Below are 57,671 nucleotides of genomic sequence, written 5' to 3' on the forward strand. Positions count from 1 at the left end.
TCAACTGATGACAGGCGAGCCCCCAGAGAGACTCTCCCAACATGATCAAATACTTGTAGTCGGTGACATCCAGCGTCTTGTCCGGCATCACCCAGAGCGCCGTGTCCACCACGTTCATCTTCTGATCCCGGGACGCCATGATGCCACGATACCAGGCCGGCTGGCCGAACAGTGAGGTCACCTCTCCCAGCTGATGAATGCCCCCAAGCTCGGTCAGAGGTACCGCAAAGGTCACCCCGGCCACATCGAAGAAGAGTGCCTGAAACTCGTTGCCGGTGTCCAGATTCTCCCATTGAGAGGGCGTCGGAGCCACCGCGGGTGCCAGTGCCACCTCGGGCTCGGTGAGCAGCAAGGTCGCGGGCTCGGCGATCTCGGGAATGGCTTGAGTCAGCGCCCAGTCGTTGATCTCGACCGTCTCAGTCGCCGCGACCTCGATCTGCAAAAGCTCGGCGTGACTCTCCTCATGGCTCAGGGCATCCATCTCGAACTGCACCTGACCCACCTGGGCGAGCAGCTCGCTCAGCTGCTCGAGCCGCGTGTCGGTTTCGAGGTAGGGCTGCGCCAGCACCTCGGATGGCGCGGCGACGTGCACCTGCCGCTGCAGTGGCAAGGCAGCAACCGGCGCCTCGTCATCCAGCTCCTCCCGCAGCAGGGCATCGTCCAGCAACAGGGAGTTGAAATAATCATCCATGGCCCGAACCTGGGTGGTCTCTCTCATGGCTTCACCTCATGGGTCCGTTGGCGCTCCTCAGCATCGAGGTAGTTGAGCAGGGTCTCGTAGGCGTAGGTGCCACGGCTGCCCGGTGCATAGATAGAAGGCGGAATATGCAGCAGGCTGGCATCCCGGAACTTGGTATCGATGGGAATGACCGCATTCCACACCGCCTCGCCATACTGCTCCTTAATGGATTGCAGGGTCATCAGCGAGGCGCGGGTACGCTTGTCAAACATGGTCGGGATGACGGTATAGCGGAACTTGTCCCGCTTGGATCGCTGCATGATCTCGAAAGTCTTCATCATCCGCTCCAGCCCCTTCAAGGCCAGGAACTCGGTCTGCACCGGCACCAAAATCCGATCGCAGGCCGCCAGGGCGTTGACCATCATCACCCCCAGTACCGGCGGGCAGTCAATCAGCACATAGTCATACTGATCCTGCACCCGCAGCAGGGCGCGCTTGAGCACCAGCCCCATCCCCTCCCGGTTGCCCATGACCCTGTCCAGGGTCGCCAGGGTAATGGAGGCAGGCAGCAGGTGCAGATTGTCGAATTTGGTCTTGAGGGTCATCCGGTTGACCAGTTCGGTGCTCGGTTTGGCCGCCTGGAACAGCTCATACAGGGTGCCCTCCAGCCGATCCGAATCGAAGTCGAAATAGGAGGTCAGGGAGGCGTGGGGGTCGGTGTCGATCAGCAGCACGCGCTGGCCACGCTGGGCCAACAGCCCTGCGAGGGAGACCACTGTGGTGGTTTTACCGACTCCACCTTTCTGATTGGCAACCGTCCAAACAATCAATGTATCAATCCTGTCTTGTTGTTATTCGTATGCCGCCATCGGGCAGTGTCACTACCCTGACATCCTCATTCTCAACCGTCTGTTGCACGGTCGGGGCCGGAGTCGCCTGTTTGACGGGCACCGCAGTCGGTACCCAGGCGAACCTTGAAATGGCGACCACCACCTTGCGATTCTGTAATCGACCCTGTTCACTGCCGTTATCGGCGAAGGGGGAAAACTCCCCATAGGCCTCGTAGGCGAGTCGCTGGGGCGCTATTCCTTTGCCGACTAGCGAGCCAAGTACGGCTTCGGCCCTGGCGGCAGACAGCGTCCAGTTGGAGCTGAAAACTTCATTGTTTATCGGCTGGTTATCGGTATAGCCCCGCACCCTGACATAGTTATCGACCGGTTTCAGAATACCTGAAAGCGTATCGAGCACCGGCGCCGCATTGCTCCCCAAAAAGGCGCTGCCGCTGTTGAACAGCAGACCCGAACTCAGCTCCACCGTCAGCCAGTTGTCATCCTTCGCTATCTTGACCACCCCGGCATCCACTAGGGCGCCCATGCGCTCTTGCAGTTGCAGATCGATAGTGGCGAGCGCCGTGCCATCTTGCTGAATGGGCGTGCCCGTGATGGGGGCGAGCGAGGGTGAGGCTGAGGCCTGGCTCTCCAGCAGAGAGGGGGCGGCCGACACCGGGTTGTTCAGCAGGGAGTCGCCCTGCCCGTCCAGCAAGCCATCGCTGCGCGGGCTGGTCTGATTGAACGCCTGCGTCATGCCATCGATGACCGCGCGATACTGCTCCTTGTTGACCATGGCCACCGAGTAGAGCACCACGAACAGGGCAAAGATCAGCGTCATGTAATCGGCATAGGAGACCAGCCAGCGATCGAGATGCTCGCGTCCTTGCAGATGCAACCGATAGCGTTTGCGCATGGTGATACCTCTATTAGTCCTGGCTGCGGGGCCCGCTCCTCAACGGCGATGCCGCCAAGGGGCTACTCCCCTTTCAGATAAGCCTGCAGCCGCCGTTCAACCTGTTGACCATTCTCACCATGGGCGATGGCCAGCAGCCCTTCCAGCGTCATTTCCTGATAGAGGCCGTAGTGGTAGTGGAATGCTCGCAGACGGTTGGCCACCGGCAGATAGATCAAGTTGGCAAAGCCGACCCCGTAGATGGTGGCGACAAAGGCGATGGCGATGCCGGCCCCCAGGGTGCTCGGCTCTTCCAGATGAAACATCGCCTGAATGAGGCCAATGACCGCGCCTATGATGCCGATGGTCGGGCTGTAGCCGCCCATGGATTCAAACACCCGGGCGGCGTGCTCGTTGCGCTCCTGCTCGATGTCGATGTCCGCCTCCAGCAAGCGGCGAATGTCCTCGATGGAGACGCCGTCCACTATCATGGTGAGGCCCTGACGGGTGAAGGGCTCGGTCTCCTCTTCCGCTTGATTCTCCAGCGCCAGCAGCCCTTGCTGACGGGCAAACTGGGCCCAGGCTTGCAGCCGCTCGGCTTGCTGTGCCAGATCCCAATGCGGCGGGAACAGCATCCAGCGCGCTTGTTTGAGCGCCGCCAGCATGTATTTGCGGGGGGTCTGCAGGATGACCGCGCCCCAGGTGCCACCGACCACGATGACGAAGGCCGGACCGTCCAGCAGGGTCAGCAGGCTGCCGCCGTGCCACCACTGGGCCACCGCGACGGCGCCCAGCGCCAGTACCAGCCCCAGCATGCCCATGCTCAGCGACCCAACTCGACCAGGATGCGCTGCGCCACCCGATCCAGCGGCAATGATTCGCTCGCGATACCGGCCTTGGCGACCGCCTGCGGCATGCCGTAGACCACGCAGGAGGCTTCATCCTGCGCCCAGATGGTGGATCCTTGATCCTTGAGCAGACGCGCCCCATCCCGTCCATCGGCGCCCATGCCGGTCAGCACGATGGCGAGCACCTTGTCGCCATAGATCTTGGCGGCCGAGGCGAAGGTGATGTCGACACAGGGCTTGTAGTTGACCTTGTCATTGCCCTCGAGGATGCGGATGCGGGCCCCGGGCCCACGTCCTTCCAGCAGCATCTGCTTGCCGCCTGGCGCCAGATAGGCATGACCGGCTTTGAGCACATCACCGTCCTCAGCCTCCTTGACCCCGATCTGGCACAGGCCGTTGAGACGGGCGGCGAAGGCGGCGGTGAAGGTCGCCGGCATATGCTGGATAAGCAAAATGGGGTGGGGGAAATCCCCAGGCAGCTTGGTCAGCACGTTTTGCAGCGCCACCGGCCCGCCGGTAGAGGTACCGATGGCCACCAGCTGGTAGCTCTTGCCGCTGCGCTTGAAGCTGGCGGGGGCGCCGGGCGCTCGGGCTGGCTCGGGCTGGCGCTCGCTGGGGCGAGCGGCGGTGCTACCAAGGGTGCCAAGCGCAGGACGTACCAGGGGCTCTGGCGCTCTGGGTTTGGCCGCCATCAGGAAGCGCTTGCGGGAAATCTCCCTGACGCGCTGTTGCAACAACCTGACCGCCTCATCCTTGTCACGGGCGATGTCTTCGAATTTCTTGGGTAGAAAATCGAGGGCACCGGCGTCCAGCGCGTCCAGGGTCGCCTTGGCACCGTCGTGGGTCAGCGAGGAGAACATCAGGATGGGAGTGGGACACTTGGCCATGATCTCGCGCACGGCGCTGATGCCGTCGAGTACCGGCATCTCTATGTCCATGGTGATGACGTCTGGCCGCAACTGCTGCGCCTTGTCTACCGCCTCCCGTCCATTCTGGGCCGTGTCGATCACCGTCATCAGGGGATCCTGATTGATGATTTCGCTGACCCTGCGGCGGAAGAAACTCGAATCGTCGACCACTAATACCTTGACTGCCATTGTTCTTTTTCTAACTCCTTGGGCCAGACCGATCAGTGACGACGTGCGTAGGCCTTGAGCAGGCTGGGCACATCCAGAATGAGGGCGATGCCACCGTCGCTGGTGATGGTGGCGCCGGCCATACCCGGGGTCCCCTGCAGCAGGTTGTCGAGCGGCTTGATCACCACCTCTTCCTGGCCGATGAGGTTATCCACCACGAAGCCGACCTGCTGGGCGCCGATCTGCACTATGACCACGTGACCCAAGTCCTGGCGCGTGGTCTTGCCGGCGCCGCGCACCAGCCACTTGTGCAGATAGAACAGCGGGATCGCCTTGTCGCGCACGATAATGGTGAGCTGACCGTCCACCATGTTGGCCTTCTTCAGGTCCAGATGGAAAATCTCGTTCACGCAGCCGAGCGGCAGGGCGAAGGTCTGCTGACCCACCTCCACCATCAGGGTTGGCAAGATGGCCAGGGTGAGTGGCACCTTGATTTCCAGCCGGGTGCCCTTGCCCCAGGTCGAATCGATGTGCACCGAGCCATTCAAGCTGACGATGCTGGTTTTCACCACATCCATGCCGACGCCACGACCGGAAATATCGGAAATCTCCGATTTGGTAGAGAAACCGGGAGCAAAAATCAGGTTATAGGCGTCGTTGTCACTCATGCGGGCCGCGCTGTCAGCATCCAGCACGCCCCGACTGACGGCGATGGACTTCAGCTTTTCCGGATCCATGCCGGCGCCGTCATCCTCGATGCAGAGCAGGATATGGTCCCCCTGCTGGGAGGCACTCAGGGTAATGGTGCCTTGACGGGGCTTGCCCGCCTTCTCGCGCACATCCGGCATCTCGACACCGTGATCGCAGGAGTTGCGCACCAGGTGAACCAGGGGATCGGCCAGGGCCTCCACCAGGTTCTTGTCGAGATCCGTATCCTCCCCGACCATGATCAGCTCAATGTCTTTCTTGAGGGTACGAGCCAGATCGCGCACCACCCGGGGGAAGCGGCCGAACACCTTCTTGATAGGTTGCATGCGGGTCTTCATGACCGCACCCTGCAGATCGGCGGTCACCACATCCAGGTTGGCCACCGCTTTGGACATCTCTTCGTCGTTGCTGGCGATGCCGAGGCTCACCAGACGATTGCGTACCAATACCAGTTCGCCCACCATGTTCATGATGACGTCCAGGGTCTTGGTATCCACCCGCACCGTGGTGTCGTTTTGCACCGCACCACTGCTCTCTGCCGGTGCCGCCTGTTTGGCTGGCGCCGGAGCCGCTTTGGCGGCAGCAGGCGCTACGGGCGCGGGTTTGACCGGCGCCGGACTGGCGGCGATCGGGGCACTGGGCGCAGTCACAGGGGCGGGAGCTGGCGCAGCAGGAGCCGCAGCCGCCATGCTGTGCTGTGGCGCCTGGCCGCGACCGTGCAATTCGTCAAGCAGACGCTCGAACTCATCGTCATCGATGAGTGCGTCCACCTCTTTTTGTACCGATTGCAGCGGGCTCAAGTCCGGCGCGCCGCCGTGCTGGCCCTGCCCGTGCAGCTGATCGAGCAGCGCCTCGAACTCGTCGTCGGTGATGTCGCCAGAGCTGCTCAATACCGGAGCGGCGGACACCGTCGGTGCCTTGCCGGCACCGTGCAGCTCATCCAGCAGGCGCTCGAACTCATCGGCGGAGATTTCATCGATGGAGCCGCCGCCATTGACGGCGACTGGCGCGCTAGGGGCGACAACGACCGGCTCGGGGGTTGGCTCTGGCTGTGGGGGAATGGCGGCACTGGCGGTGACGGTCCGCAGCCGCTCTTCCCCTTCGGGTTTGCACAGCTCGTGCAAGTCATGGAGGAGATCGGCAGAGGCCGGACTGGTAGGTTCCCGATTCTGTACCTGGGCAAACATGACGTTGATGGCATCAAGCGCCTGCAAGATGACATCCATCAGCTCGGCGCTGAGGGTTCGCTTGCCGTTGCGCAGCATGTCGAACAGGTTCTCGGCACCGTGGCAGACATCCACCAGCTCGGTCAGGGAGAGGAAGCCGGCGCCGCCCTTGACGGTATGGAAGCCGCGGAAGATGGCATTCAACAGATTCTTGTCATCGGGCCGCTTTTCCAAGTCGACCAGTTGTTCAGACAACTGTTCCAATATTTCTGATGCTTCGACCAAAAAGTCTTGCAGTATGTCTTCATCAACTTCGAAGGCCATGCGTCACTCCATTAGAATCCCAGACTAGACAGCAGATCGTCCACATCGTCCTGACCATTGACCACATCGGATCGCGTCTCTGGGTTCATGATGGGGCCCTCTGCTTCAATGCCGCTGGCAGGTTCACTGCGCACTGAATACTCGACGGTGGCCTCACCAAACATGGTCAGCATCTCTATCAATTTTGTTTCAACTTCCTGCACCAGCTTGATGACCTTGCGGATCATCTGCCCGGTCAAGTCCTGGAAATCCTGCGCCATCAGGATCTCAGTCAGCAGTTGTCGTAACTTATCGGCATCCGTTTCCGAAGCCTTAATAAAATCATTCAGTTGATGGCACAACGCCTTGAACTGACCCAGTTCAAGATCCCGGCTCATCAAAGCATTCCAATTGGGCATCACCAGCTGGATGTTGTCATTGAGTCGATCGGCGATGGGCAGGCTCGCCTCGACCGCATCCATGGTGCGGTTGGCCGCCTTGTCCGTCATGTCGATGACATAGCTCAGACGCTCCCGGGCATCGGGGATCTCATGGGTTGCCAGGTCGGGGATACGGGGATCCAGCCGAAAATCCTGCAACGAGTTGTGTAATTGGCGGGTGAGCTGGCCAACCTTGTCAAACAGGTCAGCCGCATTGGGGGCGCACACATCGGCGAGGATGGTATCGGCCTGTTCAAATTCATCTCGCTCCAGGTGGGAAACCAGCATCCTTGCCTGCTCGAGCGAGATCATGGCACTCATTTTGGCCTTCATCCCTGCCACTCCCTAACCGATGCGTTCAAAGATTTTGTCGAGCTTCTCTTTGAGGGTGGCGGCGGTGAACGGCTTGACGATATAGCCATTGACCCCTGCCTGAGCGGCTTCGATGATCTGCTCGCGCTTCGCTTCGGCAGTCACCATCAGCACCGGCAGGTGCTTGAGTTTGTCATCGAGGCGGATGGCTTTGAGCAGGTCGATGCCCTGCATGCCAGGCATGTTCCAGTCGGTGACCACAAACTGGTAGTCGCCGTTTTTCAGCATCGGCAGTGCCGTGTTGCCGTCGTCTGCTTCATGGGTATTGTTATATCCCAGGTCACGCAGCAAGTTCTTGATAATCCGGCGCATCGTAGAAAAGTCATCGACGATGAGGATTTTCATGTTCTTGTCCAAAATTCCCTCCTAAATAGCCGTTTAAACGGCTCACTTACATGATGCAGATCGCAGGTTTTATGGTGCGGATTATGCCTTAGAGTTGCGTTCCAGTGTAGCCAGTACAACCACTTATAAATTCCAATCTCTCAAGCGCGCGCGCAGTCGGTGCATGGCCTGGCTGTGGATCTGGCTCACGCGAGACTCGCTCACGCTCAATACCTCACCGATCTCACGCAAGTTCAGCTCTTCGTCGTAATAAAGCGAAAGCACCAGTGCCTCCCGTTCAGGCAGACGGGAGATATGCTCGGCCAAGGCGCCCTGGAAGCGTTCCGCCGCCAGATCGTCAAAGCCGCCATGACCGCAGGCGTCATCGGGATGCCCTATCACATCCTCGCTGACCCCCAGATCCTCGATGCCGATGATCTTGCCGCAGGAGACATCCTGCAGCATGGCATGGTACTCACCGAGCGAAACCCCCATCTGGCTGGCCACCTCGGTGTCTCTGGCATCGCGCCCGTGCACCTGCTCCACGTTCTCGATGGCCTCGGCGATGGCCCGGCTGTTGCGGTGTACCGAACGCGGCACCCAGTCGCCACGACGGATCTCGTCGAGCATGGAGCCGCGAATGCGGATCCCCGCATAGGTCTCAAAACTGGCGCCCTTGCTACCGTCAAAATTACGGGAAGCTTCGAGCAGCCCAATCATACCTGCCTGGATCAGGTCATCCAGCAAGACACTGCTTGGCAGGCGAGCCAATAAATGCTGGGCGATCCGTTTTACCAGCGGAGCGTGACGCTCCACCAGCACATAGGAATCCTGATGACGCAAGTATGCTTGGGTTTTATTCACGGGACTCTTCCTGTGCAATGACCGGCTTTTGCAACAAATTCTCTAGGAAAAATTCGAGGTGACCACCCGGTTGATTCGGGATGGGCCAGCTCGCCGCCTTGTTGGCCAGGGCGCGAAACGCCAGGGCCGCCGGTGACTTGGGGAAGGCCTCGACGATCAACTTCTGCTTGCGCACGGCGGCGCGTAGGTTGGTGTCATAAGGCACGCACGCCACCAGCTCCAGCGAGGTGTCCAGGAAACGGTCGGTGACCCGGGTCAGCTTGGCGTAGAGCTCCTGCCCTTCACGCAAGGAGCGGACCATGTTGGCCACCACCTTGAAGCGAAACACCCCGTGATCCTTGGAGAGGATCTTGATGAGGGCGTAGGCATCGGTGATGGAGGTAGGCTCATCGCACACCACCACCATGATGTCCTGCGCCGCGCGGGTGAAGCTCAGCACCATGTCGGAGATCCCCGCCGCGGTATCCACCAAGAGCACGTCGACCTGGGTCTTCATCTCGCTGAAGGCGCGGATGAGCTCGGCATGTTGTACTGGCGACAGCTCGACCATGGACTGGGTGCCCGAGGTCGCCGGCACTATCATCATGCCGTAAGGGCCCTCGACGATGATGTCGTCTATGGTGCACTCCCCCGCCAGCACGTGGGACAGGTTGCGGTGTACCCGCAGCCCCAGCATGACGTCGACGTTGGCCAGACCCAGGTCGGCATCCAGTACCAGCACCCGTTTGCCCTGGGCGGCCATGGCGCCTGCCACGTTCAGGGTGACGTTGGTCTTGCCCACGCCCCCCTTGCCTCCCGACACGGCGATCACTTTCACTCGATTGTTTTGACGCATTTTGCGCAGACCACTCGCCTGATCCATATACATGTTACTCATAAAACTCCGAATCTTCGGCTTCGCCAAAACCTGAACCCCAGAAGTAAGGGTCTTCTGTTTCTCGCTCCAGCGAGCCCATGGCCGCGCCGACCAGCAGCGCCGCATTGGCAACTTGGATATCTTCCGGCACGCGCTGTCCATCGGTGATATAGCTGATGGGCAGGGCATTCTGGATGCATACGTTAATCACTTCACCCAGATTCAGGCTCTCGTCCAGCTTGGTCAGGATACAGCCGGACAGCGGGATGCGTCGGAAGTGATCCACCGCCTCCTGCATCACCCGCCGCTGGGAAGTGGCGGACATGACCAGATAACTGCGAATGCGCACCTTGGCATTCTTGACCAGGGTATCGAGTTGCTCGGTCAGACGAATATCCCGCTGACCCACCCCGGCGGTATCGATGAGCACCAAGCGGCGGTTACGGAACTGATAGAGCGCATTGGCCAGCTCCTCGGCATCCCGCACCTGACGCACCGGGCAGCCCATGATGCGACCATAGGTCTGCAACTGCTCATGGGCACCGATCCGGTAGTTGTCGGTGGTGATGAGCGCCACCTGCTCGGCCCCGTATTTCATGGCAAAGCGCGCCGCCAGCTTGGCGATAGTGGTGGTCTTGCCCACCCCGGTCGGGCCGAGCAGCGCCACGGCGCCGCCCTGGCGCAAGATATCGTCTTCGCTGATCTTGAGCTGAGCCGTCAGTACCTCGGCCAGCTGGGCCATGGCCTGATGAATGGGCATGTCTTCCGGGATGAGACCCGCAAGCTGATCGGCGAAGGCGTCATCGAAGCCCATCTTCTTGAGCTCCTTGATGAGCAGCGCCCGCATCGGCTCACGGCGCTCCACCTCCTGCCACATCAGGCCTGAGATCTGGTGCTCGAGCAGCTTGCGGATGCTGGCCATCTCCTTGCGCATCCCTTCCATCTCCTGATCCCGTTGGGGAGCCTGAGCGGGACGCGGACCGGCCGCAGGACGGGCCTTGGGCTTGGCAGGCTCTGGGGGGGCACCCCACTGACCCTGCTCGGCCAGGGTTCTGGGCGCCGCATTGGCAGAGACCAGACCCGCTGACTGATTACCACCTCTTTCCCCTGCCGGGTTGGCCGGGTTCAGTTTCTGCTGGCGGGCCAGCAAGGCCGCCAGGGTATCGGCATAGTATTCGTTCTGCTCTTTGGCAGGAGCGGCAGGGCGCGTCATCTGCTTGCCTGCAGACGAGATATTGACGCTCTCATCGTTCAACTGACGGCGAACCGGCGCGTCTTTGGGGCCGGGGACCTGGGACTGATAGTCGACTGCGGCAACTATCTCCACCCCACCGGTGACCTTCTTGTTGGACATGATGACAGCATCCGGTCCGAGCGTCTCCTTGACCTCGGCCAGCGCCGTTCGCATGTCTTTGGCAAAAAACCGCTTAATCTTCACCCGTCATCTCCGCTAACTAGCCCTGTCCTACCGCACTGACGATGCGGATTTGCTTGTCATCAGGCACTTCCTGATAAGACAGAACGCGCAACCCAGGAATGGCATTCTTGACAAACTTCGCCAGGGTATTACGCAATATCCCCGATGTCAGAAGCACGGCCGGCTGGCCTTCCAGTTCTTGTCGTTGAGTGGCTTCCACCAGGGAGCGTTGCATCCGCTCCGCCAGTCCCGGTTCGATACCGGCGCCATCTCCTCCACCTGCTTGCAGGGATTGATGCAATATGCGTTCCAATTCTGGCGAAAGGGTGATCACCGGCAGTTCGGGTTCGGGGCCGGCAATCTCCTGCACGATCAACCGACGCAGGGCGATACGGCAAGCCGCCGTCAGCACTTCCGGATCCGGGCTGCGGGGCGCATATTCCACGAGGGTCTGCAGGATAGTGCGCATATCGCGAATTGGCACGCCTTCATTGAGGAGATTTTGCAATACCTTGACCAGGTTCCCCATGCTGATCACCTCGGGCACCAGCCCTTCCACCAGCTTGCTCTGATGTTTGCCTATCATGTCCAGCAGTTGCTGTACCTCGTCATGGCCGAGCAGCAAAGAGGCATGGTTGGAGAGAATTTGACTGAGGTGAGTGGCCACCACGGTGGCGGCATCCACCACTGTGTAGCCCAGGGTCTGGGCATGGGAGACCTGATCCTTGGCAACCCACACCGCCTCCAGTCCGAACGCGGGATCCTGGGTCGTTATGCCCTGGATCTGGCCGAACACCTGGCCCGGATTGATGGCCATCTCCTTGTCGTGATAGACGGTGGCCTCGCCGGTACTCACCCCCATCAACGTGATGCGATATTGATTGGGGGCGAGATCCAGGTTGTCGCGAATGTGCACCGCGGGTACCAGGAAGCCGAACTCCTGGGAGAGCTTCTTGCGCACTCCCTTGATCCGGTTGAGCAGCTCGCCACCCTGGCTCTTGTCCACCAGCGGGATCAGCTGATAACCCACCTCCAGCCCGATGATGTCCACCGGCATCACATCATCCCAGCTCAAGTCTTTCTGCTCGTGGGGCTGATCGCTCACCGCCGGCAACAATTCGCCCTTTGCCACCTTGGCGGCACGTTGTTTCTCACGGCGCAGCAGCCACCAGGCCCCGACCGCCGCGATGGCCCCCAGGCTCAGAAACGCCAGATGGGGCATGCCGGGCACGCTGCCCATCATCAACAGGATGCCGGCGGAGATCACCAGCGCCTTGGGATTTTCGAACAACTGACCGAGCACCGCCGTGCCCATGTCCTGATCGGTATTTTGACGGGTCACTATGATGGCGGCCGCGATGGAGAGCAGCAGCGAGGGGATCTGGGCCACCAGGCCGTCACCGATGGCGAGCAGGGTATAGATCTGGGCCGCTTCGCTAAAGGTGAGCTGGTGCTGCACCATGCCGATGATGAAGCCACCGATGATGTTGATGAAGAGGATCATGATGCCGGCGATGGCATCCCCCTTCACGAATTTGGAGGCACCGTCCATCGAGCCGTAGAAGTCCGCTTCCTGAGTCACGTCCTGGCGGCGCTTCTTGGCCTCTTCCTGATTGATGAGGCCGGCGTTCAAGTCCGCATCGATGGCCATCTGTTTGCCGGGCATGGCATCTAAGGTGAAGCGGGCGCTCACCTCGGAGATCCGGCCCGCACCCTTGGTGACCACCACGAAGTTGATGATAACCAGGATCATGAAGACGATGATACCGACCGCATAGTTGCCGCCGATCACCACGTTGCCGAAGGACTCGATCACGTGGCCGGCCGCCGCGCTGCCGTTATGGCCTTCCAGCAGCACCACCCGGGTGGAGGCGACGTTGAGCGCGAGCCGCAGCAGGGTCGCTATCAGCAAGACGGTGGGGAAAGCGGCAAAGTCCAGCGGCCGGCGGGTATAAACGGCCACCAGCAGCACCACGATGGAGAGGGCGATATTGAAGGAGAACAGGATATCCAGCATCAGCGGCGGGATCGGCAGCACCACCATGGCCAGAGAGGCGAGCACCAGCAACGGAGTCCCGACCCCCTTGGTCAGCAACCATCTGTGCTCTTTGATACGGCCCAGTCCAGCCTTGAATCCCATCGTTTCTCTCAATTAAAAACCGCCAGTGGCGGATTAAAGCAAATATCACGCCAATAACCCAAAGTATTGATATTAATGGGTTTTATTTTTAACGTGTCAGAAGTCCGTCATTGCAGGCCCTAGGCGCATACATCAGCAGGGTACAAGCCAGGCAAGGTGCGGCGCTTTAGGTGCGGCCCTTATTTGCGAAATTCGGGGGGGATGGGCAAGTCCTTGGCAAACGGGGTCGGCCGGCGGCCACGACCACGGCGGAACTTCTTGAGCTGATACACATAGGCCAGCACCTGGGCCACGGCGGCAAACAGCCCCTCCGGGATCTCGTGCCCAATCTCGGTGGCGTGGTAGATGGCACGGGTGAGCTCCGGCGCCGGCATGATGGGGATCTCGTATTCCCGCGCGATCTCCCGGATCTTCATCGCCACCTCGTCCGCGCCCTTGGCCAGCACCTTGGGAGCGGCGCCGGGCTTGCTCGCATCGTATTTCAGCGCCACCGAGTAGTGGGTCGGGTTGGTGATAATCACGTCCGCCTTGGGCACATCCCCCATCATGCGGCGCATCGCCATCTGCATCTGCAGCTGGCGGATCTTGCTCTTGACCTCGGGTTTACCCTCGCTGTCCTTGAATTCGTCCTTGATCTCCTGCTTGGTCATCTTGAGCTGCCGGGTGTGATTCCAGGTCTGGAACGGCACATCGATGGCGACGATGGGGATGAGGGAGCAGCAGAGGATGATCAGCATCCACAACAGCAGGTCCAGCGCGTCTATGATGCCGCCGGGGAAGCCTTCGAGGGAGAGATTAAGTAGATGATTAAACTGGCTAGATAACATCCGCCACGCGAACAAGCTGATAAATACAACTTTTGCGATAGATTTAACCAGCTCCACCAGGGACTGTACCCCGAACATCCTCTTCAGACCATTCAAGGGGCTCAGTTTGCTCCACTTCGGCAGCATGGCCTCGGAGGAAAAATTCATTCCGCCAAGCAGGGTATTGCCGACGAAGGCGGCGATGGCCACCAGCGAAAACAGCAGGCCGAGCGGCTTCACCAGCTCCCACAGCAGGGTCGGCAACATGGCACCCATGGCATTGGGGTCGAAGGCCTGATCCCGGTCCAGGGTAAAGCCGACGGTAAGCACCTTGATCATGGCGCCGGCCAGACTCTCTTTGAGCATCAACAAACCAAACACGGTCGCCAGCAGCACGCTCGCGGTACCCAGCTCCTTGGAGCGTGCAATCTGCCCTTTTTCCCGGGCCTGTTGCAGTCGTTTGCCCGTGGGTTGTTCGGTACGTTCCTGATCGGTATCAGCCATGCTGACCTCCGATTGGATAGATGCTCATCCAGCCAAAGGCCTGACATGGCGGTAGCTGACCGGGTTGTTCGGTGCCATGTGCCTGATCGGTATCAGCCATACAGGCCACCGACGGTCGGGAGACACTCATCCAGCCAAAGGCCTGACACGGCGGCAGCAAGCCACCGCCACACAGGATGCGGATCAGCTCAGCGCCGAGGGTCTGGCGGCCATCAACCATTCTGGCCACCGAAACACTGCACGTTGATAAGCTCGCAGCTAGTCTCCTGCACCCGCTCCCAGATGGCCTCGAAGTGCCCCATGAAGCCGCCGATGGTGAGCCAGAGGATAAACAGGCCCGACATCATGCTGACCGCGAAGCCGATGCTGAAGATGTTAAGCTGGGGCGCGGCCCGGGTCATGACCCCGAACGCAAAGTTGATGAGCAGCAGGGCGATGATGGCCGACAGCGCCATCACCAGGGAGGCCTGATACATGACGCCGAGGAAGCTTATCAGGCTGCGAATGGCGGGCAGGGTCAAGCCGCTGTCGGAGACCGGCAGGGTCTCGAAGCTCAGCACCACCATCTTGATCATCAACAGATGACCGTCCACCGCCAGGAACACCAGGGTCGCCAGCATCAGGTAGAACTGCCCCACCACGGGGGCAGACTGGCCATTCATGGGATCCACCAGGGTGGCAAAGCCCAGGCTGGTCTGCATGGCGATGATCTGGCCCGCCATCACGAAGCTCTCCAGCAGAAACTGGGTCATCAGGCCCAGCGCCACGCCGATGAGCAGTTGCTGCCCCAGCACCAGAAAACTGCCGACGGAGAACAGCTCGACCTTGGGCATGGGGGGCAGCAGGGGGGCGATGATGAAGGTGATGGCCAGCGCCAACCCCATGCGCACGCGCGCCGGGGCCAACCGGCTGCCAAACACCGCCATCACCATCAGCAGGCTGCTGACCCGCGCCAGCGGCCAGAGAATGGAAGATAGCCACTCCATGATCATCGCCGTGGTGTAGGTCATGCCCTCACCTCACGGCCATGGGATGCCGGCATGGAGACTGCCGACCTCTGACTCACCCCACTACCTCGGGGATCTGCGGATAAAACGCCATCGGCTGACACTCACCCAGAACCTTTACCATCGGCACCATCATCCGACTACCTCGGGGATCTGGCTGACCATCAGCAGGAAGAAGTCCATCAGGCTCTGCAGACCCCAGTGGGCGCCCGCCCCCAGCGCCAGCAGGGTGACGATGAGACGGGGCAGGAAGCTTAAAGTTTGTTCGTTGATGGAGGTGGCGGCCTGGAAGATGGCGACCAGCAGCCCCACCATCAGGCTCGGCAAGATCACGGCGCACACCATGATGGTCACCAGCCAGAGTGCCTCGCGAAACACATCGACAAAGGTTTCCGGACTCATGTTATCGGCTCCTTGCCATTGACCGGCTTGGCCAGCGCCCAGCCCGGCGCTGCTGGCGAGCGACAGAAGCCGCGTCCAACCGCCCACCATGGCACACCGCATCAGCTGGAACGGTAAGGAGCGCGATATTGGAGAAGCCCAGCATCATCCGGCGCCCAGCCCGAAGCTGTTGGCAAGGGATCCCAGGATCAGGTTCCAACCGTCCACCATGACGAACAGCATCAGTTTGAAGGGGAGCGATACCAGCATGGGGGACAACATCATCATCCCCATGGCCATCAGGATACTGGCGACCACCAGATCGATGACCAGGAACGGCAGGAACAGCATGAAACCAATCTGGAAGGCGGTCTTGAGCTCGCTGGTGACGAAGGCCGGGATCAGCACTCGCAGCGGTACGTCCGCCGGCTTGTCCACCTGCACGTTCGCTATCTCCATGAAGGTGTTGAGATCCTTGACCCGGGTCTGGGCCAGCATGAACTGGTGAATGGGCAGTTCGGCCTTCTCCAGCGCCTCCTTGGCCCCTATGGTTTCCGCCAGATAGGGCTGCAACGCCTCGTCGTTGATACGATCCAGCACCGGCGACATGATGAAGAAGGACATGAACAGGGCGATGCCGATCAGCACCTGGTTGGAGGGGCTCTGCTGCAGACCGATAGCCTGGCGCAAGATGCCGAGCACCACGATGATCCGGGTGAAGGAGGTCATCATGATCACCATGGCCGGCAGGAAGGAGAGCGCGGTCATCAGCGCCAGCACCTGCAGGGTCAGGCTGTATTCCTGACTGCCATCCGCCATGGTCTTGACGGTGAGCGCCGACATGCCGTCCTGGGCCAGGGCCAGTGGCGATAACAGCAGCAGAGAGGAGAGCAGGCCCAGCCGCCACCAGCCGTTAGATTTTTTCATGCTTGCCCATCAGTTTGCCGAGTTGCTGGGAGAACGCCTGGGACTGGCTCTCGTCCAGCGGCTGCTCCAGGCGATAGAGGAAGTTGACCTGCTGCGGCGTCACCCCGATGAGCAACTGCTGCTCGCCCACCTTGACCACCAGCAGCTTCTCCTTGTACCCCACCGGCAGACTGGCGATGACCTTCATCTGGCCGCCCCCCATCACCTGGGTGAGCTTGCTCTTCTTGAGCAGAAAACCCAGCACCAGGATGAGGCCGATCACCATCAGGCTGGAGAGCAACCAGGAGGTGATGCTGGGGGGATTGACGCCGGCCTCGGCCAGCGCTGGGGCGGCGAACAATATCAGGGCGAGAGCGCGGATCATTTGAGCTTCTTGATCCTTTCGGCCTGACTGATGATGACATCGGTCAACGCAATGGTTCTGGTCATTTGAGTTTCTTGATCCGTTCAATCTGGCTGATCACATCGGTCAATCGGATGCCGAACTTGTCGTTCACCACCACTACCTCGCCGTGGGCGATCAGGGTGCCGTTGACCAGCACGTCCAGTGGCTCGCCGGCGACCCGATCCAGCTCCACCACCGAGCCCTGGTTGAGCTGCAGCAGGTTGCGGATGCTGATCTGGCTGCGGCCCACTTCCATGGCGATGGTCACCGGGATATCCAGAATGGTATCCAGCTTGCGGCGCTCCTCGGCGCTGATGGGAGCGTCGTCTTTGAGCTCCTCCAGCGGGGCGGGCTTGGCCTCGGCCGTCACCTGTTCTTCCAGCGCAGCCGCCCAGGCATCAGCCATCAAATCCTGCTCGTCATCGGTTCCGCTCATCTTGCTTCCTTATGCTACTTCGTGACCCGCGTCTGACACGACGGGCCTATTAGGAGTGTTTGTCTTCGATGCTGCGCTCGAGCTCTTCCAGCTCGGCCTCACCATCGATGCGTACGCCGCCACGGGTCACCAGATGCATCTCTGTCTTGACCCCGTCAGGGCGCTTGAGTTTGTCGACTATCTTGAGCGCCACGTTCTCCTTGGTGCGCCCCATCTTGGCGTGGAAGGTGGGCAAATCCTCCACATAGACCAGCAGATTCTCCGGCATCTCCACCGGGATGATGTCACCGGGCTTGAGCTCCATCAGATCCCGCAGGGTCAGCTCGGTTTCCAGCAACTTGGCCTTGAGCTCCACCTTGACGTCCATGATCTCGTCGCGCAGCGCCTTGCTCCAGCGCACGTCGGTGTCGCCCTTGTCGCTCTGCACCCCGGCATCGAGCAACTCGCGGATGGGTTCGAGCATGGAGTAGGGCATGGCCACATGGAAGTCGCCGCCGCCGCCATCGAGTTCGATGTGGAAGGAGCTCACCACTATCACCTCGGTCGGGCTGACGATGTTCGCCATGGCCGGGTTGACCTCGGAGTCGAGATATTCGAAGCCCACGTCCATCACCGGCGCCCAGGCGTCCTTGTAATCCTCGAACACCAGCTTGAGCAGCATCTGGATGATGCGCCGCTCGGTGGGGGTGAACTCGCGGCCCTCGATCTTGGCGTGGTAGCGCCCGTCACCGCCGAAGAAGTTCTCCACCAGGATGAACACCAGGCGGGCCTCCATGGTGATCAGCGCCGTCCCCTTGAGCGGACGGAAACGCACCATGTTCAGGCTGGTCGGCACGAACAGGGTGTGTACGTACTCGCCGAATTTCAGCATCTGCACGCCGTTGATGGAGACCTCGGCGGTACGCCGCATCATGTTGAACAGGCTGATGCGCATGTGGCGGGCGAACCGTTCGTTCACCAGCTCCAGCGTCGGCATGCGGCCACGGACGATGCGGTCCTGGGAGGAAAAATCAAACTGGGCAATGCCGGGATCCCCGGCCGCACCTAGCTCTTCCTCTTCGACATCATCGACACCGTGCAACAGGGCATCAATTTCGTCCTGACTTAACAGATCGCTCACGCTTCACCTTTCATTGCATGACAAAGCCGGTAAACAGCACTTGTTCTATTACGGGGGAAGAGACCAGGTCATTGAGCACCCGGCGACACTCTTCCAGTGAATCCTGGCGCAGCTTCTCCTTGCCCTCGAAGGTCATCAGCTGCTCGGCAGTGGCCGCGCTGAAGACGCGCAGCAGGGTCCCTTCAATCAGGGGGATATTCTGTTTGGCCAGCGCCTCGTCGGCAGCGCCGCGCACCAGCAGCTGGATCTTGATCTGTACCAGTCGATCCCGCTGCCCGCCCGCGACGTTGAACACGAAGGGGCGCGGCATGCCCACATAGAGCGAAGGTTGGGGCGCATTGTCTGCGGGCTTGGCCTCGGCCGTTTCGGCCGCCGGTTTATCGCCGCCTGCCAACATAAACCAGGCACCGGCCCCGCCGCCGCCCAGCACGATGACGGCCAGGGCGACTATCATGATCAGCTTCTTTTTCTTGGCTGCCGCCGGATCCTTCAGCGTCAGTTCGTTATCGTCTGCCATCCCTTGTCCACCCTAGTCTCAAACTTGTTCGGTATCATAAACTTACTCAGGCAGGCATCAAGCATAGAAATCAATTCCGGCATCGTTTGCCGATTCCACCAGCAGACTCATGGTCCTGGTCGTGCCTTCCCCCTCCCCCTGGCCGTTGCCAGCGAAGGATCCGCTCCCCTGCTGACCCCGTTGATCCTGACCCGTGAAGGTCGATTGCCCCTGGGACTGTTGTGACTGTTGTCCCTGTTGCTGGACCTGAGTCTGGCCGAGCTGGATCCCCTGCCCTGCCAGCATGTCGCGCAGCCTCGGCATAGCTTGCTCCAACATCTCCCGGGTCTGGCCATGCTGCACCACGAAGTGGACGTTGGCCTGGCTGTCTGCGCCCATCTGGATCTGGATCTTCATCTTGCCAAGGCCGAGGGGATCGAGCTGGATCTCCGCCTGCTGCAACTTGTCCGCCAGCATCAGGTTCACCTTCTGGTGCAACTGCTCCGGCGCCTCCGGGGTGGCCAGGCGCAGGTGCGGCAGGCTCTGGGGCTCGCGTCTGGCAGCCAGCTCTGCCGCGGGTCTGCTCTCAGTGCCTTGGATTGGCTGCTGGGCATGCGCCGCTGAAGGGCTTGCCTCCGTCTGCTCGGCCACTTTCGCCTCGGACACCAGGTTATTGCCAAACTCAGTCTGCCTGGATTTCACCTCGGGCAGATCCTGCCCGGCGGCGACCTTGACGGCCACCGCCGGCTCGGCCTCCATCTGCTCGATACCGGCTGACAGCGCCGTCAGCGAGGCCTGTGGCCCCTGCGATTCGTGGCTCGCCAGTATCTGTTGTGGCGCCGCAATCACCGGAGCCGGATCCGCGGCCACGGGGGTTGCATTGCTGGTCGCGCCGGCATCGGGTTTGCTCGCGCCAGCGGCCTGCGCCGGCTTGGATGCGGGCTCCTGCGCAGCCGGGCGAGGCTCGCTGCCATCCTCACTGACAGTCGCTGCCTCCGTGCTGGCGTCAACGCCGCCATTGACGCCACTTTCCATCCTGACCAGCCCCTCACCAAAGGCCTTGGCCGCACTGGCCTGCGCGGTATGAGGAGCAGAGGTGAGTGCGCCATTGCTGGCTGGCTCTGACGTTATCTGTTGCTGGGGGTTATCGCTCAGCTGGGCTGCCGCGCTCTGTGGCAAGGCAGTTTGCGCGCTAGCCACCACCTTGGCCAACAGGGCAGCGCGCTCTTCGCCAGACAAGGGCGGCGCCGTCGGTTTCGACGATGCGGACTTGGGATCGAGCGGCTTGTCTGCGGCGATGGCTTCTTCTTCCGGCTGGCTCACCGGCAGAGCATCGACTGACACCGGGGTGACTGGCGCAGAAATGGCCTGGGCTCCCTTGCCGGGTTCACTCACGCCAGTTGCCTTGTCCGGATGAGCGGGCGCCTCGGTGCTGATCCCTTCACCCATTTGTTGCAACAACGCCTGCTGCGCGGCGGCCTCTCGTCCTGCGGCGCCCGGCGCTGGGGCTGGGGCCTGCTTGCTGGCATCGGTCAACCCTATCGGCTGCGACTCGGGCGGCAAACTGTTGCCGTCGGTGATGGCGGCCGGGCTCTGGGCCCAGCTCACTGCGGGAGGGGCAACCAGGGTGACATCCTGCCTGAGCGAAGCCTGCAACTGCTGCAAGAAATCCGCAGGGGGAAGGCCGGACTCGCCGGCCTGGCGCTTGGCCGCAGAGTCTTGCTCGGCCGAGGGCTCATCCAGCGCGGTCGCCAAAGATTTGGCATCCGCCCCCGCAACCGGGCTCGGCTCGTCATCCCCTTGACTGGCAGAGGGGCCGTTATCGGTGCGCTGCGCCTTGGCCATGGCATCGGCAAACGCAGCCTTGACCTCGTCCAGCGAAGGCAGTTCCGCACCCTCGCCCACGCCAAGGGTCGCCCCTGAGGACAATCTGGGGTCGGCGGACGTGGTCTGAGTGGCGGTGGCCTTGATCAACTGGGTCTGTATCATGCTGGGTCCCGGGAATCCTGTGCTGTTGCCGTCCCTGAACGGGCGGCATCCAGGCTATGCGGCGTCATTGGTCAGACTAAAGCAAGTTACAGGCCAGAATGGTGATAGCGGCGCTGGATGGCGTAATCATCCAGCATCTTCTGCTCCTGACGCTGGGCTTTCTGGCGTACCTTGTCGGCCTTCTTGTCCAGCAAGAGTTCGAGGGCCTTGCGCCGCTGCTGGGCCTCCAGCCATTGGGTACGGCACAGCGCCAGCGCCTCGCGCACCTGCAACACCCCTTGGTACTGTTGGGTCGCCGCGTTTTCCAGCTTGTTGATGAAGGCGTGATACTGGCTGTTCTGCTGGGGGGTGATCCCCTGCAAGCCGCGATCCGTCCATTGCTGGTGATAGATCTGGCGGTACTGGTTGAGCGCCTCTTGCTGATCCATGAACAGCTTCAAGTCCTGCTGCGCCTTGGCCAGCGCCAACGCGGCCTGCTGCTCGGCCTCTACCAGCCTGGTCGCCAGCAATTCCAGTCCTTTACTCATCCATCGGCTCCCGGTTCATCTCATCAGCGCATCAGTGGCATGGCCACCAGTTGCAGGGATTGCAGCCCTTCATCGTAGTGAATGACCTCACGCATGCCCTGTTGCAAGAACTGATCCAGATAGGGTTTCTGGATGATGGCCCTATCGATGCGAGGATCGGAGCCCTGACTGTAGGCGCCGATGGTGATGAGATCCCGGTTCTGCTGGTAGAGGGAGTAAAACTGCTTGAAGGTGCGCGCCAGCTCCATGTGCTCCGGCGAGGTGACCATGGGCATGACCCGGCTGATGGACTTTTCGATGTCGATGGCCGGATAGTGACCCGCATCTGCCAGCTCCCGCGCCAGAACGATGTGGCCGTCGAGGATGGCCCGCGCCGCATCGGCGATGGGATCCTGCAGATCGTCCCCCTCGGTCAGCACGGTGAAAAACGCCGTGATGGAGCCCTGGCCGTGGTTGCCGTTCCCCGCCCGCTCCACCAGCGCCGGTAATTTGGCAAACACCGAGGGCGGGTAGCCCTTGGTCGCCGGCGGCTCGCCCACCGCCAGCGCAATCTCGCGCTGGGCCTGGGCGTAACGGGTGAGGGAATCCATCAGCAGCAGCACGTTGAGGCCTTGCTCACGGAAATACTCGGCGATGGCCAGCGCCGTCTCACAGCCCTTGAGCCGCATGAGCGGCGAGGCATCGGCCGGCGCGGCCACCACCACGGCGCGCTCGCGACCCTCCTCCCCCAGGATCTCTTCGATAAACTCTTTCACCTCCCGGCCCCGCTCGCCGATGAGGCCGACCACCACCACATCCGCCACCGAGCCACGGGTCATCATGCCAAGCAACACCGACTTGCCGACGCCGGAGCCGGCAAACAACCCCATGCGCTGGCCCTGCCCCACGGTGAGTACCGCATTGATGGCACGCACCCCCACATCCATGGGCTGATTGATGGGACGGCGCGAGAGCGGGTTGATGCGATGCTGGGCAAACTGCACCGTCTGGGAAGAGATGATGGGGCCGAGCCCGTCCAGCGGTTGACCGATGCCGTCGATGACCCGGCCGAGCAGGTTCATCCCCACCGGAATGCCGTGATCCTCGGTGATGGGCACCACCCGGGCGCCGGGGATGACCCCCTTGAGCTGTTCGCTCGGCATCAAAAACAGCCGATCGCCGGAGAAACCCACCACTTCGGCCTCGAGCCAACCGCCCTGAGTATCGATTCGGCACAGGGCACCGATGGCGGCGCGGCAGCCGATGGCCTCCAGCGTCAGCCCCACCACCCGGGTCAACTTGCCCGCGACCGGTGGAATGGGCGCGACATCGAGCACCCGATAGCCTTGCAGCCGCTTGAGCAAGGACGCTGTCATCGCGCCTCCAGAGATAAATGGATAAAAGGTGGGCACATGCCGTTACTCGGCATTGCCACGCAGGGAGATGCCACACGGCAGCGCGATGTCCCGATACAGGACCTGGGCACAAGGCTACTCGGCATTGTCGCGCAGGAAATTGCGCAGCAGCTGATCGATGCGTCCCGACAGGGTCAGATCGATGCTGGAGAGCTCGGTGGCCAGCTGCAGGTCGCCGGGAGAGAGGGTGGGTTCACTGCGAAGGCGCCAGTGACGCTTGGCACACTCCTCGGCGCCGAACGCCTGCTCGACCCGGGCCACATCATCCGGGTGCAGCATCAGGGTGACCCCTTGCTCGGCGGCGGGCAGCAGGGAGAGCCCCTGCTTGAGCGCTTCGAGCAGCAGGCGGGGTGAGGTTTCGGCCTCGTGCCGAATGAGCGCGCGGGCGAGCTGCTGCACCAGGGCTATGAGCTGTTGCTCCACCGCCTCATTCTGTTCGCTGAGCGGGTTGGCCAACCGGTCGGCCAGGGTCTGCCAGTGGGCCATCTGCTGCTCCACCTGCTCGCGGCCCATGGCGAGCCCTTCCTCCTTGCCCTGCTCGAGGCCGGTCTGGTGACCTTGCTGCAAGCCTTCCAGCTTGCCCTCTTCCAGCCCCTTGGCAAAGCCGGCTTCCCGGCCCTCGCTCATGCCCTCTTCCCAGGCCGCCTGGCGAATGGCTTCCAGCTCTTCGGCGGTGATGCTGGGGGCAGGCTCCTCTTCGGGCTCCACGACCGGCGCCTCGGCTTCCTGCTCCTGTTGATACCAGTCAGGAGCGAGCCCCAGGGCATTGCTCTCGACCTCGGAGAGCACTTCCATTTCGGGCCAGCCCCAGGTCTCGACCTGATTGCCATCCACCTCGGGTCTGACGTAACCGCGCAGCTTGTTATTCTGATTATTCATGCTTTTACAGCATCCTTTGCTACTGGCTTAGATTAATACAACAGGTTCTCGCCGTCGGTGTGCCTGGATTAGAGGAACTCCTCGCCACCACCGGCCCCCAGCATGATCTCGCCCGCATCCGCCAGACGGCGTGCGATGGACAGGATCTCCTTCTGGGCAGCCTCCACCTCGGAGACCCGGATTGGCCCCATGGCCTCCAGATCGTCCGCCAGCATCTCGGCGGCCCGCTTGGACATGTTCTTGAACACCTTCTCGCGCATCTGATCGTCCGAGCCCTTGAGGGCCCGTTGCAGCAAGTCGCCCGGCACTTCCCGCAGCAGGGTCTGGATGCCGCGATCGTCCACGTCGATCAGGTTCTCGAACACGAACATCAGATCCTGGATCTGCTGGCTCATCTCTTCGTCCGAGTCGCGGATGGAGTCCATCAGCTGGCCTTCGATGTTGGTATCCAGGTAGTTCATGATGTTGGCGGCGGCCTTGAGGCCACCCATCTTGGCGGCCTGGGCACCGGCGGCGCCGGCGAACTGCTTCTCCATGATGTCGTTCAATTCTTGCAGTGCCGCCGGTTGCACCTCTTCCAGGTTGGCGATCCGCATCACCAGATCCAGGCGCACCTGCTCCGGGAACTGGCTCAGGATCTCGGCGGACTGCTCCGGCTCCAGGTAGGACAGCACGATCGTCTGGATCTGCGGGTGTTCGTTCTGGATGATGCTGGCCACCTGGCGCGCATCCATCCACTTGAGGGAGTCGAGGCCGCGCGCCCCTGAACCCAGGATGATCTGATCCACCAGGTTGCTGGCCTTGTCTTCGCCAAGCGCCGCCACCAGAGCCTTGCGCACGAAGTCTTCGCTGCCGATGCCGATGTTGGTGTACTTCTGGATGTCGTCGATAAATTGACGATGCACCGCCGCCACCCGGTCGTGACTAAAATCCGACATCGAGGCCATCGACATGCCGAGCCGCTGCACTTGCTTGGGCTCCAGATGGCGGAAGATCTGGGCGGCATCTTCCTCGTTGAGGCTCAGCATCAACACCGCTGCCATCTCCATCCCGGCCATCTGGTCCAGGATCTGGCGCTGCACGTCGGTAATGTCATTACCGGTGACTTGGGTCTTCTTGTCTTCAGGCATCTCTGTTTGTTACCCATTCTTTAATGACCTGAGCGGCCAGATCCGGTTCATTCGCCACCAGCGCACGTACCGCCTTGAGCAAGTCTTCGTCGCGGTGCAGATCCGGCAGTTTCAGATGACCGTCACGCACCCCGAACACGGGTTCGGCTTCCGCTTGTGCCGCCAGCAGGCTGAGCTCGTCATCGCCACCCAGCACTATGCTGTTGTCCAGATCCAGCTCCCCTTCCGGTCTCGCATCCGGGTAGAGCAGGCGCTTGAGCATGGGCCGCACCACGGTCACGATCAGCACTATGATAACCAGCACCGAGGCGGCGATGCGCACCGCGCGCCAGAACCAGGCCTGCTCGTAGATAGGGATGTCGGCCATGGCCTCCAGTTCGGGACGATTGAACGGGATGGCGACCACTTCCAGGGTATCGCCACGGGTCACGTCAAAACCGAGGCCGCCGCTGAGCAGACGGCGCAGGGTATCGAGTTCGGCCTGGCTGCGGGGCTCCCGGGTGACGGCGCCCTCGGCGCCAGGAGTCGCTTTGTAATCCACCGCCACCGACACCGTCATGCGGCGAATACCGCCCTGCTGGCGCCGGATATGGCTGACGGTGGTGTCCAGTTCGAAGTTGCGGGTCGCCTCTTTGCGGGAGCGGCCACTGGAAGCGGACTCGGCATCGGCGCCGGTCGCCTGCTGGGGAATGGAGGACGCCGCGGGCGGCTGGTTGGAGAGCGCCCCAGGCACACCGCCATTACTGCCCGTCCCGCTGTTGTCTTCCACCGTCATCTCGGAGCGCACGGCGGGCAGATCGGGGTTATAGGTCTTGCGGGTCTGCTCCTGCTGGGAGAAGTCGAGGGAGAGATCCACCTCTGCCGTGTAGTTGTCGGCGCCCAATACGGGGATCAGGATGGCGTCAATTTTTTGTTTGTATTCCAGCTCCTGCTTCTGCTGCATCGCAAACTCTTTACGGGTCTGGGCAGAGAGCGGATCCTGGGAGCCGGAGTTGAGCAGCCGACCGTTCTGATCGGTGACGGTGACCCGGGTCGGCTCCAGGCCGTGCACGGCGGAAGCGACCATGTCGACGATGGAATCCACTTCCCCCTGGCCGAGGGCGCTGCCCTTGAGGCTCAGCACCACGGTCGCGCTCGGTTTGCGCTCGTTGCGGGCGAACACGTTGTCTTTGGGAATGGCCAGCAGCACCTGGGCCTTAGCCACGTTCTGGAACTGCTCGATGGCGCTCGCCAGCTGACGCTCGCGGCTGAGCTTGAGTCGCTCGCCCTCCATGCGTTGGCTGACGCCGAAGCTGGAGTCCTTGAGCAGGATGGACTCGCCATCGTTGCTGACATCGGTGTTGCCCGCCAGCCCAGCCCGGGTCAGGCGCAGGCGGATGTCGGCATAGTTCTCGGCACTGACCAGCACGCTCTTGCCATCCACCTGATAGGGGATCTTCTGCTGATCGAGGTAGTCGAGGGTGGAGACCAGCTCCTGGGTGTTGAAGGTGCCAAGAGGACGCATCTCCGGCTCCTTGCCCCACAGCAGGATGAACACGGCGATGGCCAGACAGATGGTCAACCCCAGGATCAGGGTGATCTGGCGCAGCACGTCGGTGTTGGACAGGAACCCCAGCGCCGAGCTCTTCTGCTCGTGCTCATCGAGCGTTGCCGCCCCTTCGTTGTTGATCAGCAGGTCGCCGTTTTGATCAGTAGCCACGGATTATGTCCTTGTTGCTGACATGTTCATGATGCGCAGTCGCCATGGTGTATTAAATTCCACGTTTAAACCGGCATGTTCATGATGGTCTTGTAGGCATCGACCATCTTGTTGCGCACCTGCACCGTTGCCTCGAAGGCGATGGAGGATTTCTGCCCGGCGATCATCACCTCGGACAGGTCCACCGACTTGTCACCCATGTCGAAGCGGGTACGCAGATCGTTGGCGCTGCCCTGCAGCTCGTTGACATTGCCGAGTGCCTGTTGCAACAGCTGGCCAAAATCCGATGTGACCTGACGACCGGGCTGGGTCAGCGGCGTGGCGCCGGCTTCGACCTTGAGCGCCTGCATCTCTTGCATCAGGCTGCTTGCACTTATTTCCATCTTCCATCCCCAGACAAATCATTGACGCTGACAGGCAATAAGCAATTAGGGTGCCAACCAGAGCAGTTCACCGGGAAATGACGCGGGCAAGGCCGCCAAAAACTGCGCAGCAACCCGGCAGAAGGCGGCGCCCGCCCTCAAGGGCGGCCAGGTATCAAGCATAGAGATGGGAAGGGGCCGCTCACGCCAGCAGCAGCCGCAGGTAGCTGAGGTGAAGATCGTAGTGCTCGCCGGCGGGCAGTTTGACCAGCACCTCATCATGCAGATAGTGCGCCCTGGCGCTCGCCTGCTCGGGAGCGATCAGTCCTACTTCCACCAGCTTGGCGACGATGGCGACCGCCAGGGCCATGGTGGCTGCCTCTGGCTGTCCCCAGCCAAAGCCGCCCTCATGCGCGAACAGCTCGGGCCTGGGCGCGAGGGGCGCAACCTGATCGCCCCAGACCCAGAAGGCCGCGGGGACGCCCTCCTGTAGACGCAGATAGATGCTCTGCCGATCCCACTCCCGGCGCTGGGCCGCCATCACATCCTGTTCGGGCTCATGGGCCATATCCTCTCCTTGTCCTGCGACCTTGTCAGCGTGCGCCCATAAAAAAGAGGGCCCAAGGCCCTCTTTTTACTGCAAGTCGCATCATTTAAACAGACAGTATTTCAATCTGATAGCAGAAAAAATACGGCCCCTTATGCCAGGTGCTCATCACTTGTTCAAATCAGCATCCAGCCAATATTTGGAACCCGAGATATTGGCATCGAGCAGCAAGCCCTTCTCGCCAATCTGGTAGATGGCCATGCCGCCATTGTACTTGGCGGTGAGCTCCGCGCTCTCCTTGCCGGCCACGGCCCCCACCTCGGAGGTGGCTTCCCAGCCCTGATTGACGAAGGCATCGAAGCGAGCCTTGTCCTCAAACAGGATCACCTGCTGGTAGAACTTGCCGCCGAGCCCAGCGGCGAGGCCGGCGCCGAACATCTTCATATAGGTGTGCTTGCCCGTCTTGCGGTTGACCGCCACCCCTGAGCCCTGGTTGGTGTGGATCATCAGAGAGAACTTGCGCGAATCGAACACCGCGTAGCCATAAGCTTTGTCAAATAGCAGCTTTGCAGAGGATTGTTCGTTAAAAAGCCGCACCAGGGCGGTGTCGGCCATGGTGTCGAGGGCGGTGCGCGCCTCGGCCGCCGTCTTGGGCTCCAGCATGGTGTTGAGCTCCTTGTCCGCCGCGGTCAGCCACTCCTTGCCGGTAGCCGCGCTCTCTTCCGTCCAGGCACCCGTCTTGTTGTAGGCATCGGCACCCCAGGTAGAGACTGACTCCCAGGTCGCCTTGGAGAAATCGGTGATGCCCTTCCACGCCTCCTTGCTGGTGTCGCTCACCGCGGTGCCCAGCTCGGACGCCGCTTCCTTCAACTTCGCCCAGTCGGCGTGACTGGGGGTAGACGCCAGCACCAGGGCGGCGGCAATCAGCCAGAGTCGGCTCTTCATGATGTACTCCTTTTGCTCGTCAGCGGATGCTTACCCTATCAGATTTAAGCCGATGCGCAGAAGTGCTGAATTAATTCTCATACAGCACCAGTCAATGACTCATGCCGACGGGTCAGCATTGGCTTCCCCGCCGTGGCTGGCGCGACGCCCTGCCACATTGCCTGGTGTTAGTTGAGGGGTTTGCCCTGCTCATCCACCACCCGCTCGCCATCTTCCTTGGCGAAGGCCCCTCGCTGCGGGTCTGGCAGGATCTCCAGCACGACTTCCGAGGGGCGGCACAGCCTGGTGCCGAGCGGAGTCACCACGATGGGCCTGTTGATCAGCATGGGGTGTGCCAGCATGGCCGCGACCAGCTCTTCATCGCTGAAACGATCCTCGGCCAGCCCGAGTGCCTCATAGGGCGGCACGTTCTGGCGCAGCAGCGCGCGCGCAGGCATGTCCATGGCGACCAGCAGCGCCTTCAACTCCGCCTTGGAAGGCGGCGTCTCGAGATAGTGAATGATGTTGGGTTCGATGCCCGCATTGCGGATCAGCCCCAGGGTATTGCGGGACGTGCCGCACTCCGGGTTGTGATAGATGGTGATGGCGCTCATTGCCGCTCTCTCATGATTCAAGTGGATAGACATCGTTAGCGACGCAGGCCCGCTTCATACCAGGGTTTGCTGGCATTGACGATGCGCACCACCAGCAGCATGACCGGCACCTCGATCAGCACCCCGACCACGGTGGCCAGCGCGGCGCCGGAATGGAAACCAAACAGGCTGATGGCGGCGGCGACCGCCAGCTCGAAGAAGTTGGAGGCGCCGATCAAGGCTGAGGGGCCGGCCACCGAGTGCTGCTCCCCGACCTTGCGGTTGAGCCAGTAGGCCAGCCCCGAGTTGAACAGTACCTGGATAAGGATGGGCACCGCCAGCAGGGCGATCACCAAGGGTTGTTCGATGATGGCATTGCCCTGGAAGGCAAACAGCAGCACCAGAGTCAGCAACAGTGCCGCCATCGACCAGGGCTGAATGCGCGCCATGGCCGCCTCGAAGCTCGCCCGCCCCCGGCGCAGCAGGGCTTTGCGCAGCAGCTGGGCGATGATCACCGGAATGACGATATAAAGCACCACCGAGGTGAGCAGGGTATCCCAGGGCACCACTATGCTGGAGACCCCGAGCAATAGCGCCACCAGCGGGGCAAACGCAAACACCATGATGAGGTCGTTCACCGCGACCTGTGACAGGGTGAAATAGGGATCGCCCTGAGTGAGGCGGCTCCAGACAAACACCATGGCGGTACAGGGCGCCGCCGCCAGCAGGATCAGGCCCGCCACATAGCTGTCCAGCTGATCCGCAGGCAACCAGTCGGCGAACAGTCCCCGAATGAACAACCAGCCAAGGAAGGCCATGGAGAAGGGCTTGACCAGCCAGTTGATGAAGAGGGTGACTCCAATGCCCTTCAGATGACCGCGCATCCGATGCAGGGCGCCGAAGTCTATCTTGAGCAACATGGGGATGATCATCACCCAGATGAGCAGCCCCACCGGCAGGTTGACCCTGGCAATCTCCATGGCACCTATGGCCTGGAACAGGGCGGGTAACCCCTGACCCAGGCCGATCCCCACCAGGATGCAGAGTGCGACCCAGGCGCTGAGGTAACGTTCAAAAAAGCCGATGGCCGGCAAGGCCTTGGCATCAGATGCAACAGACATGTGGACTCCAGAGACCAGCAAACGCGATGAGGGGGATCACGGCTTGTCGCAGCAGGGGGGCGTGGGGAGCGCGCCCGTCGACACGGGGCCTGTGAGACCGCAGGCTTCAGGGTGCCCGGCGCAGCACTCTTCGGTGAGATAGCCGATGAGCCCGACCATCAAGCCAATGTTGGCGCGGTAGCGCAAGAAGCGTCCCTCCTGCTCCACCGCAAGCAAACCGGCATGCAGCATGGCCTTGAGGTGAAACGACAGGGTATTGGCGGCGAGCTCCAGACTGCTGGCCAGCTCCCCCGCCACCATGCCATCGGGCCCCGCCTTGACCAGCAAGCGCCAGACGTCCAGCCGGATCCCGGATGAGAGTGATTCAAAGACCTTGGTGGCCACTGCTTTGTCCATGTCGTTCCTCATACCTGTCTCGAACTTTCATTTCGACTATACAAGAATCATTGAAATGATCAATGTGTCATCATTTTTTTCAGCTGCTCCGCCCCGCCATCAATCAGACCCACCTCCTGTTCACGCCCCCAGACGGCATGCCTGCGAGCGGGTGGCGACGACGCTATCTACTGATATCTCAACGGGATGCGAGCCAACATGGCAGATGGACAGGCCCGGCGAACGCAGCCTCAAAACGGTCACAGGGCGGCGGCTGCGACGGGGCAATCTTGCCCCGCCAGAGATATTGTTCGGTTATGCCCTCGCAGCTGTATAGTTTTTGGTTAGCCATTCCGGTAAAATCCGCGCCCTTATAAGAGAGCCACCTAAGAGTGATTGAGCGATGTCCAACACAAAACAGGCCCCCAAAGTAGGATTCGTCTCCTTGGGTTGCCCCAAAAACCTGGTCGATTCCGAGCGCATCCTGACCCAGCTGCGTACCGAAGGGTACGACGTGGTGCCCAGCTATGACGATGCGGAACTGGTGGTGGTCAACACCTGCGGTTTCATCGACAGCGCGGTACAAGAGTCGCTGGAAGCCATCGGCGAAGCCCTTGCCGAAAATGGCAAGGTAATAGTCACCGGCTGTCTCGGCGCCAAGGTCGATCAGATCCGCGAGATCCACCCCAAGGTGCTCGAAATTACCGGTCCTCACGCCTATGAAGAGGTGCTCGGTCACGTCCACAAATACGTGGCCAAACCGACCCACAACCCCTTCACCAGCCTGGTACCGGCCCATGGCGTCAAACTGACCCCGCGCCACTACGCCTATCTGAAGATTTCCGAAGGCTGCAACCACCGCTGCACCTTCTGCATCATCCCCTCCATGCGCGGGGATCTGGTGAGCCGTCCCATCGGCGAGGTGCTGGCCGAGGCCAAGCGCCTGAAAGAGGCCGGCGTCAAAGAGATACTGGTGATCTCCCAGGACACCTCCGCCTACGGCGTGGACGTCAAACACCGCACCGGTTTCTACGACGGCATGCCGGTCAAGACCAGCATGGTGGCCCTGTGTGAAGAGCTGGCCAAGCTCGACATCTGGGTACGTCTGCACTACGTCTACCCCTACCCGCACGTGGATGACATCATCCCGCTGATGCGCGATGGCAAGGTGCTGCCCTACCTCGACATCCCGCTGCAACACGCCAGCCCGCGTATCCTCAAGCTGATGAAGCGCCCGGGCACCGTCGAGCGCACCCTGGAGCGCATCCTGAAGTGGCGCGAGATCTGCCCCGAGATCACCCTGCGTTCCACCTTCATCGTCGGCTTCCCCGGCGAGACCGAAGAAGAGTTCCAGATGCTGCTGGACTTCATCGACAAGGCCGAGCTGGACCGCGTCGGCTGCTTCAAATACAGCCCGGTCGAGGGTGCCAAGGCCAACGAGCTGCCGGATCCAGTGCCGGAAGACATCCAGGAAGAGCGGTTCCAGCGCTTCATGGAGCTGCAACAGCAGGTCTCCATCCGCAAGCTGGCCCGCAAGGTCGGCAAGGAGATGACAGTGCTCATCGACGAGGTGGACGAAGAGGGTGCCACCGGCCGCTCTTTCGCCGATGCCCCCGAAATTGATGGCCTGGTCTACCTCAATGGTGAAACCGGCCTCAAGCCCGGCGACATGGTCAAGGTACGCATCGATGAAGCGGACGAATATGACCTCTGGGCCAGCCTGGTAGGCTAACCCCGCCATCAAGCAAGGCACCGGCCAACCGGTGCCTCTTAAAAGCCAGTCAGTGAACGCTGACTGGCTTTTTTATTGCGCGCGCCAGGTGGCAGGCCATGACACCGGCAGATTGCACGACTCGGCAAACGGCGGTTATGTCTGCGTCCTCCCCCATCAGCACCCCAACCTCGCCCCAGTGAGCCAGATCACGTCTTGAGCCAAATATCAGCGTCTTGTTTCAAGTACAAAAAAAAGCCCGCCACAAGAATAAAAATTGAGCACGATCCAGTTCACAGTATCGTCTTTGAACTGTCATAAAGGGTGACTTGGTGTTTCCTGAGAATTAATGCAACTATATAATTTTAAAGGTTTAAAAATACAATTTGACGATAATGACGAGGCGGCGCAGGTTTTTACGATATCGACGAAATGAAGAGTTGTTGTTTTCCTGTTAATTCTGCTTTTCTAAGGGCGTTGGATGACACAACTACAAGGGTGAAAAAACCCGACCAACATAGAGGGCCGATATCCAAGCATGCGATTTCGGCGCTCCATTCCAAACATGGAAGACCAATAAGAAAGGACAAAATATGCTTGCCAAAGTATCCAAAATCGCTACCTCCGTCATGCTGGGAACCCTGATGCTCGGTGCCGCCGGTACCGCCATGGCCGCCGAAAACAAAACGGTGCTGACCCTGGTTGCACAGCAGGAAACCGCATGGGTCAAGAACTTCAACCCCTTCCTGCAGGCCGGTCTGCTGCACACTACCCGTCACTTCATCTATGAGCCGTTGGTTATCTTCAACGATATGCAGGGTGGCAAACCCGTCTATCGTCTGGCTACCAACTATGCCTTCAGCGATGATCTGAAATCAGTCACCTTCGATCTGCGTGACGGGGTCAAGTGGTCAGATGGCGAAGCCTTCACCGCCGACGACGTCATCTTCTCCTTCAATCTGGTCAAGGCCAACAAGGCGCTGGATGAGCGCTCCATCTGGACTCAGATCAAGAGCATCGAGAAGCTGGGTGAACACAAGATCAAGTTCGACCTGACCGAGGTCAACACCAACGTCGTCAACGACATCGTGCTGGTGCCCATCGTGCCTGAGCACCAGTGGAAGTCCGTCAAGGATCCGGTGGCGTTCACCAACGACAAACCGGTCGGTACCGGTCCCTTCACCGAAGTGGACAACTTCTCCGCCCAGCTCTATACCCAGTGCCGCAACCCGCACTACTGGGATAACGCCAACCTCTCCATCGACTGCATCCGCATGCCGCAGATGGCCACCAACGACCAGGTCCTGGCCGCGGTGATGAAGGGTGACGTTGACTGGTTCGGCTCCTTCGTACCGGACATCGAGCGCCTCTACGTTGGCAACGATCCGAAGAACAACAAGTACTGGTTCCCCGCCTCCGGCACAGTGGCGTTCAACGTCAACTTCCAGACCAAGAACCCGGGCAACCACGAAGCCTTCAATGACATCAACTTCCGCCGCGCCTTCTCCATGGCGATGGACCGTCAGTCCATGGTGGACATCGCGGGCTACGGCTACCCGACCGTCAACGAATACCCGTCCGGCCTTGGCAAGGCATTCGCCTCCTGGGACAACCCGGATGTCGAGAAGAAATACGGCAAGTTCAACAAGTTCGACCTGGAAGGTGCCAAGGCACTGCTGAAAGAGGCCGGCTACAAGGACTGTGACGGCGACAAGTTCCTCGACACCCCGAGCTGCAAGAAGATCGAGTTCAAGGTGCTGGTACCGAACGGCTGGACCGACTGGGTCAACACCGTCCAGATCGGGGTTGAAGGCCTGCAGGCACTGGGCCTGAACGCCAAGACCTCTACTCCGGAAGCCACCGTCTGGACCGAGAACCTGATCACCGGTGACTTCGATGTCGCCCTGCAGGGTTACTTTGCCGGTGCCAACCCGCACAAGTACTTCGAGACCGCCTTCCACTCCCGCAACATGGGTGAGCGCGGCAACCGCTTCGCGGCGCCACGCTACAAGGATCCGGCGCTGGACAAGCTGATCGATGATTTCACGCAGACCGCCGATGCGGCCAAGCAGAAAGAGATCATGTTTGCCATCCAGGAGCGCGTCGGGGCCAACCAGACCATCATCCCGGTGTTCAACAATCCGACCTGGTACGAATACAGCACCAAGCGCTTCAATGGCTGGTTCAGTGCCGACAACCCGGTCGCCAAGCCGCAACTGCACCCGGACACCCCGGAGCGTCTGCTGCACGTGTTGTCACTCAAGCCAAACAGCTAACCACCTCGGCCCCCTGCGGGGGGCCCTCTTCCCCGCCATGTCTTCCATCCCCCGTATCGCACGGGGTTGGGGGAGCTTTGCCCGGCGCGGGGCAGGCTTGCAGTAAAAGGTATCACCATGGGATTTATACTTAGACGTTTCTCCTTCTATCTGGTCGCCTTCCTGGTGGCCGCCACCATCAACTTCTTGCTACCCAGAGCCATGCCAGGGGATCCCGTCTCCGTCATGTTTGCCCGTGCTGGCGCCATGATGGAACCCGCCGCCCTGGAAGCCCTCAAAGCCACCTTCGGTTTCGTTGACGGCCCTATCGGCACCCAGTTTCTCACCTATGTGAAGAGTGTCTTCACCTGGGATCTCGGCACTTCGGTGCGTTATTACCCGCAGCCAGTGGCAGACGTTCTCGGCCGCGCCATCGGCTGGACCCTGTTCCTGGTGGGCACCTCCACCATCATCAGCTTCTCCTTCGGTTCCATCATCGGCATCTTCGCCGCCTGGTATCGGGGTGGGCGCATGGACAGCATCCTCTCGCCACTCACCCTGGTGATGCAGGCCATACCGCCGGTGGTGGTCTCCCTGCTCGCCCTCTTCCTGTTCGGGGTCAGCCTCGGCTGGTTACCCATCGGCTACGCCTACAGCCCGGAGATCAAGGCCGATTTCGGCTGGGAGCACATCAAGAGCATCATGCTGCACGCCATCATGCCGGTCGGCACCCTGGCCATCGTCCAGGTGGGTGGCTTCCTCATCACTATGCGCAACAACATGATCAACTTGCTGGGGGAGGATTACATCACCATGGCCAAGGCCAAGGGGCTCTCCAACAACAGGGTCATCTTCAACTACGGTGCGCGCAACGCCGTGCTGCCCAGCGTCACCGCCCTCTCCATGGCGCTCGGCTTCGTCATCGGGGGATCCCTCATCACCGAGGTCATCTTCAACTACCCGGGCCTGGGCTTGACGCTCTATCAGGGCATCCTGGCGCGCGACTACCCGCTCATTCAGGGGCAACTGCTCATCATGACCATCACCATGCTCAGTTTTAACTTCCTGGCCGACATGCTCTACGTCTTCCTGGATCCCCGTCTGCGTACAGGAGGCAAATAAGATGCGCATGCCGACCATTCTCAAGATCTTGCTGGGCAACAAGAAAGCCGCCTTCGGCCTGGCCATCGTGGTCACCTTCGTGCTGATGGCCCTGTTTGCCCCGCTGCTCGCCAGCAACGAGCCGACCAAACGGGTCGCCCGCCCCCACCAGCCCCCCAGCATGGAGCTGGTGATGGGCTCCAACCGCATGGGCCACGATCTCTGGGCCCAGTTCACCAGTGGCGCCCGCATCTCGCTGATGGTGGGCTTCGGGGCAGGCCTGCTGGTCTGCGCCCTCGCCATCAGCATCGGCATCACCGCCGGTTACTTCGGCGGGGTGATCGACGAGTGCCTCACCTTCCTGATGAACGTCATGCTGGTGATCCCGGGGCTACCGCTACTACTGGTGCTGGCGAGCTTCATCGGGGAGGCCTCCCCCATGGTGATAGCCCTCATCATAGGGCTCACCTCCTGGGCCTATGGGGCGCGCGTCATCCGCGCCCAGACCCTGGCACTGCGGGAGAAAGAGTTCGTCATCGCCGCCGAGGTGCTGGGGGAACCGGCTTGGCGCATCATCCTAGTGGAGATACTGCCCAACCTCATCTCCATCATCGGCGTGAGCTTCATCGGCTCCATCATCTACGCCATCGTCACCGAGGCGACCCTGGAGTTCCTGGGGCTCGGCGATCCGACCGTGGTCAGCTGGGGCATCATGCTCTACAACGCCCAGACCTCGAGCGCCATCCTGGTCGGCGCCTGGTGGGAGATTTTGGCGCCCTGCTTCGCCATCGCCACCCTGGGCGCGGGCCTCGCCATGCTCAACTTCGCCATCGATGAGATAGCCAACCCGCAACTGCGCTCCCACAAGGGCCTGCGCCGCTGGAAGAAACTGGCCGTTCCCGTCCCGGTCACCGCCGCTCAGGAGAAGACAGCATGAAGCCGCAACAACCCCTGCTGTCGGTACGCCAGCTGTGCGTCGACTACATCACCGAGAGCGGCGACGTGCGCGCCGTCAACTCGGTCAGCTTTGACATCATGCCAGGAGAGGTCTTTGGCCTCGCCGGCGAGTCCGGCTGCGGCAAATCCACGGTCGCCTTCTCGGTCGCCCGGTTGCACAAGCCGCCCGCCTACATCAGCGGCGGCGAGATCCTGTTCAAGGGCGAGAACATACTGACCTTCGACGACGAGCGGCTGCGCAGCTACCGCTGGCGTCAGGCCAGCGTGGTGTTCCAGTCCGCCATGAACGCGCTCAACCCCGTGCTGCGCATGGAGGAGCAGTTCTGCGACGTGCTGATCGCCCACAACCCGGGGCTGACCCGCTACGAGGCGATCAAACGGGCCCAGGAGCTACTCGCCATCGTCGACATTCACCCGAGCCGGCTGCGAGATTACCCGCACCAGTTCTCCGGTGGCATGCGCCAGCGGCTGGTGATCGCCATCGCCATGGCGCTCAACCCCGAGCTGCTCATCATGGATGAGCCGACCACGGCGCTGGACGTGGTGGTGCAGCGGGAGATCCTGCAGAAGGTCTTCGCGCTCAAGGAGAAGTTCAACTTCTCCATCCTGTTCATCACCCACGATCTGTCGCTGATGGTCGAGTTCTGCGATCGCATCGGCATCATGTATGCCGGTGAGCTGGTCGAGGTAGCGCCCTCCAAGTCGATCCTGACCGCACCGCTGCACCCCTACACCAAAGGGCTTGGCAACTCCTTCCCGCCCCTGCACGGCCCGAAAACCGTGCTGGAAGGGATCCCCGGCACCCCGCTCAACCTGTTGGAGGTGCCGGTCGGCTGCCGCTTCCAGGCCCGCTGCTCCAAGGTGCATGAGCGCTGCCGCCTGGAGTACACCGCCCTTGCCGAGATCCGGCCAGGACAACAGACCGCCTGCCATCTTTACGGCGTGGCTGAAGAACAACCGGATCTTCCGATCTATCTGGACAAGGCCGCTGGCTGTTAAGGATGTCTGTCATGCAAATCGCCCAAACCGACGCGCCCATCATCGAGGTCCAGCATCTCTACAAGGACTTCTCCGTCAACTCCAATGCCATCAAGAGTGGCAAGATGCGGGCTCTCTCCGACATCACCTTCAACCTGCACCGGGGCCGCGCCCTGGCGGTGGTGGGTGAGTCAGGCTCTGGCAAGAGCACCATCGCCAAGATCATCGCCAAGATGTACAAGCTCTCCAGCGGTCGCATCCTCTATCGCGGCCGGGATCTGGAGGAGTTCAACAAGGGCACGGCCCTGCTCGACTATCGCCAGAGCGTGCAGATGGTATGGCAAGATCCGTTCGGTTCGCTCAACCCGACCCACACCATCTACCACCACATCGCCCGCCCGCTGTTGCTGCATAGCAAGGTGCTCGACAAGAAGGATCTGCCGGACATGGTGTTCGGTCTGCTGGAGAAGGTGGGGCTGACCCCGGCCAAGGCCACCGCCGCCAAGTACCCGCATCAGCTCTCCGGCGGCCAGCGCCAGCGGGTCAACATCGCCCGCAACCTGGCGGTGGAGGCGGAAGTGGTGCTGGCGGATGAGCCGACCTCCATGCTCGACGTCTCCATTCGCATCGGCATCCTCAACCTGATGGAGCAGATGAAGAACGAGCTCGGCGTCTCCATGCTCTACATCACCCACGACATCGCCACCGCCCGCTATGTGGCGGAGGATCTCGCGGTCATGTACGTAGGCCACATGGTGGAGTGGGGCGAGGTGGACGAGATCCTGCACCACCCGCAGCACCCCTACACCCAGTTGCTCATCTCGGCGGTACCGGATCCGGAAAAAAGCATCCATGCCGCGCTGGAGGGGGGCCGCAAGGGAGAGATCCCGCTGTGGACGCCGCACTCCTACGGTTGCCCCTTCGCCGGGCGCTGCCATCAGGCCATGCCTCGCTGCAAGGAGAGCCTACCCCCCGTGACCAAGCTGGCCGACAACCATTTCGTGCGTTGCTACCTGCACGAGTGATCCCGGCCAGTGCCTGAGACGGGCGCCATGCGTTGCCCGCCCGCATCAATCGGGCCTCTTCGCGAGGCCCATTCACTGCCTCGCCCATGCTGGCAGACCAAGGGAGTAAGAGCTTGATGGAACTCTTGATCAATCAAGTAGGTTACGATTGTGACGGACACAAAGTGGCCCTGCTGCAGAGCGGCGCCGACGTCGACCTCAGTGGCCATGTGCGGCTGCTGCGCCTCGAGGATGGCCAGATCCTGTTCGAGACCCCGCTGGAGGCCGCCGGCCAGGTGCCAGGCTGGCAGGGCCGTACCTTCTGGCGCGCCGACTTCAGTGCCTTCAAGCGCAGCGGCCACTATCGGCTGGAAGCCATCACCACCCAAGAGGGCTGCGCGGCAGAGCGCGTCACCCGCTCCGCCCGCTTTGCCATCGGCCCCCAGTTGCTGAGCCGCAACTGCCTCTCCGATGTCATTCACTATTTCAAGGGCCAGCGCGCCAGCGGCGCCTTCGAGCGGGCCGACCGCAATGCCCGTATCTATGGCAGCGAGCAACGGCGGGATGTGCACGGCGGCTGGTTCGATGCCAGCGGCGACATGAGCAAGTATTTGAGCCACCTCTCCTACGCCAATTACCTCAATCCCCAGCAGACCCCCATGGTGGTCTGGGCCCTGTTCAAGTGCCGGGATCTCTTGGCAACGCGCACCGACATCGACGGCCTGAACCTGTGCAAGCGGCTCAACGACGAGGCGCTGCACGGCGCCGATTTCCTCTGCCGGATGCAAGATGAGCGTGGCTTCTTCTACATGACCCTGTTTGACAAGTGGAGCAAGGATCCCGAGCAGCGTGAGCTGTGCGCCTACGCCACCCAGCAGGGGCTCAAGTCCAGTGACTGGCAGGCCGGTTTTCGGCAAGGGGGCGGCATGGCCATCGCCGCCCTCGCCCGTGCCGCCCGTGAATCCATGGCCGGTGACTTCGATGCCAGCCGCTATGCCCATGCGGCCAGCAGCGGCTACCTGCACCTGCGCGAGCACAACCTTGCCTACCTGGATGACGGGGTCGAGAACATCATCGACGACTACTGCACCCTGCTCGCCGCCGTCGAGCTGACCAACACCCTGGGAGACGCATGGCTGGGCGAGGCCAGAGACAGAGCTAGCCGACTCTGCGCCCGGCAGCGCCCTCACCCCGAGATCGGCCATTATTGGTCGGCCAATGACGATGGCTCGCGCCCCTACTACCACGCCGCCGAGGCCGGCCTGCCGGTGCTGGCACTGCTGGAGTATCTGTCGGTTGAGCCGGATCAGAGCCGCCAGGCCGCCGTGCTCGCTGTGGTACAACAGGCGCTGGCCGCCGAGCTGGCCCTCGCCGCCCAAGCAGGCAACCCCTTCACCCTCGCCCGTCAGTATGTGAAAGGGGTGGACGAGGATCCCAGAGTCAGCTTCTTCATGCCCCACAACAACGAATCTGGCTACTGGTGGCAGGGAGAGAACGCTCGATTGGCCTCCCTAGCCGCCATGACATTTTCCGCTGCACAGCTGCTGCCACGGCAGCGCAAACCGCTGATGCACTTTGGCCAGCGCCAGCTCGACTGGATCTTGGGGCAGAACCCCTTCAACGCCTGCATGCTGGCGGGGCATGGCATCAACAATCCGAGCTACACCGCCGGTTATCCCAATGCCCTCGGCGGGATCTGCAATGGCATCACCGCCGGTTTTGATGATGAGGCCGATGTGGCCTTCATCCCCGAGCAGTACAAAGACCGGCTGGATCAGAACTGGCGCTGGGGGGAGCAGTGGACCCCCCACGCAGCCTGGTTTGCGCTGGCCATCTGCTGGCAGAGCGCCTTGGGAGGTTCCCATGATTGAGACGTACAAGGATCGGCTCGATCATAACTGGCACTGGGGAGAGCAGTGGATCCTCCATGCAGTCCGCCTGGTTTGCCCTGACCATCAGCTGGCAGAGCGCCCTGGGAGGTTCCCATGATTGAGACGTACAAGGATCGGCTCGATCAGAACTGGCACTGGGGAGAGCAGTGGATCCTCCATGCAGTCCGCCTGGTTTGCCCTGGCCATCAGCTGGCAGAGCACTCTGGGGGCTCAGCATGATTGAGTATTGGGTCGGCGTGGACGGCGGAGGCACCCATACCCGCGCCCGCATTCGGGATCGGGCGGGGAAACTGCTGGGTGAGGGCCGCACGGCGGGCTCCAACCTGGAGCTAGGCATCCCGCTCGCCCATCGTCATGTGCTGGCGGCCATCGATCAGGCCCGCGCCGCAGCCGGTCTTGGCAAAGAAGCTGAGCAGCAGATGGGGGTCGGGCTGGCGCTGGCCTCCGCCGAGCTCGCCGACTGCTACCACGCCCTGCTGGCCATGCCCTTCCCCTTCGCGAGCGTGCGGCTCACTTCGGATGCCTTCGGTGCCTGCCTCGGCGCCTTCAGCGGTCGGGAGGGGGCCATCCTCATCGCCGGCACCGGCTCGGCCGGGCTCATCTATCAAGATGGTCAGCTGCGCACCTGCTCCGGTCGCGGTTTTCCCATCTCGGATCTCGGCAGCGGCGCCTGGCTCGGGCTGCGCGCCCTGCAACAGGCACTGCTCTGCCACGACGGTATCCTGCCCCCCAGCCTGCTCGCCGTGCGCCTGCTCGATCACTTCAAACGGGATCAGGCCGAGGTGGTGCGCTGGGCGGCCAGGGCCATACCGGCGGACTATGGCCGCTTCACCCCCTGGGTGTTTGACGCCGCCAGCGACGGCGACGAGCTGGCCTGCCAACTGCTGGATGAAACCTGCGGCCAGTTGCAAACCCTGCTGGAAGGGATACAACAGCTTGGCGCGCACCGGATTGCCCTGTTGGGCGGGGTCGGTACCCGTCTCGCCCCCCGTCTGTCACACCTCAACCTGGTGAGCCCAACAGCCGATGCCCTGGAAGGTGCCATCCTGTTTGCCCAGTCCGAGAGGTACCCATGTCTGCATTCCTGAGTCCTGTCCAACACCCTGGAAAGGATCCCATTTCATTCGCCCAATCAGAGGAATAACCATGTCTACACCCCTGATCCATACCCAGATCGACCGGCGTGACGGTGATGATGTCTGGTTCCGCTTCAGCCTGAGCCAGCTGCCGGCCACCCCCTGGAAGCTGCACTTCTGCCTGGCCCGTCACATAGACCCGACTTCGGTCGAGGGCGGCGAGCTGGAGCGCCAGAGCGGCAGCTACAAGGTGCTTGTCCCTTTGGACGGCGCCGACGAGCTGCGTTTTTGCTGCCGCAACACCCCCATCAAACGCTACTCCGATCTGCCGCAGGGCTTCTTCCTGAGCCTGACCGAGAGCAGCGGCGCCCCCCAGTTGCTGCCGGTCACCCTGGCCGGCCAGCAGCTCGATCTGCCACCGCTTCAGCACGCCACGCCGGAGCTGCCCGAGGTCGAACCGGTCAACGGGCTGGTGCCCCTGCCAGCCAATATAGTGCTGACCGAGGGCAACTTCCGGCTGGCGGAGCGGGCCCATGTCAGTGGCCCGGGTTCACTGACCGGCCTGCTGGCCCATTTCAACGAGCTGACCAGCCTGGCGCTGGCGCAAGATCACGACGCCGAGATCCGGCTGCTTGAGGCTCCCCTCCCCCCCGAGGCCTATCAACTTTCCATCACGCCGACAGGGATCGTCATTCAGGCCGCTGGGGAAGCGGGCTGGCGCCATGGTCTGGTGAGCCTGGCCCAGTGGGCCTTGCAACATGGCGAGAGCCTGCCCTGCCTCGAGCTGACGGACGCGCCGCGTTTTGGCTTTCGCGGCATCTTCCTCGACTGCGCCCGCCACTTCCACTCCATCGCCACCATCAAGCGGCTGCTCAAGCAGATGAGCCTCTACAAGTTCAACCGCTTCCATTGGCACCTGACCGATGACGAAGGCTGGCGTCTGGAGATCAAGGCCTTCCCCCAGCTGACCGAAGTGGCGGCCTGGCGCGGTCATGGTCTGGCGGTCGGCCCCCAGCTCAGCGGCGGCGCCGAGCCTTATGGCGGCTACTACACCCAGAGCGAGGTGCGCGAGCTGGTGGCGTACGCCGCCGGCCTTGGCATCAGCATCATCCCGGAAATAGACATCCCCGGTCACTGCCATGCGGCCATCAAGGCGCTGCCGGGGTTGTTGCAAGAAGAGGCGGATCACTCCCGCTACCTGTCGGTGCAATATTTTGACGACAACGTGCTCAACCCCGCCCTGCCCGGCACCTATGAATTCCTGAACAAGGTGATGGACGAGGTGTGCGAGCTGTTCCCGGGGGAGCAGGTTCACATGGGCGGGGATGAGGTGCCCAACGGCGTCTGGACCGACAGCCCCGCCTGCCAGCAACTGATGCAGCGAGAGGGCTATCAGGATTGCCGGGAACTGCAGGGCCACCTGCTGCGCCACTGCCAGCAATACCTGGCGGCCAGGGGCAAGAAGATGCTGGGTTGGGAGGAGATACTGCACGGCGACAAGGTGAGCCGGGATGCCACCATCTTCGCCTGGACCAATTTCCAGGCCGGGCTCGATGCCGCGACCGCGGGCTATCCCGTGGTGATGGCGCCGGCCCAGCAACTCTATCTGGATCAGGCCTATAACCAGGACATCCACGAGCCCGGTCTCTACTGGGCCGGCCCCGTCAGCCTGGAGCAGGTCTACGCCTGCGATCCGGCCCCCATCGATTTCCATGCCAACGATAACATCCTGGGGGTGCTCAGCCCCTTATGGTCGGAACTGGTGACCTCTCGTGACCGTCTCGACTATATGTTGTTCCCGCGCCTGTTGGCCACGGCCGAGGTGGCCTGGAGTGCTCCCGCCCGCAAGGACTGGGAGCAGTTCGTCGCCCGTCTGCCTGGTCAGTTGCAGATCCTCGATCAGTTGCAGGTGCGTTACCGGGTGCCGCAGAGGTAGTGTTGTCTTTCTCTTTTTGGCGACCTTTTGGTCGCCATTTTTTTACCATCAAACAACAAAAATCCAACCTAGCCCCTACTTTTCATCCGCCTTTATTGGCAAAATAAGGCCCCCGATGAGGCCAGGCGAAGCGCACAACGTCGATGCCCCATCCGGCTCAACCACAATAACAATCAGCACGAACATCGGAGCTTATCAGTATGGCCAGCAGAGACGTCCAGACACAGGACAGCGAAGTGGAGTTCCCTGCCGACGTACAGTTGGTCTCGACCACAGACCTGCGTGGCGTCATCACCTATGCCAACCCCGCCTTCTGCCAGATCGCCGGCTACCGGGTCGATGAACTGGTCGGCCAGAACCATAACCTGGTGCGCCACCCCGACATGCCCAAGGCGGCCTTTGCCGATCTGTGGGATCGTCTCAAGGAGGGTAATCCCTGGCGCGGCATCGTGAAAAACCGTTGCAAGGATGGTCGCCACTACTGGGTCGATGCCTATGTAACCCCCATCTACGAGCACGGCAAGATCAGCGGCTACCAGTCGGTGCGCTGCAAGCCCGAGCCCCAGATCAAGCAGGTAGCGAACCAGACCTATCAGGCCCTGCTCAAGGTCGAACGGGGCGGAGCCAGCAAGCTGCCCTCCCTGCGCCGCTTCAGACCGGTGGCGCTAAGCCTGCTGCTGTTGGCCATGCTCGGCTGGGCACTCCTGTCTCAGGGCGCCATGACGGCGCTACTGATGTTGCTGCCCCTGCTGCTCATCACCGGCGCTTACTGGCGCGAGCTCATCTCCCTGCCGCGCTACCTCAAACAGCTCGGCCAGCAATATGACAGCCTGACCCGGCTGGTCTACTCGGGGGATGCGCCTGGCGCCATCGCCGATTTCCACTTGAAGATGCTGCAGGCCCGCATTCGCACCGTACTGGGCCGGGTCAACGACGCCACCCATCCCCTGCAGACCCTGGCGACCGACTTGAAAGACTCCTCTCATCAGGCCTTCCTCGACATCAACGAGCAGGATGCCCAGACCCAGCAGATGGCCGCCGCCATGACCCAGATGGCCAGCACGGCTCACGAGATAGCACGCAACATTCAGGATACCAACGGTCAGGTGACGGAGGCGCGCAGCAGCTGCCAGCACACGGTGCAGCAGCTGGATCAGACCGAGCAGCAGATGGAGCAGCTGGCCAGGCAGGCCGAGCAGGCCTTCCACTCCGCGGTGGAACTGGCCAGCGAATCGGAGCGGATCGGCAGCCTGATGGGCGAGATCCAGGGCATAGCCGCGCAGACCAATCTGCTGGCGCTCAATGCCGCCATCGAGGCGGCGCGGGCGGGTGAGCAGGGTCGCGGCTTTGCGGTGGTGGCCGACGAGGTGCGTACCCTGTCGACCCGCACCCACAAGGCGACCGAGCAGATCCAGGGCAGCATCCACCAGATCCAGCAGACCCTGGGCCGCTGGCAGGGGATGATGCAGGAGAACCTGGCACAGACCCGCGAGTGCGCCGAGATGACCCGCCAGGGTTCGGGCAACCTGCACCTGGTGCTGGGGGAGATAGAACAGGTCACCGAGTTCTCCACCCAGATAGCCGCCGCCGCCGAACAGCAGCAGGCGGTGGTGGAGGAGATCAGTCGCAACATTCACCAGATCTCCCAGTACTCCCGCGCCAACAGCCAGAAGATGCAGGCGGTGGACGACTCCAGCCAGGAGCTGCTAAAGCGCGCCAGCGAGCTCAGGGGGCTGAGCCAGACCTTTGGCTGATCCAGTTGCCCCTGATACAGCAGAAGCGCCACAATGGCGCTTCTGCTGCTTCTGAAGAGGGTTTGACTCATGATGATGGATCCCCCGGCTAACCTGAACAAGGTCGCGCGCATCGAGGCGATCCTGGCGCTTATCCCGGCCGGTCGCGTGGTGAGCTATGGCCAGGTCGCCGATTTGGCAGGCCTGCCCGGTCGGGCGCGACTGGTCGGCAAGGTGCTGCGGGAGACCGACAAGACGCTGCCCTGGCATAGAGTGCTGGGCGCTGGCGGCACCATCTCACTGCCCAAGGGCTCGGCTGGGTTTGATGAACAGACGGGGCGGTTACAGGAAGAGGGGGTGCCGGTGGTCGGCGGGCGGGTCAAGATGCGGGAGTGGCAGTGGCAGCCCGACTTGGCCGAGCTGCTTTATCTGATCCCTTTCTAGGGGCTCCTTTGCCGACGGCTCCCATGCTAGTCACTGAGGAGTGGGCCCAGGATCTCGTCGCTTCGCACCTGCACCGGGATGGTTTCATCTTCCCGTTGCAGCAATACCAGCAGACTCTGCTTGTCCACTTCCAGCACGTAGGCCGTTCCTTCTCGCGTCAGGCAGGTCATGCCTGGCCGGATTTCGTGTATCTCCATGACAACCTCCGTGTCTTGCGCTGCCATCCATGCAGCCTCTTCAGTATATCGCCATCTCCCAATAAAAAGGCCCCTGTGCGGGGCCTCTTTCGTCATTGTGTGAGCAATGGCAAGTCAGGATTTCTTGGCTTTGGCCAGGCTCTCCTGCCATTTTCCGTTGTCGTAGTGGGCGGTCCAGCCCGTTGCCTTGCCGTTGACCTCGGTCATCACGTACTGCTCCTTGGTCTTACGACTGAAGCGCACCACGGATGCGTTACCGTCAGGATCTGACGCCGGGGCATCGGCCAGGTACTGATGCTTGGGCGAGAGCCGGTCACGGAAACGCTTGAGCTCCTCAACCAGTGGCGCACGAGTCTCACGGGATTTCGGGAAGTTGCTGGCGGCGAGGAACAGGCCGGCGGCGCCGTCACGCAGCACGAAGTGCGCATCGGACTGGGTGCATTTGAGCTCTGGCAACGGCACCGGATCTTCCTTCGGTGGCGCGATATCACCGTTTTTGAGGATCTTGCGGGTGTTCTTGCAGGTCTCGTTGGTGCAGCCCATGTACTTGCCGAAACGGCCGTTCTTGAGCTGCATCTCGCTGCCACAACGGTCGCAATCGATGCTCGGCCCTTCATAGCCCTTGAGCTTGAACTGACCCTGTTCGATTTCGTAACCGTCGCAGTCGGGGTTGCGGCCACAGACGTGCAGCTTGCGGCTATCGTCGATGATGTAGGCATCCATGGCGGTGCCACAGATGGTGCAGCGGTGCTTGGCACGCAGCGCCTCGGTTTCGGCCTCGTCACCGTCGGTGGCGGAGACAAACTCGTCGGCGCTGACCAGGTTGATGGTCTTCTTGCAGCGCTCTTTCGGTGGCAGCGCATAGCCGGAACAACCGAGGAAGACGCCGGTGGTGGCGGTACGGATCCCCATCTTGCGGCCGCAATCCGGGCAGTCGATGTCGGTCAGCACCATCTGATTGGAACGCATGCCTCCCTCTTCCGCCGGCTTGTCGGCCTGCTCCAGCTCCTGGGTAAACTCGGCGTAGAAGGCGTCGAGCACCTTCTTCCACTCCAGGCTGCCTTCGGCGACGGCATCGAGCTTGTCTTCCATCTTGGCGGTGAACTCGTAGTTCATCAGCTCGACGAAGTTCTCCACCAGACGGTCGGTGACGATCTCACCCATCTTCTCGGCGAAGAAGCGGCGGCTCTCGACCCGCACGTAACCCCGGTCCACGATGGTGGAGATGATGGAGGCATAGGTAGACGGGCGGCCGATGCCACGTTTTTCCAGCTCGCGTACCAGCGCCGCTTCGGTGAAGCGGGCGGGCGGCTTGGTGAAGTGCTGACGGGGATCCAGCTTGACCAGTTTCAGGATCTCGCCAACTGTCACCGCCGGCAGCTGGTTGTCTTCGCCCTTGCGACCCATGGGTGGCAGCGCCTTGGTCCAACCGGCGAAGCGCAGGGTGCGGCCACGGGCCTTGAGCTCGAACTCGCCGGCCTTGACGGTCAGGGTGGAGGAGTCGTACTGAGCCGGGGTCATCTGACAGGCGACGAACTGACGCCAGATGAGCTCATAGAGCCGCATTGCGTCCGGCTCCATCCCTTCCAGCAGCTCGGCGGTAACCAGCACGCTGGAGGGACGGATCGCCTCGTGCGCTTCCTGGGCACCGGCCTTGGAGCCATAGAGTATCGGTTCGGCGGGCAGGTAAGCCGCGCCATACTGCTCACCGATGTATTCACGCACCGCCTCGACCGCCTCTTTGCTGAGGTTAGTGGAGTCGGTACGCATGTAGGTGATGTAACCCGCTTCATACAGGCGCTGAGCCATCATCATGGTCTTCTTCACCCCGAAGCTCAGCCGGGTAGAGGCCGCCTGTTGCAAGGTGGAGGTGATAAAGGGCGCAGACGGCTTGGAGCCGGTCGGCTTGTCTTCCCGGTTCACTACTTTGTAGTCGACCCCTTCCAGGGCGGCCACGGCGGCGAAGGTCTCGGCCTGGGTGACCGGCTTGAAGTCGGCGCCGTTACGGCTGACCACTTCCATGCGCAGGTCGGCGTTGTCGCCGGTCAGCAGATCGGCGTTGAGATCCCAGAACTCCACCGGTACGAACGCCTTGATCTCGCGCTCTTTATCGACGATGAGGCGCACCGCAACGGACTGTACCCGACCGGCGGAGAGACCGCGGGCCAGCTTCTTCCACAGCAGCGGGGAGACCATGTAACCCACCACCCGATCGAGGAAGCGACGGGCCTGCTGGGCATTGACGCGATGGATGTTCAGCTCGGACGGCTGGGCGAAGGCTTCCTGGATCGCGGTCTTGGTGATCTCGTTGAACACCACCCGCTTGTAGCGGCTGTCGTCACCGCCAATGATCTCGCGCAGGTGCCAGGCTATCGCCTCTCCCTCTCTATCCAAGTCGGTTGCGAGATAGATGGTGTCAGCCTTGGCGGCCAGACTCTGCAACTCGCTGACCACTTTTTCCTTGCCGGGCAAAATCTGGTAGTTGGCCTGCCAGCCTGCGGTCGGATTGATCCCCATCCTGGAGAACAGGGCGTTGCGATCCTTGGCAGCCTTCTCGGATTCGCTGAGCTTGATGCCGCGAATGACAGGTTTTTTGGGCTCATTGCTGGCACTGCCGCTGGTCGGCAGGTCGCGAATATGACCGACGCTGGATTTCACCACGTAGTCCTTGCCCAAATATTTGTTGATAGTCTTGGCCTTGGCCGGAGACTCCACTATGACCAGTGATTTGCCCATGCTGTAACTATTATCCTCATTGCACCCGTCGGGGTTGGTGTGCGGTTTTGTGGGGCTGTATAAGAGATTTGACGCTAAAAAGCAATCTTGGAGGCAAATTTGCTTGACCAGCCCGCACCGCATTGTCTCTTTATTTATTAATGCGAAGCCTGTGCGCGGGAAGCAACCGCTTTTTTGTTTTTATGCTATATCCCCCCCTTTTTTAGATTGGAAGTGACATATCCAACCGCCCTTGTTACATAAAAAACCAGCTTAGTTATCAGCTTGTTACGAAGCATGAAATCTCTTTATAATGGCCACATACCGCAGCTTTGTGCGCGGAAGGAACCGCTCTCCCTATAAAAATCGAAAGGATGTCATCATGAAGCACTTCGAGGTCAACTTCGACGGTCTGGTCGGCCCCACCCACAACTATGCCGGCCTCTCCTATGGCAACGTGGCCTCCCAGAGCAACGCCAAGGAAGCGTCCAATCCCAAGGAAGCCGCCAAGCAGGGTCTGCGCAAGATGAAGGCGCTGACCGAGCTCGGCATGGTGCAAGGGGTGCTGGCCCCCCAGGAGCGGCCCGATCTCGCCACCCTGCGTCGCCTCGGTTTTACCGGCTCAGATGCCAGCGTCTTGGCTCAGGCTGCCAAACAGGCCCCCGCCGTGCTGGCCGCCTGCTTCTCCGCCTCCAGCATGTGGACCGCCAACGCCGCCACCGTCTCGCCGAGCGCCGATACCCAGGATGGCCGCATTCACTTTACCCCCGCCAACCTGACCAACAAGTTCCACCGCTCCCTCGAGCCCGAGGTAACGGGTCGCATCCTGCGCGCCGTGTTCAATAACGATCGCCACTTCAGCCACCACCAGCATCTGCCGGAAAACGATCACTTCGGTGACGAGGGCGCCGCCAACCACACCCGGTTGTGCCGCGCCTACGGTGAGGCCGGGGTCGAGTTGTTTGTCTATGGCCGCAGCGCCTTCGACGTCTCCCAGCCCGCCCCCAAGCGCTACCCGGCCCGTCAGACCCTGGAAGCGAGCCAGGCTATCGCCCGCCTGCACGGCCTAGGGGATGAAAGCGCCGTCTTTATCCAGCAGAACCCGGATGTGATCGATCAGGGGGTGTTCCACAACGATGTGATCGCAGTGGGCAACCAGAACGTCTTGTTCTTCCACCAGCAAGCCTTCCTCAACACCGCCTCGGCGCTGGCGGAAGTGTGCGCCAAGTTCGGTGAGGGGGAGCTGCACTTTATCGAGGTGCCGACCGCCGAGGTGTCGGTGCAGGATGCGGTGAAGTCCTATCTGTTCAACACCCAGATCCTGACCCTGCCGAGCGGCGAGATGGCGATCATCGCCCCGACCGAGTGCCGTGACAATCCGGCAGTATCCGCCTACCTGGCCAAGCTGGTGGCCCTAGGCACCCCGATCAAGGGGGTGCATTTCATGGACGTGAAGCAGAGCATGCGCAACGGCGGCGGCCCCGCCTGCCTGCGGCTACGAGTCGCCATGAACGACGCCGAACTCGCGGCGGTCAACCCGGCCTGCCTCATCAACGATGGTCAGTTTGCCCGGCTGGATCAGTGGGTGGATAAACACTACCGCGACAGCCTGGCGCTGGACGATCTGCGCGATCCGGCCCTGGTGCTGGAGACCCGTACCGCACTGGACGAGCTGACCCAGATCCTGAAATTGGGCTCCGTTTATCCCTTCCAACGCTAAGAGTGTTAATAACGGCGCAACCGTGATTTCGCCATAGAAAAGGCCGGACTTAGTCCGGCCTTTTTCATTTCAACGAGCAGATCCTGGCAGTTACCGCCAGGAGCTCTGTTGCCACAACCGACCAAGCCCCGCTTCCAGCGCCTGGGCGCCCTGCTGGCCCAGCCTCTGGGTCAGGCTCTTGGGTTTGCGGTAGCTGATGCCTATCACCTTGTGGTGGCTGGATTGGGCCAGCAGGTACTCATCGCTGGTGCAGAGCGTATCCACCAGCCCCAGGCTCTTGGCCTGGCTCGCCAGCCAATGCTCGCCCGTGGTGACCTGATCGATGTCGAGGCTGGGTCTGTGCTCAGCCACGAATGCCTTGAAGCTGTCGTGGATGGCGCCGAGCTCCTCACGGAACTTCTCCCGGCCCAGATCATCGTTCTCACCAAACATGGTGATGGTGCGCTTGTACTGGCCCGCGGTGTGCATCTCGAACTCGATATCGTGCTTTTTGAGCAGCTTGTTGAAGTTGGGCAACTGGGCAATCACCCCGATGGAGCCGACGATGGCGAAGGGGGCTGCCAGGATCTGATCCGCCACGCAGGCCATCATGTAACCGCCGCTCGCCGCCACCTTGTCGATGGCCACGGTCAGCTTGATGTCCCGATCGCGCAGGCGTTGCAGCTGGGATGCTGCGAGGCCATAGCCATGCACCACGCCGCCGCCGGACTCGAGCCGCAGCAGCACCTCATCGCCGGGCTGGGCGACGCCTATCACAGCGCTCACCTCTTCCCGCAGGGAACTCACCTCTTTGGCGTCCATGCTGCCGTGAAAATCGATCACAAACAGGCGGCTGCGCTCGTCCTCTGCCTTGGCGCGCGCCTTGTGCTCGGCCTTGCGTGCCTTCTCGAGCTGCTTGCGCTGCGCCTTGCCGGCCAGCGCTGCCTGCAGCTGATCCCGTCCCCGCTCCAGCTCGCTGGAGAGATCGGTCACCACCAGCTCCCCCTTGCGAGCCTTGGGCTGACGGCTGCTGACCAGCATCAGGATGACGGCGCCGATGGCCAGCAGGAAGGTGAGAGTCTTGGCCAGAAACAGGCCGTATTCGGTCAAAAATGCCACGTGAAGCTCCGCTCAATGTTCGACTATGGGTCGGTTTTTTCACATTCTATGGAGTTTGCAGTGCGTGCGCAAAAACTCTGTCGCCGGGCCGGATAAAACCGCATCAGCAGTCACAACCCCTCTATTTTCTTCACATTTTTGCCGTCTCATACTGGTCAAGGGCGGGGCCGGATCAGTACACTGCCGTTTCGTTACTGCGCACCTATGCCACGAATTTGTTAACAGGAGTCCACATGCTCGATTATCAGGCCCCCCGCGATCTGCTCAAGGACAAGGTCATTCTGGTGACGGGCGCCGGTGACGGTATCGGACGCGAGGCGGCGCTCACCTATGCGGCCCACGGCGCCACCGTGATCCTGCTCGGTCGCACCAGCGCCAAACTCGAGGCGGTCTATGACCAGATCGAGGCCGCGGGTCATCCCCTGCCCGCCATAGTGCCGGTGGATCTGAAAGGCGCGACCAAGAGCCACTACCTTGGCATGGCCGAGACCTTCGCCCAGCAGTTCGGCCGCCTCGACGGCGTGCTGTTCAACGCCGGTCTACTCGGCACCCTGTCGCCGTTCGAGCACATTCAGGAGCAGGAGTGGGACGAGGTGATGCAGGTCAACGTCAAATCCGAGTTCCTGCTGACTCAGGCGCTGCTGCCGCTCATTCGCCAGACTGCGAAGCAGCACGGCGATGCTTCCATCGTCTACACCTCGTCCAGTGTAGGTCGCAAGGGCCGCGCCTACTGGGGCACCTACGCCATCTCCAAGTTCGCCATCGAGGGCATGATGGAGGTGCTGGCAGACGAGCTGGAAAACACCGCGGTGCGGGTCAACACCCTCAACCCCGGCGGCACTCGCACCAAGATGCGGGCCAGCGCCTTCCCAGGGGAAGACCCCCAGTTGCTGAAAACTCCGGCCGACCTGATGCCGCTCTATCTCTATCTGATGGGAGCCGACAGCAAGGGGCAGACCGGCCAGACTTTTGTTGCTCAACCTAAATAAATCAACAAACTAACCAGATAGGGTTAAATTGAATAAGGGTGCCAGCGGCACCCTGTTGAATCCCTTTAGCACCCCACAGGTTGAACTATGTTTCGTCCCAAGAGCACGTTTGAGCAATGGCGGATCTTTCAGGCCGTGGTGGACTGTGGCGGTTATGCCCAGGCCGCCGAGGCGCTGAACAAGAGCCAATCGTCCCTCAATCATGCGGTGGCCAAGCTGCAACAGAGTCTGGGGGTGGCGCTGCTGGAGGTGCGGGGACGCAAGGCGGTGTTGACGCCGGCGGGGGAGATCTTCCTCAAGCGGGCCCGCCAGCTCAGCCAGCAGATGGAAGAGCTGGAAAACCTGGCCAACAATCTGGAGCGGCAGTGGGAGCCGCAGATCAATCTGTATGTCTCTGTGCTGCAACCCAGGGAGCGGCTCTACCGCGCGCTGGCGCACTTTTATCCCCGCAGCCGGGGTTGCCGCATCAATCTGCACGAACGGATCCATTGCCACTTCAATGCGCTGCAGGTGGGGGATTTGATGCTCTCCGAACACCTGCCCCACGATCGCACCGGCCTGCCGCTGGATGAAGTCTGTCTGCTGCCCCTGTGCGCGGCAGCCCACCCCCTCGCCAGCCAGAGCGATGCCATCAAGGCCGAGCAACTGGGCAGTTATAACCAGATAAGCCTGCATCCCCCCATTCATCGCTCGGTCGACTGGAACGATGCGGACGATACCGGCTGGAAGGCGACTCACTACCACGAGGTACTCAGCATGCTGCGCCTCGGCCTCGGCTACGCCTGGTTGCCGCGCCATCTGGTGCAGGCGGAACTCGCCAGTGGCGAGCTGGTGGCACTCAATCTGGAAGGGGGCAGCGAGCGCTACCTCTACACCTACCTGCTCACCCCGTCAGTCGAGGCACTGGGACCGGCGGCCGAGTTGCTGCTGCGCTGCCTGCGCAACGAATACCAGGCCATCGAAGAGAAGTAAGTTTCAGCCCGTTCAGGCAGTATCATCTGCTGCCTGAAAGGGAAATTTCAGAACAAAACTCCACCAAACTCTACACGTTGGGCACCCGCCAGCAGGCGGCCAGCGCGGCCAGCGCCAGCACAGTCGCCACCATGAAGACCCCGTGAAAACTCCAGATCTCCGCCACTATGCCGGCGATAGCGCCCGCCATGATGGAGCCGGTGCGAATACTGTTGGCAAACAGGGTAGTCGCGACCCCGGCCCGGCCCGGCATCAGATCCTGGAAATAGGACATGCCGATACCGGCGACGATACCGATGAAGATGGCATTGAGCAGTTGCAGCCCGATCAGCGCCGTCTGGCTCGACAGGGTCACCAGCCCCACGTAGAAACCGACCCCGGCCAGCACCGCCAGCAACATCATGGGCCGCTTGCCAAAACGCCGGGTGTAGTAGCCCGCCAGCAGCATGAAGGGGATCTCCAGCGCCGCCGCCGTGCCCATCAGAATGCCCGCCAGCTTCTCTTCCAGCCCCAGCTCGCGGGTGATGTAGAGCGGCATGTTGATGAGATACATGCTGTTGCAGGTCCACATCAGGGTGGAGGCGATGAACAGCGCCCGTACGGAAGGATCCTTCCAACTGCTGACCCGCTCCCCATTCCCGCTGGACTTGGGCAGCGGCAGGGAGGGCAGCCAGCGCCAGACCACGAAGGCGCAGATGAGGTAGGCAAAGGCCGAGGCGAGATACATCACCTCGAAGCCATAGCCGATGGCGAGCGCGAAGGCGGCTGGCGGCCCTATCACCCAGGCGAGGGAGAACTGGGCCCGCAACACCGAGCTGAACATGTCGGCCCGCTTGTTGCGGCTGTCGGCATATTCCCGTGCCAGGGCAAACAGCTGGGGACTGGCGGTGGCGGTCAGGCTGGCCAGTACCACCCCCAGGCTCACCAGCAGCCAGTAGTTGCGATTCCAAGCAAACAGCAGGGAGAGCACTATGCCGGCGAAACAGCAACGCAGGATCAGCTGTTTGCGATCCCCCTTGCTGTCGGAGCGATGGCCGAGCCATTGGCTGATGAGGATGCCGATCACCGCGTTGACGGTGTAGAACAGCCCCACCAGGAAGGGGCGAACCTGCACCTCTTCGGCCAGAAACAGGCTCAAGGTCGGCACCTGTAGCGCCACCGCGACCCCGGTCATAAAGGTCACGGCCAGGAAAGAGAGGGATACGGGATCCGGCCTCTTGCGGGCGGCAGTCAATAAACTCATAGAGATACCATCGATAGGAAAGGTAAAAAGAAGCCAGGATCCGGCGACTGTATAAAATGACGGCGCTCATTTTATGTCACTATCAACAGCTATCTCAAGGCTTGCGAGCCCGCGTTCAAGTTCGTACATTGGTAGCCCATCTGGCCAGTACAAGGATTTCACATGTTTGATTTTGATCAGGAGATTGATCGTCGCGATACCATGAGCCTGAAATGGGACAAGTACAAGGATCAAGACGTGCTACCCATGTGGGTCGCCGACACCGACTTCGCCTCCCCGCCCGCCGTGATTGAGGCCCTGACCCAACGGGTGGCCCACGGCATCTTCGGCTACTCCCGTCCCTCCCCGCGCTTGATCGAACTCATCCAGACCCGGCTGCAGCAGCGCTACGACTGGACCATAGCGCCCGAGTGGATCGTCTTCCTGCCCGGGGTGGTGCCAGGTCTGAACCTCGCCTGCAAGGCCTGGAGCCAGCATGGCCGCGGCATCATCACCCCCAAACCTGTCTACTACCCCTTCCTGCAGGCGCCGGGTTTCAATGACCGCCCCCTGCTCACCGTGCCCATGATTGAGGAGGCCGGACGCTGGGTGCTGGATTTGGAAGAACTCGAGCGTCAGGCCCCTTCTGCCGATCTGTTGCTGCTGTGCAACCCGCACAACCCCGGTGGCACCGTCTTCACCCGTGAGGAGCTGCTGGCCATCGACGCCATCGCCGAGCGCCACAATCTGGTGATCTGCTCGGACGAGATCCACTGCGATCTGCTGCTGGACAAACAGGCTCACCACATTCCCTACGGCGCCCTCAGCCCGGCGGCGGCCGAGCGCTGCGCCGTGATGATGGCGCCGAGCAAGACCTTCAACATCGCAGGCCTGTGCTGCTCCTTCGCCGTGGTACCCAACGCCAGGCTGCGGCTAAAGTTGCAGCAGGCGATGCGCGGCATCAGTGCCGACGTCAACCTGCTGGGCTTCGTGGCAGCGGAAGCGGCCTACGAGGGTGGTGATGAGTGGCTCAACGAGCAGATCGCCTACCTGAGCGCCAATCTAGGGTTGATAGAGCAGGCGGTCGCCCGCTGGCCCGGCGTCACGCTGGCGAAAAATCAGGCCACCTACCTCGCCTGGATTGATGTAAGTGGGCTCGGGCTGGACGATCCCATTGCCTTCTTCGAGCAGGCAGGGGTGGGTCTCTCCTCCGGCGCCCAATTTGGCGATGGTCAGTTCGTGCGACTCAACTTCGGCTGCACCAGAGCCCGGCTGGTTGAGGCACTGAGCCGCATGGAGCACGCCATCACCAAGACCCGTCTCTGATAAACGCAGAGCGCCGCGCGGCTGCGGGTCAGCCGCGCCCATACATTGACCGGAATGGCCAAAGCCATTTTGGCTCACATCTGGTATAGATAAGATGTGACTCATGACGGGATGGGCCGAGCCCATCCCTTTTTATCCGCCATTGATCCGGTTCACTATGTACCCACTAGCCCTGCGCCACTTCTCACGCCTGTTACGTATCGCCCTGCCTTGGCTCGCGGCGGGACTGGCGCTGCCTCTGTCTGCCGCCCCGACCTACATTACCATCGGCACGGGAGCGCTGAACGGTGTCTACTACCCGACCGGTGGGGCCATCTGCCGCCTGCTCAATGAAGAGAGTGACCAGCATGGCGTGCACTGCACCGTGCAGAGCACCTCGGGCTCCCTCGCCAACCTGGCCGACTTGGCCAAGGGAGAAGTCCAGCTGGCCCTGGTGCAATCGGATGTGTTGTATCACGCGGCCCATGGCAGCGGCCCCTTCACCGGTCAGGCACCCGATGACCAGCTGCGTAGCCTGTTCAGGCTGCACCAGGAGTCGCTGACCCTGCTCGCCAGCGCCACCAGCAACATCAATACCCTGGCCGACATCGAAGGCAAGCGGGTCGATCTCGGCGGTCCCAACTCGGGCGACAGAGTCACCAGCCGGGCACTGCTCGATGCCATGGGCTGGCAGGAGAGCAGCTTCGCACCGACCCCTGCCACATCGGCTGGCAATCGGCTGGAGGGACTCTGCAACGGCACCCTGGATGCCGCCTTGATCGTCGCGGGACACCCCAATCAGGGGATTGGCGATCTGACCGGCCGCTGCAAGGCGCGTCTGATCCCCATCGAAGGGGAGCAGATCGACCAACTGCTCAAGCAGCATCCCTATTATCAGCGCAGCCGCATCGGCGCCAACCTCTACCCGGGCCAGACCAGCGGTATCAACACCTTTGCCGTGACCGCCGAGCTGGTGGCACTGGCCAGCCTACCCGCGGACGAGGTACGTACCATTCGCGACGTCCTGAGTTCCCGCCTCAAACAATTCACCCGCCTGCACCCGGCGCTGACCACCCTCACCCCCGAGACCATGCAGACCGACAACATAGTTCCGCCCCATCCAGGCATGCAGGATGCGCCCCCCGCGTCCACCCTGGTGCCCGGCGCCCTCGCCCCCTCGGGCGCCGCGGCAACGGATCCATCGGCCGCATCCACTGGCGACACTGGGGCCCCCTCTGTGGAAGGCTCTCCTGCCACGACGAATCCAGAGGCGGCAGGCGCCACCCTGCCGGCGGCGTCGGGCGCGGCAACAACCGACCCGGATGCCGCCAAGGTGTTGGAAGGAGCGGCGGTAGGCCAGGGTGATGCGCAAAGCGGCGCAAGCACAGTCGCTACCTCCTCTGCGGCTACCACGACCGAGCCGGTGGCGCCAGCGCCGAACCAGCCGAGCGGTGCCTTGCCGACCCAGGCCCCAGCCGCCCAGTAACCTGAGTGAGCGTAAGAAACGAGAGAGGCCACCCCAGGGTGGCCTCTCTCATGCCGCATGGGGGCGCCTACCGACGCGTTGCGGGAAGAAAGCGCTCAGTTCTCAGCCCTCAACTCTTGGCACTCGACAACTGATCCGGGCGCTGGATCTCCTCTTCCACCCAATGCAGCAGCTGCTTGATAGCGCGCGACAGCACCTGATTCTGGCGCACCACGTAGCCCAAGCTGGTGGCGGGGAAGTCGGTCAGCCGGGTCACAGGCGCACCGAGCTTGAGCCTGGGATGCAAGGAGAAGTCCGGCACTATGGCGACCCCGAATCCCGCCTCGGCCCAGTCGAGCTGCGCATCCACGCTGCCCACCTCCA

General features: G+C 61.7%; 54 protein-coding genes (2 of these 54 cut by a window edge). 16 read left to right on the forward strand and 38 right to left on the reverse strand.

The genetic code is table 11. The features are described from left to right. The 33 genes from BN1137_RS15200 to BN1137_RS15360 all read right to left on the reverse strand — a co-directional run. Nucleotides 1-718 carry the 5' portion of a chemotaxis protein CheW gene (locus tag BN1137_RS15200; protein WP_050719408.1) on the reverse strand. 161 nt of this gene lie to the left of the window's left edge, so 718 of the gene's 879 nt are visible here — the first part of the coding sequence; it begins with the start codon at nt 716-718; its stop codon lies off the left edge, out of view. Next, nucleotides 715-1,509 (reverse strand): ParA family protein, encoded by a 795-nt coding sequence (locus tag BN1137_RS15205; RefSeq protein WP_050719409.1) that lies wholly within the window; start codon nt 1,507-1,509, stop codon nt 715-717. The genes BN1137_RS15200 and BN1137_RS15205 overlap by 4 nt, the downstream gene beginning before the upstream one ends. A 4-nt stretch (nt 1,510-1,513) precedes the next feature. After that, the gene (locus BN1137_RS15210; protein WP_050719410.1) at nt 1,514-2,422 is read right to left on the reverse strand and encodes a flagellar motor protein MotB; all 909 of its coding nucleotides are present in this window, start codon (nt 2,420-2,422) and stop codon (nt 1,514-1,516) included. A 62-nt stretch (nt 2,423-2,484) separates the two neighbouring features. Next, nucleotides 2,485-3,222 carry a flagellar motor protein gene (locus BN1137_RS15215; RefSeq protein WP_050719411.1) on the reverse strand — a complete coding sequence of 246 codons (738 nt, stop codon included), beginning with the start codon at nt 3,220-3,222 and terminating at the stop codon, nt 2,485-2,487. A 2-nt stretch (nt 3,223-3,224) separates the two neighbouring features. Then, on the reverse strand, nt 3,225-4,346 hold the full coding sequence (locus tag BN1137_RS15220; protein WP_050719412.1) for a protein-glutamate methylesterase/protein-glutamine glutaminase: 1,122 nt from the start codon (nt 4,344-4,346) through the stop codon (nt 3,225-3,227). A 32-nt stretch (nt 4,347-4,378) separates the two neighbouring features. Continuing rightward, entirely contained in the window at nt 4,379-6,523 is a 2,145-nt protein-coding gene (locus BN1137_RS15225) for a chemotaxis protein CheA (RefSeq protein ID WP_050719413.1), read from the reverse strand. An 11-nt stretch (nt 6,524-6,534) separates the two neighbouring features. Next, nucleotides 6,535-7,275 carry a protein phosphatase CheZ gene (locus BN1137_RS15230; protein ID WP_050719414.1) on the reverse strand — a complete coding sequence of 247 codons (741 nt, stop codon included), beginning with the start codon at nt 7,273-7,275 and terminating at the stop codon, nt 6,535-6,537. Nucleotides 7,276-7,287: 12 nt separating this feature from the next. Then, nucleotides 7,288-7,659: a chemotaxis response regulator CheY gene (gene cheY / locus BN1137_RS15235; RefSeq protein ID WP_425266319.1), complete on the reverse strand. Its 372-nt coding sequence runs from the start codon at nt 7,657-7,659 to the stop codon at nt 7,288-7,290. Between the two features lie 123 nt (nt 7,660-7,782). Further along, nucleotides 7,783-8,502, reverse strand: a complete 720-nt coding sequence (locus BN1137_RS15240; RefSeq protein WP_050719415.1) for an RNA polymerase sigma factor FliA — start codon at nt 8,500-8,502, stop codon at nt 7,783-7,785. Next, the gene (locus BN1137_RS15245) at nt 8,495-9,370 is read right to left on the reverse strand and encodes a MinD/ParA family protein (RefSeq protein ID WP_050719416.1); all 876 of its coding nucleotides are present in this window, start codon (nt 9,368-9,370) and stop codon (nt 8,495-8,497) included. Before BN1137_RS15245 ends, BN1137_RS15240 begins: the two co-directional genes overlap by 8 nt. 1 nt (nt 9,371) lies before the next feature. Beyond that, on the reverse strand, nt 9,372-10,796 hold the full coding sequence (flhF, locus tag BN1137_RS15250; protein ID WP_050719417.1) for a flagellar biosynthesis GTPase FlhF: 1,425 nt from the start codon (nt 10,794-10,796) through the stop codon (nt 9,372-9,374). Nucleotides 10,797-10,812: 16 nt separating this feature from the next. Next, nucleotides 10,813-12,915 (reverse strand): flagellar biosynthesis protein FlhA, encoded by a 2,103-nt coding sequence (flhA, locus tag BN1137_RS15255; RefSeq protein WP_050719418.1) that lies wholly within the window; start codon nt 12,913-12,915, stop codon nt 10,813-10,815. A 179-nt stretch (nt 12,916-13,094) separates the two neighbouring features. Further along, complete coding sequence (gene flhB, locus BN1137_RS15260) at nt 13,095-14,225, reverse strand: flagellar biosynthesis protein FlhB (RefSeq protein WP_050719419.1); 1,131 nt, start codon at nt 14,223-14,225, stop codon at nt 13,095-13,097. Beyond that, nucleotides 14,218-14,454, reverse strand: a complete 237-nt coding sequence (locus BN1137_RS15265; protein ID WP_157433787.1) for a hypothetical protein — start codon at nt 14,452-14,454, stop codon at nt 14,218-14,220. The genes flhB and BN1137_RS15265 overlap by 8 nt, the downstream gene beginning before the upstream one ends. Further along, entirely contained in the window at nt 14,438-15,235 is a 798-nt protein-coding gene (gene fliR, locus BN1137_RS15270; RefSeq protein ID WP_050719421.1) for a flagellar biosynthetic protein FliR, read from the reverse strand. Before fliR ends, BN1137_RS15265 begins: the two co-directional genes overlap by 17 nt. 129 nt (nt 15,236-15,364) lie before the next feature. Further along, complete coding sequence (fliQ, locus tag BN1137_RS15275) at nt 15,365-15,634, reverse strand: flagellar biosynthesis protein FliQ (protein ID WP_050719422.1); 270 nt, start codon at nt 15,632-15,634, stop codon at nt 15,365-15,367. Between the two features lie 144 nt (nt 15,635-15,778). After that, nucleotides 15,779-16,540, reverse strand: coding sequence for a flagellar type III secretion system pore protein FliP (gene fliP / locus BN1137_RS15280; protein WP_050719423.1), 762 nt, complete (start codon nt 16,538-16,540; stop codon nt 15,779-15,781). Beyond that, complete coding sequence (gene fliO / locus BN1137_RS15285) at nt 16,527-16,904, reverse strand: flagellar biosynthetic protein FliO (protein WP_050719424.1); 378 nt, start codon at nt 16,902-16,904, stop codon at nt 16,527-16,529. The genes fliP and fliO overlap by 14 nt, the downstream gene beginning before the upstream one ends. 61 nt (nt 16,905-16,965) lie before the next feature. Beyond that, complete coding sequence (fliN, locus tag BN1137_RS15290) at nt 16,966-17,361, reverse strand: flagellar motor switch protein FliN (RefSeq protein ID WP_025326247.1); 396 nt, start codon at nt 17,359-17,361, stop codon at nt 16,966-16,968. A gap of 49 nt (nt 17,362-17,410) precedes the next feature. After that, on the reverse strand, nt 17,411-18,481 hold the full coding sequence (gene fliM, locus BN1137_RS15295; protein WP_033130817.1) for a flagellar motor switch protein FliM: 1,071 nt from the start codon (nt 18,479-18,481) through the stop codon (nt 17,411-17,413). Nucleotides 18,482-18,491: 10 nt separating this feature from the next. Then, entirely contained in the window at nt 18,492-18,998 is a 507-nt protein-coding gene (gene fliL / locus BN1137_RS15300; protein WP_050719425.1) for a flagellar basal body-associated protein FliL, read from the reverse strand. Between the two features lie 57 nt (nt 18,999-19,055). Then, on the reverse strand, nt 19,056-20,966 hold the full coding sequence (locus tag BN1137_RS15305; protein WP_050719426.1) for a flagellar hook-length control protein FliK: 1,911 nt from the start codon (nt 20,964-20,966) through the stop codon (nt 19,056-19,058). Nucleotides 20,967-21,052: 86 nt separating this feature from the next. Beyond that, a complete protein-coding gene (fliJ, locus tag BN1137_RS15310) occupies nt 21,053-21,493 on the reverse strand; it encodes a flagellar export protein FliJ (protein WP_050719427.1) in 441 nt (146 codons plus the stop codon). A 23-nt stretch (nt 21,494-21,516) separates the two neighbouring features. Further along, a complete protein-coding gene (fliI, locus tag BN1137_RS15315) occupies nt 21,517-22,848 on the reverse strand; it encodes a flagellar protein export ATPase FliI (RefSeq protein ID WP_050719428.1) in 1,332 nt (443 codons plus the stop codon). A gap of 114 nt (nt 22,849-22,962) precedes the next feature. After that, nucleotides 22,963-23,766: a flagellar assembly protein FliH gene (fliH, locus tag BN1137_RS15320; RefSeq protein WP_050719429.1), complete on the reverse strand. Its 804-nt coding sequence runs from the start codon at nt 23,764-23,766 to the stop codon at nt 22,963-22,965. A gap of 68 nt (nt 23,767-23,834) precedes the next feature. Next, nucleotides 23,835-24,896, reverse strand: coding sequence for a flagellar motor switch protein FliG (gene fliG, locus BN1137_RS15325; RefSeq protein WP_050719430.1), 1,062 nt, complete (start codon nt 24,894-24,896; stop codon nt 23,835-23,837). Beyond that, nucleotides 24,889-26,595, reverse strand: a complete 1,707-nt coding sequence (gene fliF, locus BN1137_RS15330) for a flagellar basal-body MS-ring/collar protein FliF (RefSeq protein WP_050719431.1) — start codon at nt 26,593-26,595, stop codon at nt 24,889-24,891. Before fliF ends, fliG begins: the two co-directional genes overlap by 8 nt. Before the next feature lie 65 nt (nt 26,596-26,660). Next, nucleotides 26,661-26,978, reverse strand: coding sequence for a flagellar hook-basal body complex protein FliE (gene fliE / locus BN1137_RS15335; protein ID WP_050719432.1), 318 nt, complete (start codon nt 26,976-26,978; stop codon nt 26,661-26,663). A gap of 181 nt (nt 26,979-27,159) precedes the next feature. Next, entirely contained in the window at nt 27,160-27,525 is a 366-nt protein-coding gene (locus BN1137_RS15340) for a hypothetical protein (protein ID WP_050719433.1), read from the reverse strand. 147 nt (nt 27,526-27,672) lie between these two features. Beyond that, entirely contained in the window at nt 27,673-28,449 is a 777-nt protein-coding gene (gene befA / locus BN1137_RS15345) for a beta cell expansion factor BefA (RefSeq protein ID WP_050719434.1), read from the reverse strand. Nucleotides 28,450-28,616: 167 nt separating this feature from the next. Next, entirely contained in the window at nt 28,617-29,042 is a 426-nt protein-coding gene (arsC, locus tag BN1137_RS15350; RefSeq protein ID WP_050719435.1) for an arsenate reductase (glutaredoxin), read from the reverse strand. A gap of 35 nt (nt 29,043-29,077) precedes the next feature. Continuing rightward, on the reverse strand, nt 29,078-30,142 hold the full coding sequence (gene arsB, locus BN1137_RS15355; RefSeq protein ID WP_050719436.1) for an ACR3 family arsenite efflux transporter: 1,065 nt from the start codon (nt 30,140-30,142) through the stop codon (nt 29,078-29,080). A 36-nt stretch (nt 30,143-30,178) separates the two neighbouring features. Beyond that, the gene (locus BN1137_RS15360) at nt 30,179-30,538 is read right to left on the reverse strand and encodes an ArsR/SmtB family transcription factor (RefSeq protein ID WP_050719437.1); all 360 of its coding nucleotides are present in this window, start codon (nt 30,536-30,538) and stop codon (nt 30,179-30,181) included. A 382-nt stretch (nt 30,539-30,920) separates the two neighbouring features. Here BN1137_RS15360 and rimO point away from each other — a divergent pair, with 382 nt between their 5' ends. The 11 genes from rimO (at nt 30,921) to BN1137_RS15415 (ending at nt 45,604) form a co-directional block, all read left to right on the forward strand. Further along, nucleotides 30,921-32,249 carry a 30S ribosomal protein S12 methylthiotransferase RimO gene (rimO, locus tag BN1137_RS15365; RefSeq protein WP_050719438.1) on the forward strand — a complete coding sequence of 443 codons (1,329 nt, stop codon included), beginning with the start codon at nt 30,921-30,923 and terminating at the stop codon, nt 32,247-32,249. 572 nt (nt 32,250-32,821) lie between these two features. Further along, nucleotides 32,822-34,504: an ABC transporter substrate-binding protein gene (locus BN1137_RS15370; RefSeq protein ID WP_050719439.1), complete on the forward strand. Its 1,683-nt coding sequence runs from the start codon at nt 32,822-32,824 to the stop codon at nt 34,502-34,504. Nucleotides 34,505-34,621: 117 nt separating this feature from the next. After that, on the forward strand, nt 34,622-35,605 hold the full coding sequence (locus BN1137_RS15375; RefSeq protein WP_050719440.1) for an ABC transporter permease: 984 nt from the start codon (nt 34,622-34,624) through the stop codon (nt 35,603-35,605). Nucleotide 35,606: 1 nt separating this feature from the next. Then, nucleotides 35,607-36,521 carry an ABC transporter permease gene (locus tag BN1137_RS15380; protein WP_050719441.1) on the forward strand — a complete coding sequence of 305 codons (915 nt, stop codon included), beginning with the start codon at nt 35,607-35,609 and terminating at the stop codon, nt 36,519-36,521. Beyond that, complete coding sequence (locus tag BN1137_RS15385) at nt 36,518-37,540, forward strand: ABC transporter ATP-binding protein (RefSeq protein WP_050719442.1); 1,023 nt, start codon at nt 36,518-36,520, stop codon at nt 37,538-37,540. The genes BN1137_RS15380 and BN1137_RS15385 overlap by 4 nt, the downstream gene beginning before the upstream one ends. Nucleotides 37,541-37,551: 11 nt before the next feature. Next, nucleotides 37,552-38,544, forward strand: coding sequence for an ABC transporter ATP-binding protein (locus BN1137_RS15390; protein WP_050719443.1), 993 nt, complete (start codon nt 37,552-37,554; stop codon nt 38,542-38,544). Between the two features lie 116 nt (nt 38,545-38,660). After that, complete coding sequence (locus BN1137_RS15395) at nt 38,661-40,394, forward strand: glycoside hydrolase family 9 protein (protein ID WP_050719444.1); 1,734 nt, start codon at nt 38,661-38,663, stop codon at nt 40,392-40,394. Nucleotides 40,395-40,630: 236 nt separating this feature from the next. Continuing rightward, nucleotides 40,631-41,503, forward strand: coding sequence for a glucosamine kinase nucleotide-binding domain-containing protein (locus BN1137_RS15400; RefSeq protein ID WP_050719445.1), 873 nt, complete (start codon nt 40,631-40,633; stop codon nt 41,501-41,503). 58 nt (nt 41,504-41,561) lie between these two features. Further along, nucleotides 41,562-43,427: a beta-N-acetylhexosaminidase gene (locus BN1137_RS15405; RefSeq protein WP_050719446.1), complete on the forward strand. Its 1,866-nt coding sequence runs from the start codon at nt 41,562-41,564 to the stop codon at nt 43,425-43,427. Nucleotides 43,428-43,627: 200 nt separating this feature from the next. Further along, complete coding sequence (locus tag BN1137_RS15410) at nt 43,628-45,181, forward strand: methyl-accepting chemotaxis protein (RefSeq protein ID WP_050719447.1); 1,554 nt, start codon at nt 43,628-43,630, stop codon at nt 45,179-45,181. A 69-nt stretch (nt 45,182-45,250) separates the two neighbouring features. Continuing rightward, nucleotides 45,251-45,604 carry an MGMT family protein gene (locus tag BN1137_RS15415; RefSeq protein WP_050719448.1) on the forward strand — a complete coding sequence of 118 codons (354 nt, stop codon included), beginning with the start codon at nt 45,251-45,253 and terminating at the stop codon, nt 45,602-45,604. Between the two features lie 26 nt (nt 45,605-45,630). On the opposite strand, the gene BN1137_RS22735 is transcribed toward BN1137_RS15415, so the two are convergent. Beyond that, a complete protein-coding gene (locus BN1137_RS22735) occupies nt 45,631-45,801 on the reverse strand; it encodes a hypothetical protein (protein ID WP_193354270.1) in 171 nt (56 codons plus the stop codon). Between the two features lie 114 nt (nt 45,802-45,915). After that, nucleotides 45,916-48,537, reverse strand: a complete 2,622-nt coding sequence (topA, locus tag BN1137_RS15425) for a type I DNA topoisomerase (RefSeq protein ID WP_050719450.1) — start codon at nt 48,535-48,537, stop codon at nt 45,916-45,918. Between the two features lie 361 nt (nt 48,538-48,898). Between topA and astB the strand changes: the two genes are divergently transcribed. Continuing rightward, nucleotides 48,899-50,236: an N-succinylarginine dihydrolase gene (gene astB, locus BN1137_RS15430; protein ID WP_050719451.1), complete on the forward strand. Its 1,338-nt coding sequence runs from the start codon at nt 48,899-48,901 to the stop codon at nt 50,234-50,236. Between the two features lie 90 nt (nt 50,237-50,326). Here astB and sohB read toward each other — a convergent pair whose 3' ends face one another. Continuing rightward, nucleotides 50,327-51,334 (reverse strand): protease SohB, encoded by a 1,008-nt coding sequence (sohB, locus tag BN1137_RS15435; protein ID WP_050719452.1) that lies wholly within the window; start codon nt 51,332-51,334, stop codon nt 50,327-50,329. A 233-nt stretch (nt 51,335-51,567) separates the two neighbouring features. On the opposite strand from sohB, the gene BN1137_RS15440 reads away from it, so the two are divergent. After that, the gene (locus BN1137_RS15440) at nt 51,568-52,323 is read left to right on the forward strand and encodes a YciK family oxidoreductase (protein WP_050719453.1); all 756 of its coding nucleotides are present in this window, start codon (nt 51,568-51,570) and stop codon (nt 52,321-52,323) included. An 87-nt stretch (nt 52,324-52,410) separates the two neighbouring features. Then, nucleotides 52,411-53,295, forward strand: coding sequence for a LysR family transcriptional regulator (locus BN1137_RS15445; RefSeq protein WP_050719454.1), 885 nt, complete (start codon nt 52,411-52,413; stop codon nt 53,293-53,295). 70 nt (nt 53,296-53,365) lie between these two features. Here BN1137_RS15445 and BN1137_RS15450 read toward each other — a convergent pair whose 3' ends face one another. Beyond that, a complete protein-coding gene (locus tag BN1137_RS15450) occupies nt 53,366-54,538 on the reverse strand; it encodes an MFS transporter (protein WP_050719455.1) in 1,173 nt (390 codons plus the stop codon). 162 nt (nt 54,539-54,700) lie between these two features. Here BN1137_RS15450 and BN1137_RS15455 point away from each other — a divergent pair, with 162 nt between their 5' ends. Further along, on the forward strand, nt 54,701-55,843 hold the full coding sequence (locus BN1137_RS15455; protein ID WP_050719456.1) for a MalY/PatB family protein: 1,143 nt from the start codon (nt 54,701-54,703) through the stop codon (nt 55,841-55,843). 157 nt (nt 55,844-56,000) lie between these two features. Then, nucleotides 56,001-57,308 (forward strand): TAXI family TRAP transporter solute-binding subunit, encoded by a 1,308-nt coding sequence (locus BN1137_RS15460; protein ID WP_050719457.1) that lies wholly within the window; start codon nt 56,001-56,003, stop codon nt 57,306-57,308. Nucleotides 57,309-57,417: 109 nt separating this feature from the next. Here BN1137_RS15460 and BN1137_RS15465 read toward each other — a convergent pair whose 3' ends face one another. Continuing rightward, nucleotides 57,418-57,671, reverse strand: partial view of a LysR family transcriptional regulator gene (locus BN1137_RS15465; RefSeq protein ID WP_050719458.1) — the final stretch only. It continues 655 nt past the right edge of the window; the window shows 254 of its 909 coding nt (coding positions 656-909); the start codon falls outside the window, past its right edge — the gene reads right to left on this strand; it ends in the stop codon at nt 57,418-57,420.

The organism is Aeromonas tecta (assembly GCF_000820185.1).
Taxonomy (GTDB): domain Bacteria; phylum Pseudomonadota; class Gammaproteobacteria; order Enterobacterales; family Aeromonadaceae; genus Aeromonas; species Aeromonas tecta.

What these genes read in the sequence shown, in the direction of transcription:
- BN1137_RS15210 (WP_050719410.1), bottom strand. Translation starts at nt 2,422, where the DNA reads ATGCGCAAACGCTATCGGTTGCATCTGCAAGGACGCGAGCATCTCGAT.
- BN1137_RS15215 (WP_050719411.1), bottom strand. Translation starts at nt 3,222, where the DNA reads ATGGGCATGCTGGGGCTGGTACTGGCGCTGGGCGCCGTCGCGGTGGCC.
- BN1137_RS15220 (WP_050719412.1), bottom strand. Translation starts at nt 4,346, where the DNA reads ATGGCAGTCAAGGTATTAGTGGTCGACGATTCGAGTTTCTTCCGCCGC.
- BN1137_RS15225 (WP_050719413.1), bottom strand. Translation starts at nt 6,523, where the DNA reads ATGGCCTTCGAAGTTGATGAAGACATACTGCAAGACTTTTTGGTCGAA.
- BN1137_RS15230 (WP_050719414.1), bottom strand. Translation starts at nt 7,275, where the DNA reads ATGAAGGCCAAAATGAGTGCCATGATCTCGCTCGAGCAGGCAAGGATG.
- cheY (WP_425266319.1), bottom strand. Translation starts at nt 7,659, where the DNA reads ATGAAAATCCTCATCGTCGATGACTTTTCTACGATGCGCCGGATTATC.
- BN1137_RS15245 (WP_050719416.1), bottom strand. Translation starts at nt 9,370, where the DNA reads ATGTATATGGATCAGGCGAGTGGTCTGCGCAAAATGCGTCAAAACAAT.
- flhA (WP_050719418.1), bottom strand. Translation starts at nt 12,915, where the DNA reads ATGGGATTCAAGGCTGGACTGGGCCGTATCAAAGAGCACAGATGGTTG.
- flhB (WP_050719419.1), bottom strand. Translation starts at nt 14,225, where the DNA reads ATGGCTGATACCGATCAGGAACGTACCGAACAACCCACGGGCAAACGA.
- fliR (WP_050719421.1), bottom strand. Translation starts at nt 15,235, where the DNA reads ATGACCTACACCACGGCGATGATCATGGAGTGGCTATCTTCCATTCTC.
- fliQ (WP_050719422.1), bottom strand. Translation starts at nt 15,634, where the DNA reads ATGAGTCCGGAAACCTTTGTCGATGTGTTTCGCGAGGCACTCTGGCTG.
- fliP (WP_050719423.1), bottom strand. Translation starts at nt 16,540, where the DNA reads ATGAAAAAATCTAACGGCTGGTGGCGGCTGGGCCTGCTCTCCTCTCTG.
- fliO (WP_050719424.1), bottom strand. Translation starts at nt 16,904, where the DNA reads ATGATCCGCGCTCTCGCCCTGATATTGTTCGCCGCCCCAGCGCTGGCC.
- fliN (WP_025326247.1), bottom strand. Translation starts at nt 17,361, where the DNA reads ATGAGCGGAACCGATGACGAGCAGGATTTGATGGCTGATGCCTGGGCG.
- fliL (WP_050719425.1), bottom strand. Translation starts at nt 18,998, where the DNA reads ATGGCAGACGATAACGAACTGACGCTGAAGGATCCGGCGGCAGCCAAG.
- BN1137_RS15305 (WP_050719426.1), bottom strand. Translation starts at nt 20,966, where the DNA reads ATGATACAGACCCAGTTGATCAAGGCCACCGCCACTCAGACCACGTCC.
- fliJ (WP_050719427.1), bottom strand. Translation starts at nt 21,493, where the DNA reads ATGAGTAAAGGACTGGAATTGCTGGCGACCAGGCTGGTAGAGGCCGAG.
- fliI (WP_050719428.1), bottom strand. Translation starts at nt 22,848, where the DNA reads ATGACAGCGTCCTTGCTCAAGCGGCTGCAAGGCTATCGGGTGCTCGAT.
- fliH (WP_050719429.1), bottom strand. Translation starts at nt 23,766, where the DNA reads ATGAATAATCAGAATAACAAGCTGCGCGGTTACGTCAGACCCGAGGTG.
- fliG (WP_050719430.1), bottom strand. Translation starts at nt 24,896, where the DNA reads ATGCCTGAAGACAAGAAGACCCAAGTCACCGGTAATGACATTACCGAC.
- fliE (WP_050719432.1), bottom strand. Translation starts at nt 26,978, where the DNA reads ATGGAAATAAGTGCAAGCAGCCTGATGCAAGAGATGCAGGCGCTCAAG.
- BN1137_RS15340 (WP_050719433.1), bottom strand. Translation starts at nt 27,525, where the DNA reads ATGGCCCATGAGCCCGAACAGGATGTGATGGCGGCCCAGCGCCGGGAG.
- befA (WP_050719434.1), bottom strand. Translation starts at nt 28,449, where the DNA reads ATGAAGAGCCGACTCTGGCTGATTGCCGCCGCCCTGGTGCTGGCGTCT.
- arsC (WP_050719435.1), bottom strand. Translation starts at nt 29,042, where the DNA reads ATGAGCGCCATCACCATCTATCACAACCCGGAGTGCGGCACGTCCCGC.
- arsB (WP_050719436.1), bottom strand. Translation starts at nt 30,142, where the DNA reads ATGTCTGTTGCATCTGATGCCAAGGCCTTGCCGGCCATCGGCTTTTTT.
- BN1137_RS15360 (WP_050719437.1), bottom strand. Translation starts at nt 30,538, where the DNA reads ATGGACAAAGCAGTGGCCACCAAGGTCTTTGAATCACTCTCATCCGGG.
- rimO (WP_050719438.1), top strand. Translation starts at nt 30,921, where the DNA reads ATGTCCAACACAAAACAGGCCCCCAAAGTAGGATTCGTCTCCTTGGGT.
- BN1137_RS15370 (WP_050719439.1), top strand. Translation starts at nt 32,822, where the DNA reads ATGCTTGCCAAAGTATCCAAAATCGCTACCTCCGTCATGCTGGGAACC.
- BN1137_RS15375 (WP_050719440.1), top strand. Translation starts at nt 34,622, where the DNA reads ATGGGATTTATACTTAGACGTTTCTCCTTCTATCTGGTCGCCTTCCTG.
- BN1137_RS15380 (WP_050719441.1), top strand. Translation starts at nt 35,607, where the DNA reads ATGCGCATGCCGACCATTCTCAAGATCTTGCTGGGCAACAAGAAAGCC.
- BN1137_RS15385 (WP_050719442.1), top strand. Translation starts at nt 36,518, where the DNA reads ATGAAGCCGCAACAACCCCTGCTGTCGGTACGCCAGCTGTGCGTCGAC.
- BN1137_RS15390 (WP_050719443.1), top strand. Translation starts at nt 37,552, where the DNA reads ATGCAAATCGCCCAAACCGACGCGCCCATCATCGAGGTCCAGCATCTC.
- BN1137_RS15395 (WP_050719444.1), top strand. Translation starts at nt 38,661, where the DNA reads ATGGAACTCTTGATCAATCAAGTAGGTTACGATTGTGACGGACACAAA.
- BN1137_RS15400 (WP_050719445.1), top strand. Translation starts at nt 40,631, where the DNA reads ATGATTGAGTATTGGGTCGGCGTGGACGGCGGAGGCACCCATACCCGC.
- BN1137_RS15405 (WP_050719446.1), top strand. Translation starts at nt 41,562, where the DNA reads ATGTCTACACCCCTGATCCATACCCAGATCGACCGGCGTGACGGTGAT.
- BN1137_RS15410 (WP_050719447.1), top strand. Translation starts at nt 43,628, where the DNA reads ATGGCCAGCAGAGACGTCCAGACACAGGACAGCGAAGTGGAGTTCCCT.
- BN1137_RS15415 (WP_050719448.1), top strand. Translation starts at nt 45,251, where the DNA reads ATGATGATGGATCCCCCGGCTAACCTGAACAAGGTCGCGCGCATCGAG.
- BN1137_RS22735 (WP_193354270.1), bottom strand. Translation starts at nt 45,801, where the DNA reads ATGGAGATACACGAAATCCGGCCAGGCATGACCTGCCTGACGCGAGAA.
- topA (WP_050719450.1), bottom strand. Translation starts at nt 48,537, where the DNA reads ATGGGCAAATCACTGGTCATAGTGGAGTCTCCGGCCAAGGCCAAGACT.
- astB (WP_050719451.1), top strand. Translation starts at nt 48,899, where the DNA reads ATGAAGCACTTCGAGGTCAACTTCGACGGTCTGGTCGGCCCCACCCAC.
- BN1137_RS15440 (WP_050719453.1), top strand. Translation starts at nt 51,568, where the DNA reads ATGCTCGATTATCAGGCCCCCCGCGATCTGCTCAAGGACAAGGTCATT.
- BN1137_RS15445 (WP_050719454.1), top strand. Translation starts at nt 52,411, where the DNA reads ATGTTTCGTCCCAAGAGCACGTTTGAGCAATGGCGGATCTTTCAGGCC.
- BN1137_RS15450 (WP_050719455.1), bottom strand. Translation starts at nt 54,538, where the DNA reads ATGAGTTTATTGACTGCCGCCCGCAAGAGGCCGGATCCCGTATCCCTC.
- BN1137_RS15455 (WP_050719456.1), top strand. Translation starts at nt 54,701, where the DNA reads ATGTTTGATTTTGATCAGGAGATTGATCGTCGCGATACCATGAGCCTG.
- BN1137_RS15460 (WP_050719457.1), top strand. Translation starts at nt 56,001, where the DNA reads ATGTACCCACTAGCCCTGCGCCACTTCTCACGCCTGTTACGTATCGCC.